At 47.8% G+C, this 57,671-nt stretch carries 49 protein-coding genes and 1 other RNA gene (1 of these 50 only partly in view); 45 read left to right on the plus strand and 5 right to left on the minus strand.

All coding sequences use genetic code 11. From position 1 onward, the window contains the following. A protein-coding gene (locus CS562_RS24160) for an NUDIX hydrolase (RefSeq protein ID WP_099858449.1) crosses the window boundary here: on the plus strand, positions 1-327 show its 3' portion. 108 nt of this gene lie to the left of the window's left edge; the window shows 327 of its 435 coding nt (coding positions 109-435); its start codon lies off the left edge, out of view; its stop codon occupies positions 325-327. Positions 328-380: 53 nt separating this feature from the next. Here CS562_RS24160 and CS562_RS24165 read toward each other — a convergent pair whose 3' ends face one another. Then, the gene (locus CS562_RS24165) at positions 381-1,382 is read right to left on the minus strand and encodes a Na/Pi cotransporter family protein (protein ID WP_099858450.1); all 1,002 of its coding nucleotides are present in this window, start codon (positions 1,380-1,382) and stop codon (positions 381-383) included. Between the two features lie 445 nt (positions 1,383-1,827). On the opposite strand from CS562_RS24165, the gene CS562_RS24170 reads away from it, so the two are divergent. From CS562_RS24170 to rnpB, 30 genes are all read left to right on the plus strand, one after another. Further along, complete coding sequence (locus CS562_RS24170) at positions 1,828-3,204, plus strand: class I SAM-dependent rRNA methyltransferase (RefSeq protein WP_099858451.1); 1,377 nt, start codon at positions 1,828-1,830, stop codon at positions 3,202-3,204. 198 nt (positions 3,205-3,402) lie between these two features. Beyond that, positions 3,403-6,906 carry a helicase-exonuclease AddAB subunit AddB gene (gene addB, locus CS562_RS24175; protein ID WP_099858452.1) on the plus strand — a complete coding sequence of 1,168 codons (3,504 nt, stop codon included), beginning with the start codon at positions 3,403-3,405 and terminating at the stop codon, positions 6,904-6,906. After that, a complete protein-coding gene (gene addA / locus CS562_RS24180; RefSeq protein WP_099858453.1) occupies positions 6,903-11,222 on the plus strand; it encodes a helicase-exonuclease AddAB subunit AddA in 4,320 nt (1,439 codons plus the stop codon). Before addB ends, addA begins: the two co-directional genes overlap by 4 nt. 71 nt (positions 11,223-11,293) lie before the next feature. Continuing rightward, a complete protein-coding gene (locus tag CS562_RS24185) occupies positions 11,294-12,478 on the plus strand; it encodes an exonuclease SbcCD subunit D (protein WP_099858454.1) in 1,185 nt (394 codons plus the stop codon). Further along, positions 12,475-15,894 (plus strand): AAA family ATPase, encoded by a 3,420-nt coding sequence (locus tag CS562_RS24190; RefSeq protein ID WP_099858455.1) that lies wholly within the window; start codon positions 12,475-12,477, stop codon positions 15,892-15,894. The genes CS562_RS24185 and CS562_RS24190 overlap by 4 nt, the downstream gene beginning before the upstream one ends. A 431-nt stretch (positions 15,895-16,325) precedes the next feature. After that, positions 16,326-16,664: a hypothetical protein gene (locus CS562_RS24195; RefSeq protein ID WP_099858456.1), complete on the plus strand. Its 339-nt coding sequence runs from the start codon at positions 16,326-16,328 to the stop codon at positions 16,662-16,664. A 204-nt stretch (positions 16,665-16,868) separates the two neighbouring features. Next, positions 16,869-17,228: a histidine triad nucleotide-binding protein gene (locus CS562_RS24200; protein ID WP_076288086.1), complete on the plus strand. Its 360-nt coding sequence runs from the start codon at positions 16,869-16,871 to the stop codon at positions 17,226-17,228. A 189-nt stretch (positions 17,229-17,417) separates the two neighbouring features. Then, positions 17,418-17,591, plus strand: coding sequence for a 30S ribosomal protein S21 (gene rpsU / locus CS562_RS24205; RefSeq protein ID WP_005547957.1), 174 nt, complete (start codon positions 17,418-17,420; stop codon positions 17,589-17,591). A 15-nt stretch (positions 17,592-17,606) separates the two neighbouring features. Further along, on the plus strand, positions 17,607-18,050 hold the full coding sequence (locus CS562_RS24210; protein WP_024628476.1) for a GatB/YqeY domain-containing protein: 444 nt from the start codon (positions 17,607-17,609) through the stop codon (positions 18,048-18,050). A gap of 336 nt (positions 18,051-18,386) precedes the next feature. Then, positions 18,387-19,709, plus strand: coding sequence for an NfeD family protein (locus CS562_RS24215; protein ID WP_099858506.1), 1,323 nt, complete (start codon positions 18,387-18,389; stop codon positions 19,707-19,709). A 162-nt stretch (positions 19,710-19,871) separates the two neighbouring features. Next, the gene (floA, locus tag CS562_RS24220) at positions 19,872-20,882 is read left to right on the plus strand and encodes a flotillin-like protein FloA (protein ID WP_076288088.1); all 1,011 of its coding nucleotides are present in this window, start codon (positions 19,872-19,874) and stop codon (positions 20,880-20,882) included. 13 nt (positions 20,883-20,895) lie between these two features. After that, entirely contained in the window at positions 20,896-21,513 is a 618-nt protein-coding gene (locus CS562_RS24225) for a hypothetical protein (protein ID WP_099858457.1), read from the plus strand. Positions 21,514-21,684: 171 nt separating this feature from the next. After that, complete coding sequence (gene yqfC, locus CS562_RS24230) at positions 21,685-21,978, plus strand: sporulation protein YqfC (RefSeq protein WP_024628472.1); 294 nt, start codon at positions 21,685-21,687, stop codon at positions 21,976-21,978. Next, positions 21,975-23,168, plus strand: coding sequence for a sporulation protein YqfD (gene yqfD, locus CS562_RS24235; RefSeq protein ID WP_076288090.1), 1,194 nt, complete (start codon positions 21,975-21,977; stop codon positions 23,166-23,168). The genes yqfC and yqfD overlap by 4 nt, the downstream gene beginning before the upstream one ends. 6 nt (positions 23,169-23,174) lie before the next feature. Next, entirely contained in the window at positions 23,175-24,146 is a 972-nt protein-coding gene (locus CS562_RS24240) for a PhoH family protein (protein ID WP_076288091.1), read from the plus strand. Between the two features lie 15 nt (positions 24,147-24,161). Then, positions 24,162-26,411 (plus strand): HD family phosphohydrolase, encoded by a 2,250-nt coding sequence (locus CS562_RS24245; protein WP_063567029.1) that lies wholly within the window; start codon positions 24,162-24,164, stop codon positions 26,409-26,411. Positions 26,412-26,445: 34 nt separating this feature from the next. Next, positions 26,446-26,943: an rRNA maturation RNase YbeY gene (gene ybeY, locus CS562_RS24250; protein WP_063567028.1), complete on the plus strand. Its 498-nt coding sequence runs from the start codon at positions 26,446-26,448 to the stop codon at positions 26,941-26,943. Then, positions 26,943-27,314, plus strand: coding sequence for a diacylglycerol kinase family protein (locus tag CS562_RS24255; protein ID WP_076288092.1), 372 nt, complete (start codon positions 26,943-26,945; stop codon positions 27,312-27,314). The genes ybeY and CS562_RS24255 overlap by 1 nt, the downstream gene beginning before the upstream one ends. 236 nt (positions 27,315-27,550) lie before the next feature. After that, a complete protein-coding gene (locus tag CS562_RS24260) occupies positions 27,551-27,964 on the plus strand; it encodes a cytidine deaminase (RefSeq protein WP_076288093.1) in 414 nt (137 codons plus the stop codon). Between the two features lie 41 nt (positions 27,965-28,005). Next, positions 28,006-28,905, plus strand: a complete 900-nt coding sequence (gene era / locus CS562_RS24265; protein ID WP_076288094.1) for a GTPase Era — start codon at positions 28,006-28,008, stop codon at positions 28,903-28,905. Between the two features lie 104 nt (positions 28,906-29,009). Then, positions 29,010-29,150: a YqzL family protein gene (locus CS562_RS24270; protein WP_076288095.1), complete on the plus strand. Its 141-nt coding sequence runs from the start codon at positions 29,010-29,012 to the stop codon at positions 29,148-29,150. Positions 29,151-29,183: 33 nt separating this feature from the next. Further along, positions 29,184-29,936 carry a DNA repair protein RecO gene (gene recO / locus CS562_RS24275; RefSeq protein WP_076288096.1) on the plus strand — a complete coding sequence of 251 codons (753 nt, stop codon included), beginning with the start codon at positions 29,184-29,186 and terminating at the stop codon, positions 29,934-29,936. A 407-nt stretch (positions 29,937-30,343) separates the two neighbouring features. Continuing rightward, positions 30,344-31,231, plus strand: a complete 888-nt coding sequence (gene glyQ, locus CS562_RS24280; protein WP_024628463.1) for a glycine--tRNA ligase subunit alpha — start codon at positions 30,344-30,346, stop codon at positions 31,229-31,231. Beyond that, positions 31,224-33,299 (plus strand): glycine--tRNA ligase subunit beta, encoded by a 2,076-nt coding sequence (gene glyS, locus CS562_RS24285; protein ID WP_076288097.1) that lies wholly within the window; start codon positions 31,224-31,226, stop codon positions 33,297-33,299. Before glyQ ends, glyS begins: the two co-directional genes overlap by 8 nt. Before the next feature lie 207 nt (positions 33,300-33,506). Next, entirely contained in the window at positions 33,507-33,995 is a 489-nt protein-coding gene (locus CS562_RS24290; protein WP_090901596.1) for a YaiI/YqxD family protein, read from the plus strand. A 47-nt stretch (positions 33,996-34,042) separates the two neighbouring features. Continuing rightward, positions 34,043-35,863, plus strand: a complete 1,821-nt coding sequence (dnaG, locus tag CS562_RS24295) for a DNA primase (RefSeq protein ID WP_076288099.1) — start codon at positions 34,043-34,045, stop codon at positions 35,861-35,863. A gap of 43 nt (positions 35,864-35,906) precedes the next feature. Continuing rightward, entirely contained in the window at positions 35,907-37,046 is a 1,140-nt protein-coding gene (gene rpoD / locus CS562_RS24300) for an RNA polymerase sigma factor RpoD (protein WP_024628459.1), read from the plus strand. A gap of 184 nt (positions 37,047-37,230) precedes the next feature. Further along, a complete protein-coding gene (locus CS562_RS24305) occupies positions 37,231-37,989 on the plus strand; it encodes a tRNA (adenine(22)-N(1))-methyltransferase (protein WP_099858458.1) in 759 nt (252 codons plus the stop codon). After that, positions 37,965-39,080 carry a Nif3-like dinuclear metal center hexameric protein gene (locus CS562_RS24310; RefSeq protein ID WP_099858459.1) on the plus strand — a complete coding sequence of 372 codons (1,116 nt, stop codon included), beginning with the start codon at positions 37,965-37,967 and terminating at the stop codon, positions 39,078-39,080. Before CS562_RS24305 ends, CS562_RS24310 begins: the two co-directional genes overlap by 25 nt. A gap of 81 nt (positions 39,081-39,161) precedes the next feature. Further along, positions 39,162-39,571, plus strand: an RNA gene (rnpB, locus tag CS562_RS24315) — RNase P RNA component class A. A gap of 250 nt (positions 39,572-39,821) precedes the next feature. On the opposite strand, the gene CS562_RS24320 is transcribed toward rnpB, so the two are convergent. Next, entirely contained in the window at positions 39,822-41,051 is a 1,230-nt protein-coding gene (locus tag CS562_RS24320; protein WP_099858460.1) for an aminotransferase-like domain-containing protein, read from the minus strand. Between the two features lie 109 nt (positions 41,052-41,160). Between CS562_RS24320 and pdxR the strand changes: the two genes are divergently transcribed. After that, positions 41,161-42,681 carry a MocR-like pyridoxine biosynthesis transcription factor PdxR gene (gene pdxR / locus CS562_RS24325; protein WP_099858461.1) on the plus strand — a complete coding sequence of 507 codons (1,521 nt, stop codon included), beginning with the start codon at positions 41,161-41,163 and terminating at the stop codon, positions 42,679-42,681. An 85-nt stretch (positions 42,682-42,766) separates the two neighbouring features. Beyond that, positions 42,767-43,024 (plus strand): hypothetical protein, encoded by a 258-nt coding sequence (locus CS562_RS24330; RefSeq protein WP_064636406.1) that lies wholly within the window; start codon positions 42,767-42,769, stop codon positions 43,022-43,024. 95 nt (positions 43,025-43,119) lie between these two features. Here CS562_RS24330 and CS562_RS24335 read toward each other — a convergent pair whose 3' ends face one another. Then, positions 43,120-44,997 carry a S8 family peptidase gene (locus CS562_RS24335; RefSeq protein ID WP_099858462.1) on the minus strand — a complete coding sequence of 626 codons (1,878 nt, stop codon included), beginning with the start codon at positions 44,995-44,997 and terminating at the stop codon, positions 43,120-43,122. A 287-nt stretch (positions 44,998-45,284) separates the two neighbouring features. On the opposite strand from CS562_RS24335, the gene CS562_RS24340 reads away from it, so the two are divergent. The 6 genes from CS562_RS24340 (at position 45,285) to thiI (ending at position 50,197) form a co-directional block, all read left to right on the plus strand. Then, positions 45,285-45,791: a YpuI family protein gene (locus CS562_RS24340; protein ID WP_063567014.1), complete on the plus strand. Its 507-nt coding sequence runs from the start codon at positions 45,285-45,287 to the stop codon at positions 45,789-45,791. Positions 45,792-45,946: 155 nt separating this feature from the next. Continuing rightward, positions 45,947-46,165 carry a DUF1540 domain-containing protein gene (locus CS562_RS24345; RefSeq protein WP_064636410.1) on the plus strand — a complete coding sequence of 73 codons (219 nt, stop codon included), beginning with the start codon at positions 45,947-45,949 and terminating at the stop codon, positions 46,163-46,165. Positions 46,166-46,199: 34 nt separating this feature from the next. After that, on the plus strand, positions 46,200-46,619 hold the full coding sequence (locus CS562_RS24350; protein ID WP_076288105.1) for a hypothetical protein: 420 nt from the start codon (positions 46,200-46,202) through the stop codon (positions 46,617-46,619). 242 nt (positions 46,620-46,861) lie between these two features. Then, on the plus strand, positions 46,862-47,623 hold the full coding sequence (locus CS562_RS24355) for a lytic transglycosylase domain-containing protein (RefSeq protein ID WP_076288106.1): 762 nt from the start codon (positions 46,862-46,864) through the stop codon (positions 47,621-47,623). A 174-nt stretch (positions 47,624-47,797) separates the two neighbouring features. Beyond that, on the plus strand, positions 47,798-48,946 hold the full coding sequence (locus CS562_RS24360) for a cysteine desulfurase family protein (protein ID WP_099858463.1): 1,149 nt from the start codon (positions 47,798-47,800) through the stop codon (positions 48,944-48,946). 6 nt (positions 48,947-48,952) lie between these two features. Next, the gene (thiI, locus tag CS562_RS24365) at positions 48,953-50,197 is read left to right on the plus strand and encodes a tRNA uracil 4-sulfurtransferase ThiI (RefSeq protein WP_099858464.1); all 1,245 of its coding nucleotides are present in this window, start codon (positions 48,953-48,955) and stop codon (positions 50,195-50,197) included. Between the two features lie 130 nt (positions 50,198-50,327). Here the strand turns inward: thiI and CS562_RS24370 are convergent, their stop codons facing one another. Beyond that, positions 50,328-51,029, minus strand: a complete 702-nt coding sequence (locus tag CS562_RS24370; protein WP_062326458.1) for a TerC family protein — start codon at positions 51,027-51,029, stop codon at positions 50,328-50,330. 103 nt (positions 51,030-51,132) lie between these two features. Here CS562_RS24370 and CS562_RS24375 point away from each other — a divergent pair, with 103 nt between their 5' ends. The 6 genes from CS562_RS24375 (at position 51,133) to CS562_RS24400 (ending at position 56,902) form a co-directional block, all read left to right on the plus strand. After that, positions 51,133-51,792 carry a TerC family protein gene (locus CS562_RS24375; protein WP_076288109.1) on the plus strand — a complete coding sequence of 220 codons (660 nt, stop codon included), beginning with the start codon at positions 51,133-51,135 and terminating at the stop codon, positions 51,790-51,792. A gap of 288 nt (positions 51,793-52,080) precedes the next feature. Beyond that, a complete protein-coding gene (locus CS562_RS24380) occupies positions 52,081-52,575 on the plus strand; it encodes a hypothetical protein (RefSeq protein ID WP_076288110.1) in 495 nt (164 codons plus the stop codon). A 177-nt stretch (positions 52,576-52,752) separates the two neighbouring features. Then, a complete protein-coding gene (gene typA / locus CS562_RS24385; protein ID WP_076288111.1) occupies positions 52,753-54,597 on the plus strand; it encodes a translational GTPase TypA in 1,845 nt (614 codons plus the stop codon). Between the two features lie 304 nt (positions 54,598-54,901). Further along, positions 54,902-55,198: a YlaH-like family protein gene (locus CS562_RS24390; RefSeq protein WP_036614990.1), complete on the plus strand. Its 297-nt coding sequence runs from the start codon at positions 54,902-54,904 to the stop codon at positions 55,196-55,198. 90 nt (positions 55,199-55,288) lie between these two features. Then, the gene (locus CS562_RS24395) at positions 55,289-56,350 is read left to right on the plus strand and encodes an LCP family protein (protein ID WP_076288112.1); all 1,062 of its coding nucleotides are present in this window, start codon (positions 55,289-55,291) and stop codon (positions 56,348-56,350) included. 99 nt (positions 56,351-56,449) lie between these two features. Next, complete coding sequence (locus CS562_RS24400; RefSeq protein WP_063567005.1) at positions 56,450-56,902, plus strand: pyridoxamine 5'-phosphate oxidase family protein; 453 nt, start codon at positions 56,450-56,452, stop codon at positions 56,900-56,902. A 7-nt stretch (positions 56,903-56,909) separates the two neighbouring features. Here CS562_RS24400 and CS562_RS24405 read toward each other — a convergent pair whose 3' ends face one another. Continuing rightward, the gene (locus tag CS562_RS24405) at positions 56,910-57,605 is read right to left on the minus strand and encodes a YhcN/YlaJ family sporulation lipoprotein (protein WP_064636421.1); all 696 of its coding nucleotides are present in this window, start codon (positions 57,603-57,605) and stop codon (positions 56,910-56,912) included. Between the last annotated feature and the right edge of the window lie 66 nt (positions 57,606-57,671).

The raw sequence follows: 57,671 nt of genomic DNA on the forward strand, positions 1-57,671 counted from the left end.
AAGGGCAAAATGGAAGATGGAGAAACGGTGGAACAGACTGCACTACGTGAGATTCTGGAAGAGACAGGCATAGTTGGCCGAATAGTAGAACCCGTCGATATCATCGCCTATACGTATCAGCATGCAGAGCTTGGTCCGGTGGATAAGGAAGTTCATTATTATCTCGTTGAAGCGGAAAGCGGCGACCTGCAGCCTCAGATTGAAGAAATCAAAGGTGTGGATTGGTACACTCCGGAAGAAGCTTGGTCCAGACAGCAGCAAAGTGGATACGATAATAACGATGACATTTTACGTGTGGCACTGAACAAATTAGGCATTAACGTATAGCTATTTTCTGTTGCGTGACGTATCGCTACTGTTTGTTAAGAGCTTTTTGAGCATCAGGCCACGGGTGACTTCGCCACTGGGGTGGAGACCGGTGGTTTTTTGTGCCAAATCGGCAAGTAACAGAATGGCAAGGCAAGCAGTGAACTGGTGACGTTAAAAAGGGTCTGGGCGTGCGCAATCTGCGCCCCGTTATCCGCTGATAGCCAGGCCGAAGCTGCATGCAGCTGGCCGATCAGCGGCATAAATAGCAGCGCCCCCGCTATGTTTAATACGACATGGGAGGCTGCGACAAATTTGCCCGCGGATGCTCCGCCAGCGGCAGCAATCACGGCGGTGATACAGGTCCCCACGTTCGACCCGATCACAATAGCGATGCCGATCTCCACAGGCAGTACGCCTGTGGCTGCAAGCGTAATCGCCATGCTAATGACAGCTGCGCTGCTATGAATTAGGGCCGTCAGACAGGCACCTGCCAGAAAGCCCCACCACAAGCTGTCTGCTGATCGATCCAGAAACCACTGGAATACACCCATACTTCGCAGGGGTACTGCAATGGATTGCATCACTTGAATGCCTGTCATGACGAGGGCAAATCCAGCTGACGCGAGAAAGCTGTATTGCATCGTAAACAGTGTCCGGCGTGTGCGTTCAGGAGCGAACTGATTTCGTTCACCAAGCACAACAAAGACGGCCCAGCCTGTCAGAGACAAGGTAAGCAGAGGCAGGGAAACACGCCCAATCTGCAATCCGACCAACTCGGTGGTCAGGCACGTCCCGATGTTGGTGCCAAGAATAATGCCAAGTGTGCGTCCGTAGGTAATTAATCTGGCGTTCGCCAGTCCAATGGTTAGTACGGTGACGGCAGTACTGCTTTGCAGCAGGGCTGTAGCGCCCGCGCTAAAAGCCATGCCTTTCCAGGGAGCAGAGGTAGCCCGGCCCAGCCATCCAGCCAGCATGGGCCCGGCCATCCGCTGTAAGGCTGTTTCCATCAGCTTCATCCCGCCAAAAAAGATAAGAAGCCCATACAATAGGGGCAGCACAACATCTCTGAACATGAGTTAACATCATTCCTTCCGTGCATATCCTTATTCTCATCCTATGAGTAAATAAGGACAACCATGACAGGCTAACGGAATTCTGGAATCAATGATTCTGCAAACGTAGCGGAGGAGGATGGAATTGGAACTGTAGAAGCGAAACGCTTACGGTCATATGGGTTGATCTAAAGATTCACACGATAACGGAGAGGGCAGAAAAAACCTGAAGAAGCGAAGCGCTCGCCTTTATCCCCGGATTTTCCCTTCTGAAAAGGATATCAAAAAAATCTGGGGATAACAGCGATCGGAAGGTTGTTCTGTCATCGCAGTGGCAAGTGTGGAATTTGAGATTCATCTGTACAACGACGTAACGGTGATCGAAAGTCCAATCCATCCCCGTAGCGGTCACCTTTGCACCAAACCTATCTTTTCAACAACTAACTATGAAAGAAGTGGATCTATCTTGCCATCAGTTACACTGGAACGCAGCCGCAAAAAGCGGCTTGAACATGCACATCCATGGATATATAACAATGAAATTGCCTCTGTTGAAGGAAACCCCGAACCGGGAGATCTGGTCAATGTATTGAATCACCAAGGTCGCTATCTTGCGACGGGATACTATAATCCTGCATCTCAAATCACAGTTCGAGTCGTGGCGTATCAACCTTTGGAGTTTGAACAGATGGACACCGCGTTTTTTGCAGCGCGTTTCCGCGATTGCTTGCGCCACCGGGAGCGTTTTATCCAGGATGGAGAGGCATACCGTCTCGTTTATGGGGAAGCTGATTTCCTGCCAGGACTGATCGTTGACCGTTTTGGCAGCATCCTTGTTGTTCAATTGCTCACACTCGGCATGGACCGTTGCCGCGAAGCGATTGTACAAGCTCTAATTGAAGTGATGCAGCCGGAAGGCATCTATGAACGCAGTGATGTATCCATTCGTGAACTGGAAGGTTTGGAGCAGACGAAGGGACCATTGTACGGGGAGTGCCCTCGTCATGTCACGGTAACGGAGAATGGATTGCTTATTAAGGTGGATATCGTGGAAGGTCAGAAGACAGGGTACTTCTTCGACCAACGCGAGAATCGTGCAGCCATTGAACCACTTATGAAGGGTTGGGGTTATAAGAGTGGTATTACGCTCCAACAGACTGAGCAGGATGGTACGCAGCAGTTGCTTCCTGTGAATAAAAGTGGCAAGGTTGTGACGTTCCCTTATTGGGATGGGGCCACTGTGCTGGAATGTTTCTCCCACACAGGCAGCTTCACATTGAACGCCTGCAAATATGGAGCAAAAAAAGTAACATGTCTTGATATCTCAGAACATGCGATTGAAAGTGCACGTACCAACGTAGAGCTGAACGGTTTTACTGATCGGGTCGAATTTGTCGTTGCGGATGCATTCCAATACTTGCGTGAACAGGTGAAAGGCCTAGATGAGCGTAACGTACGTGCACGTGCTGGTGAACAGAAAGTGGATACGTCCAAAGCGCTTGCAGCCGGTGGTAAAACATTTGATGTGGTTATCCTCGATCCACCAGCCTTTGCCAAAACGAAATCAGCAGTCAAAGGCGCATGCCGTGGATATAAGGATATCAATCTCCAAGGAATGAAGCTGGTGAATGAGGGTGGGTATTTAGTAACGGCAAGCTGTTCATACCACATGCGTCCGGATCTCTTCCTAGAAACTATTGCGGATGCAGCCGAAGATGCAGGCAAAGTACTGCGTCTGATCGACTGGAAAGCAGCCGGTAAGGATCACCCGCAAATTTTGGGCGTAGATGAAGGTCATTACCTGAAATTTGCCATCTTCGAAGTACGCAGCAAAAAGAATTAATTGAGCGCGATTTCATTTTAAGATCGAATATACATTTACGCAAAGGGTCCACTGTTTTCATAAGCTGTGGGCTCTTTGCTATGCTCGTGGAGAAGCTTTCTGTAATTGCCGGATAGTGGCAAACGTATGTTCCGAACCAAGTCAGATATGTTATACTGGGAATTAAAATCTTGTTCGTGATGGTTTGGAGGATTAAACATGTCCGTACGCTTTGTTATTGGCCGGGCAGGCAGCGGTAAGAGTGCGCTGATTACCCGGGAAATCACATCCCTGCTTCAAAAGGAACCACAAGGTAAACCACTGATTCTTCTGGTCCCGGAACAGAGTTCGTTTCGAACTGAACAGTCGCTGGTATCTTCAGGGGCTATAAAAGGTACCATGCGTGCTGAAGTGCTTGGTTTTCGCCGATTGGCCTATCGGGTAATGCAGGAGGCAGGTGGTTCTGCACGTATTCCCATTGGGGCTGAAGGCAAAAAAATGCTGCTCTACAAAGTGCTTCAGCGTCGTAAGGAAGAATTGAAGCTGTTTGGAGCATCGGGCAGCCAGCTGGGATTTATAGGAGACTTAAATGATTTATACAGTGAGTTTAAACGTTATGAACTTGACCCTACTTCACTGGAAGAAGGACTTTCCACATGGAATACTTCCTCTTCTGCACCGATTCTGGGGGACAAGCTGCATGACTTGCTACTTATATACCGTGACTATGAAAAGGAATTAACCGAACTATATATCGATGATGAAGACACGTTGACTGAACTGACAGAGCGGTTGCCGGAGAGCACGTTGCTGCAAGATGCACAGATCTGGATCGATGGATTTCAGGGATTTACCCCGCAGGAAATGAGTGTCATTGGAAGATTGATGCTGCAAGCTTCTTCCGTCACAATTGCATTGACGTTGGATCGTGCTTACGACCACGGCGCACTTCCAGGAGAACTGGAGCTGTTCCATCCCACAGCGAGTGCATATGCACGTCTCAAAGGTATGGCTGAGGATCTGGGTGTTTTTAATGAGACAACCGTGCTTCAACCGGAAGTTTTGCCGAGATATGAGGGCAGTCCTGGACTGGCGCATTTGGAGGCTGGCTTTGATCGCAGAGTTCGCTGGAAGAGCGAGGGGCGTGATGCAGGTGTCCGACTGTACGTCGCTGAGAACCGCAGGGCTGAGATGGAAGGAGCACTTCGTGAGATGCGTCGTCTGGCGCAAGTTGAAGGTGCGCGTTATCGAGATATGGCAGTGCTTGTTCGTCAGTTGGATACATATGCCGACATTGCTGTGCCCCTGTTCAGGGACTATGGCGTGCCTGTCTTTCTGGATCGGAGAAGAAATGAACTACATCATCCATTAGCGGAATTTATTCGTTCAGCACTCGATATCGTTCGCCGTCGCTGGCGTTATGAGGATGTGTTTCGCTGTGTGAAAACGGATCTGTTGCTTCCACGGGACGGTTCCATTACACGTGAAGATATGGACCAGCTCGAAAATTATATATTAGCTTGCGGAATTCACGGATACCGCTGGACAGATGGCAAGCCATGGAAGTATGTACCCAGCCTGTCCTTGGAAGACAACGATCAGGATGTCCGCAGCAGGGGCCGGGAACAAATGCTGTCCTTAATGGAAAAATGCCGTACAGTGATTGTTGATCCACTGGGTGCTTTTGAGAAACGAATGAGCAAGGCAAAGACAGCTAAAGACCAATGTGCGGCGCTTTACAGATTACTGGAAGATGCTGAGATTCCTTGGAAGCTGGATCAGATGTCTGCAGAAGCCAAGGCCCAGGGTGATCCGGAACGTTCGAGAGAGCATCGTCAAATTTGGGGTGCCGTTCTAGATCTATTAGATCAGATGGTTGATATGATGGGGGCCGAACGGCTGGATATCGATCTATTTGCTGGGCTGATGGAGACCGGATTAACCGAACTGAAGCTGGGACTTGTTCCTCCAGCGCTTGATCAAGTGTTGGTTGGATCGATGGATCGTACACGTCTTCAGGGTATCAAGTACGTATTTATTCTGGGTGCAGTAGATGGTGAACTGCCTGCTGTACCTCAGGATGATGGTGTATTAACTGAGCAGGAACGGCTGTTATTGACAGAGAGAGGACTGGGGCTTGGGCCGGGAGCAACAAGACAAATGCTGGATGAACGCTTTCTGATCTATACCGCCCTGACAGCGGCGAGCAAGCAGTTATGGCTGAGTTATCCCGTTGCAGATGATGAAGGGAAAACATTACTGCCCTCGGAAATTGTACGACATGTACGGAAGATGTTCGGTCTGCATGAGCAGCCATTGCTTGCCCAGCCGCCAGTTACGGATGCTGAAGAGATACACTGGTCTTATGTTAACCATCCTGGTCAGAGCCTCTCTTATCTCATCGGACAATTGCGCAGATGGCGCCGTGGAGAAGATATTCCTGAAATGTGGTGGGCGATCTATAACTGGCATGTCTCTCGGGAGACGAGCAGACCTCAGCTGAAACAATTGCTTGGATCGGTCTTTTATCGCAATCGGGCGTTACCTCTACGTACGGCTACTAGCCGTAGATTATATGGCACAGAGGTAAGGACCAGTGTCTCCAGGATGGAGCGTTTTGTGGCGTGTGCGTTCTCCCATTTTGCATCCCACGGGCTGCGCTTGAAAGAGCGCCAGCTGTACCGCTTGCAAGCCCCTGATATTGGACAATTGTTCCATGCAGCCTTGAGTCAGCTTGCCATACGTTTGCGTGAGCAGAATCGTAGTTGGGGCAGTCTGTCTCCAGATGAATGTCGGAAGGAAGCGGAGCACACCGTGGAGCAGATTGCACCACATTTGCAGGGAGAGATTTTGCTTAGTACCAAACGGTATGGTTACATCTTCCGGAAGCTGAAGGATATCGTTAGCAGGGCGTCGGTTATTCTGGGTGAACAGTCCAGACGGGGAAGCTTTGAACCGATTGGGTTGGAGCTTGATTTTGGGCCAGGTAAACCCCTGCCACCCCTTCGTTTTGAATTGGAAAATGGCTGTGTGATGGAGATCGTGGGTCGGATCGACCGTGTGGATGTGGCTGAAGGAGAGAATGGCCTGCTGCTGCGGGTCATTGATTACAAATCGAGCCAGACCGATCTCAAGTTGCATGAGGTGTATTATGGCTTGTCATTACAGATGCTCACGTACCTGGAGGTACTGCTTAGTGCTGCCGAGGAGTGGCTTGGAGAATCGGCTATGCCTGGAGGAACACTCTATTTCCATGTGCATAATCCGTTGCTTCAATCGGCGAATGGCATGACTTCTGAGCAGGCAGGACAAGAACTACTGAAACGGTTTAAAATGAAGGGCTTGCTGCTCGCGGACCGGGATGCGATCGCTCAAATGGACAATACCTTGGACAAAGGCTATTCGGCCATTATTCCGGTTGCGCTTAAGGCAGATGGCAGTTTTTATAGCAGCGCTGCTGTAGCTACGCCAGAACAATGGGATACCTTGCTTGCTTCAGTTCGCAGTAATATTCGTGAGATTGGCACCCGGATTACGGACGGGGATGTGGCGATTGAACCTTACCGTATCCAGCAGGAGGTTGCATGCACCTTCTGTCCGTACAAGCCAGTCTGTCAATTTGATGAAAATATCGAAGGCAATGAATATAATCTGTTGTCTAAACCGGGCAAACAGCAAATCTGGGACATGCTGTCTCATGACAAAGGAGGGGAAACATCATGACGATTATGCCAAAACCGGAGGGAAGCTTCTGGAGTGATGACCAATGGAGTGCCATCTCACAGAGTGGGGAAGACATTCTGGTTGCTGCTGCAGCGGGTTCCGGGAAGACGGCCGTATTGGTTGAACGGATTATTCGTAAGATTGCAGACCCTTCCCGCGGATTCAGCGTAGATCGTTTGCTGGTTGCAACATTTACGAAAGCTGCTGCGGCGGAGATGAAGCAGCGGATACGGGAAGCACTGGAACGTGCACTTGAAGAGCAGCCTGCCGAAGAACATTTGCGCAAACAACTTTCATTACTTGGGCGGGCATCCATTACGACATTGCATTCATTCTGTATGGAGGTCATTCGTCGTTATTATCAGCAAATTCCGCTAAACCCGGCTTTCCGGATTCTGAATGAAAATGAAGCCGAGATTATGCGGCAGGAATTGTTGGAGCAGTTGTTTGAGGAAAAGTATGGGGAAGAAGATGAAGGCAGTACATTCCGCGAATTGGTGGATTGGTTCAGTGGGGAACGAAACGATGATGCCATGCATCGACTTGTGCAGCGTTTGTATGATTTCTCACGCAGTCATTCCTGGCCGGATCATTGGCTTGCGGAGATGGCATCTGCTTTTCAGGTGGAAAGTGTCGAGGCACTTGGGCATTCTGCATGGGTTCAGAGTATTTTGCGTGATGCGGCTCTTGCCCTAAGTGGTGCGGCTGGTCTGCTGCGTCAAGGAATGAGCATATCTATGCAGCCGGAAGGTCCGAAACCTTATGCAGATACATTAAAAGAAGATTTGGCAATGGTCGAAGAGCTTCTGTCAGCTGTTGAGGTCATGCCGTGGGATAGATTGCCTGAAGTGTTTCAGCCAGCATCTTTTGGCAAGCTGAAGCCTTGCAAAAAGGACCAGACGGACCCGGGGTTACAAGAACAGGTCAAGGAACTGCGTGAGGCTGCGAAAAAAGCCGTTACGGATCTGAAAGGGTCATTGTTTGGAAGAAGTGCGTTTTCTTTCTGGCAGGAGCTGGAGCAGGCGGCACCACTAATGCAGGAATTGTCCAAGCTGGTCAGTGCATTTGGAGAGCGATATCGACAGGCCAAGCAGGAACGCGGTCAGGTTGATTTCAGTGACCTGGAGCATTACTGTCTTCATATTTTGCGCCATGAGGATTCAACTCCTGAGCTATCGATGCCTTCGGATGCGGCAATGGAATATCGGGCACGTTTCGATGAAGTGCTGCTGGATGAATATCAGGATACTAATACGGTGCAGGAAGATATCGTCAGACTGATTTCCAGAGAAAATCCAGGAAATCGATTCATGGTTGGTGATGTAAAACAGAGTATTTACCGTTTTCGTCTGGCTGAACCCGGTCTGTTTCTGAACAAGTATCGTCAATACGCAGCGAATTCGGATATGGAAGTGGACGGAGAGAAAGAGTCATTGCATGCAGGAAGACGTATTGATCTTGCGCGTAACTTCCGCAGTCGTGCAGAAGTAGTCCACTCGGTCAATATGTTATTCAAGCAGCTCATGAATGAAGGGGTAGCTGAGATTGCCTATGATGAACGGGCGCAGCTCGCTTATGGGGCTACTTTCCCGGCAGAGACGCTTGGTGATGAGGCATACACACCTGAACTTATGCTGATTGATCGTCAAGGCGGAGGACCTGATCTGACGGAAAGCACGGACGAGAATGGAGATGCTCTGCCTTCTGCCGAGCTGGAGAGTGCCGAGCTCGAAACCGCCCAGCTGGAGGCTCGGGCCATGGCTCGACGTATTCGTGAAATGGTTGGAGATACGGATAAACCAGCCCTTAACGTTTATGATAAAGCCCTCAAATCCATGCGACCTGCGCGTTACGGAGACATAGTTATTTTGCTTCGTTCTGCCCTGATGTGGGCTCCACTCATGATTGAGGAATTCAGACAGCAGGGTATTCCTGCCGGAGGGGAGCAAAGCAAAGGGTATTTCCAGGCGACGGAAGTGGAAGTGATGTTGTCCTTGCTGCAGATTGTGGATAATCCAAGGCAGGATATTCCGCTTGCTTCCGTGCTTCGTTCGCCGATTGTCGGACTAGATGAAGAGGAACTGGCTCAGATTCGCCTTGGGGACAAGCGACAGTCTTTCTATGATGCTGTTGTATCGGCTACAGGAGCATTCAATAGTTCGTTAAATGTTGTCGGGCAGCATGGTGAGAAAGTTTCGAATCCGGATTCATCTGCAATCCAGCTGCAATGGCCCGAAGTCTGGTCAGAAATGGAGCAGGGGCAGCGGGAGTCGGCAGTATCCGCCGAAGCAGACGTTATCGAACGTATACATGAATCCTCTGTACATGCAGATACAGATGAGCTTCTGGATGCTGGTATAGATGCAAGTATGGGTGGACGTATAAGCGACGATGCGGATAGGGACAACGGTACCAGCACAGAGCTGCAACAAAAGTTAATTCGCTTTATGCGTCAGTTGGAACAGTGGCGGCTTGAAGCCAGACAAGGCAGCCTGAGTGAACTCATTTGGCGAATGTACCGGGAAACGGGTTATCTGGACTGGGTTGGCGGCCTACCGGGAGGCATACAGCGTCAAAGTAATTTGAAGGCTCTGTATGATCGCGCTCGGCAATATGAGGAGGCAACGGCTAATCGTGGGTTGTTCCGCTTCCTGACCTATGTATCCAGACTACGTGAGAACGGGGGAGATCTTGGCACCGTTTCAAGTGGTTCTGGTGAGCAGGACAATGCGGTACGCATCATGACGATTCACCGGAGTAAGGGCTTGGAATTCCCTATTGTTTTTGTCGGGGGCATATCCAAAATGTTCAATCAGCAGGATCTGAATTCGCCGTTTCTGATGCATAAGGAGCTGGGGTTTGGCCCGAGGTTTGTTGATCGTGAGAATCGGGTTGCCTATCCAACCTTGGCGAATCTGGCGATTCGTCGTCGTGCCCAGTTTGAGCTACTTGCCGAAGAGATGCGGGTGCTCTATGTGGCTTTGACCCGCCCAAAAGAGAAAATGATTTTGGTCGGTACGGTGAAAGATGTTGTTAAAAAGGCAGTGGCTTGGTCTCAGATTAAAGACAGTCCGGAACGGGTATTGCCTGACTATCTGCTTGCAGCAGGACGTAGTTATCTGGACTGGATCGGTCCATCCTTGATGAGACATCCAGACGCAGCTTTCCTGCGTGAACTTGCGGGAGGCGCTGATTCATATGCTGCCTGTCTTGTGAATGATGAATCACGCTGGAGTATTTCTGTCATTTCTGCTGATCAAGTATCCCGGGAAATATTTGTGGATCAGACGCTTGGTGAAGAAGACGGCATGACAGAAGTGCGGAAACATCGAATTGCTGCCCTAAAAGCAGTTCAGCCTGTGGAGCTGTTTCCTTCCTCCACTGAAGAAGAGATGATCGAGGATACACAAGATGCAACACTACGAGACATCAGTGAGGAAGATGTATTTACAATAGGTGAGCAAGAGGGTGTACAGCTGCTTCGGGAAGTTGATAAACGGCTTTCATGGATGTATCCTCATCAAGCAGCAACGCAAGTAGCTGCCAGTACATCGGTTACCGAACTAAAAACATTGCTAGCCATGCAAGACCATCAGTCTTTACAGATGATGGAGGAAGTTGAAGAACAATCTGAGACTTCTGTGGATTATGAGGGCCGTGAAGTGAAGGATGAAGGATCGTCCTTTAAATTGCATCTACGTCGTCCTAAATTCATGGAGGAGAAACAATTGACTGGAGCCGAGCGGGGAACGGTGTATCATACGTTGATGCAGCATCTTCCTGTAGATGGTTCACCCATTGATTCACAAATTGTTGAGCAGACACTTTTGCGGTTAGTTGAGCTCCAGATTTTGCTCCCCCATCAAGCAGAGGTTATTGAGTCTGATCAACTGGCCGAATTCTTCAATACAGAGCCTGGGACAGAATTGTTGCGTGCGGAGTGGGTGAAACGGGAGATTCCTTTTATTTATGGACTTCCGGCACATCATTCTCCTGCTGAATGGCTTCAAAGTCTGTCACCAGATGCAGGGATTCAAACGTTGGAGGAAGACGGTAAGATGCAGGCATCACTAGAAAATGAAATGGTGCTGGTACAGGGGATTATTGACTGCCTGTATGAGGTGGATGGCGAGCTTATTTTGCTAGATTACAAGACAGACCGGGTGTTGGAACATCGCGGTGGACTGGACAAACTGACGGAAAACTATCGCTTTCAGCTGGAGCTGTATGGCCGGGCTATTGAAGATATTCTGGGTCGGAAAGTCGACCGGAAGTGGTTGTACTTTTTTGATGGCGGACTTGCTGTGAAACTATAAAGTGAAATTTTAAAACGGCCGGATGGAATATGTATCATCGGATTTTGCATGAGAGAGGGGTTGAACGGACGATGCGTATTTTGCACACAGGGGACTGGCATCTGGGGAAAACGCTGGAGGGACGGAGCCGGCTGCGAGAGCAGGAGGATTTTGTGGATGAGCTTGTTCGACTCGCGGATGAGCAGCAGGCAGATGCCATATTAATGGCTGGAGACGTGTATGATTCTGTAAATCCGCCTGCATCGGCGGAACAGCTTTTTTATGAGGCCGCGGCGCGTCTGACAGAACAAGGAAGACCACTTGTGGTGATTGCCGGGAACCATGATCAGCCGGAGCGAGTGGCTTCGGTGACCCCGCTTGTGAACAGACAGGGAATTACACTTGTAGGTATGCCTACTTCAGAAGCAGTTACGATCCATGCAAAGCGAACTGAAGAGACTGCGCAGATTGCTGCATTGCCATACCCCTCTGAAGCGCGACTGAATGAACTGCTGACAACGGATGGGGACGAGAATGTGCTTCGCCAGGCATACAGCCGCCGGGTTGGCATGTTAATGCAGCGTCTGGCTGCTTCTTTTCGTCCGGATACGGTGAATTTGGCAATGAGTCATATTTATGTTCTGGGCGGAGTGGAAAGTGATTCGGAACGTCCCATTCAGGTAGGAGGGGCCTATACGGTTGACCCTTCTGCATTGTCAACAGGGGCGCAATATACAGCACTGGGGCATCTTCATCGTGCACAGGCAGTTAAAGGGGACGGTGTGATACGGTATAGCGGCTCTCCACTGGCCTACAGTTTCTCCGAAGCGGGGCAGAGTAAGTCCGTCACCATGGTTGATTTGGCACCGGGGGGGGCCGCAAACGTGGAAGAAGTGCTGTTGACCTCTGGACGTCCACTTGTGCGTTGGAAGGCGCGTGGCGGTCTGGCTGAGGTTTATCGTTGGCTTGATGAAGGGCGTGATCCTAAGGCTTTTATTGATATGGAAGTATGGCTGGATGATGCTATGTCTCTGAAAGAAATCCAGCAGCTTCGTAAGTCGCATGACGGGATCATCCATATTCGTCCGGTGTACCCCGAGATGGCAGCCGCAGGGCTTTTGGAGCAACGATCCGAGCTTCCCGTACATGAGCTTTTCCGCAAATTTTATCAGCGTCAGACAGGTGGGGCATTACCTGAAGACAGTCTGGTTCAACTGTTCCTGGAACTCGTCGATGAGGACGAGCCGGGTATGCGTGAGGAGGTCGAGGGAAATTGAAGCCTATTTTATTGAAAGTTGCAGGTCTGCAAAGTTATCGGGAGACTCAGGAGATTGATTTTACCGTATTGACAGAAACGGGACTGTTCGGCATTTTTGGTCCTACAGGCAGTGGGAAATCTTCTTTGCTCGACGCGATTACGCTGGCGATGTACGGAAAAGTGGAACGTGCGGTTAACGGTACCCAGGGAATCATGAATCACGCTGAAGATTCATTGTCCGTTGCTTTTACATTTGAACTTGTCTCGGCAGAAGGCACAAGAAGATTTCGGGTGGAACGACGTTTCAAACGAAACAATGAGGTTTCGGTGAGCAACACCATCAGCAAATTCATTGAGACCGTCAACGGAGAAGAACAGGTGCTGGCTGATAAACTGGCAGACGTGAACCGATGCGTTGAAGATGTCATTGGGTTGAAAATGGATGATTTTACGCGAGCCGTTGTGCTTCCACAAGGTAAATTCGCTGAGTTTCTGTCCCTGAAAGGCAGTGAACGACGGCAGATGCTGCAACGTTTATTTCATCTGGAGAAGTATGGAGATCAGCTTGCCATCAAGCTCAGTCGGCGGGTGAAGGACAATGACATGGTTCATCAGTCACTGGCTGCCGAGCAGCAGGGGCTTGGGAATGCGAGCAAAGAGACGTTGGCGGAAACGGAGCTTCTTCTTCAAGCTGCTGTGAAACAGTCTGAATTGTCACGCAAAACGCTTGATGAAGCGATGAAGGAAGCCGAGCAGCTCGGCAAAGTCCGTGAGTTAAGTCATGAACGCCAGGCTCGTATGGAGGAACACGAAAAGCTGAAAGCACGTGCACCACAGATCGAAGCTGGGGAACAACGGCTGAAACTGGCCGGAGCGGCAGACGCAATACTCCCTTCATTGCAGACGATGCGTGACGCAGCAGCACAGCAGAAGTTACGTGAGGATGCAGCCGGGATTGCTCACCAGCAAGCGGTGGAACATGAACGGATGTCTGTACTGGAAGCCGAGAAGGCCGAGAAGGCACGTGTACAGATGGCTGAGGAAGAACCCAAGCTGCTGCTTCGATTGGAACAGCTGGAACAGGCCAAGGAGTTGCAACGGGAACGGGACGGACTACGAGAGGATCGTACCCGTCTTAAGCAGCTTTTGGACAAAGGACAGGCTGAACAGAGTGTCATCGGACAACAGCTGGAGAAGGAAAAAGAACTACAGCAGCGTGGCCGCAAACGGCGGGAAGAATTACAGGAAAGCCTGAAGCCGAATGAAGTGAAGTCCGAAGAACGCAGACAGCTGCAGGCTGCACTGGAATTGAAGCATCGTCTAGATACTGCGGCGGAGCAATTGCGCCTGAACAAGGCTGAGATGGAAGCCAATAAGCAGTCGGCTGTTCAGGGGGCAGAACGGCTGAAGCTGGCTGCCCAGGAAGAGAACCGTCTGAGTGAACAGCGTCAGCATCTGATTAAACAGGCGGCAACGGGTCTTGAGGCCTTGCTTGCCTGTGAACAGGACATTGGCCGCGAACAGAGCCTGCTGGCAAGGGCAGAGGAGCAGCTGCGCGGAACCATGCGTGAGCAGGAGCTGCATCGGCTCTCCTCCGCCTTGCGCGCCGAGCTGCGCGACGGCGAGCCATGCCCGGTGTGCGGCTCCGCACACCACCCGCTCCCGGCTGCGCCGCCGGGAGAAGGTCCGCCCGCAGGCGATGCGGACCTGGAACTGCTGCGCAACCTGCACGCGGAGCTGCAGGAGCTGCGCTTTGGGCTGCGCCAGCAGCTGCACGAACGTCGCAGCCTGCTGACGCAGCTTGGCGCTGCGGCCGGCGAAGCCCCGGCCGCAGCCGAGGCCGCGCCTGCGGCTGCGGAGCCGGAGCCCGCCGGTTCGCCCGTACACGGGCGCTCCCCGGCGGACTGGGCGGAGCGTGCCGCCGCACTGGGCGAAGCCGCGCGGGCGCTGGCTGCAGCCGCAGCGCCGCTGCAAGCGGAAGCCGCCGCGTTGCAGCAGGCGGCTGTGGGCGCGCAGCAGCGCCGCATGGAAGCAGCTGCTGCACAGGAGGCCGGCCAAGCCGGACTCGCCCAGGCGGAGCGCCGGTTGGCCGAGAGTGAGGCCGCCGCAGCCGCATTGCACGGCCGCTGGGCCGCGGAACTGCCCGGCATCGTTCAAGAGCAGGCCATGGCCCTTCACCAGGCGATGCAGGAGCGAGACGCGCGCGCAGAAGACATCAAGGAACGGCTGAACAAGAGTGTGACGTTCCTTGAAGAAAAGGAACAGTTGGTACAGTCCCTCCAGCAGAAGCTGGTTGAATTGGACAAACAGCTGATTCAATGGCAAACGGAATGGCAAGGCAACAGCAAACAGCTTGCCGAGAAGGAAGAACGTTTGCGCCAATGGGTTGGTGAGCAACGGGTCGAGGATTTGATTGCTGCGGCCCAGACTCGTCTGGATGGACTACGGAAAATTGCTGCCGATTCAGCACAGCGTTTCAAGGAAGCGGATGTGTTGAAACAGGAATCGGCCAAGAAGGATGTCATGGCTCAACAAGCAGCAGCCTCGGCAGCAGAGCATTTGCAGCAGGCACAGGAACGCTGGAAGCAATTGATGGAACAATCGCCATTTGATTCGGAGAATGATGTTGTGGAGGCAGCCCTCCCTTCCCAAGAAGCGGAGCGTCTTGCCGCGGAAATTCAGCAGCATCGGGAGCGTGATCGTGAACTTATTTCTCAATTGCGTGAGCTGGAACAAAAATTGGGCGGAGTCGTTGTATCCGAGGAACAATGGTTGGCATGCTCAGAGCGACTGAAACTGTCTCGTGCAGAGGATGAAGCAGCTCTTAGAGCCAAGGCGCGTGCAGAGCGGGATCTGGAAGATGTGCAGCAGCGACACGTTCGCTGGACCGAGTTGGAGAACAAACGGGTAGAAGTGAGCCGACAAGGTGAGATGCTTAGCAAACTGCAAGCAGCTTTCAGAGGTAATGCGTTTGTCGAGTATATTGCAGAAGAACAACTGATGCAGGTTAGTCAGGCTGCTTCACAGCGTCTGCGCTTCCTGACCAAACAACGTTATTCACTTGAGGTGGATTCAGGTGGGGGCTTTGTCATCTGTGATGATGCAAACGGTGGGGTTAAACGTCCGGTATCCACCTTGTCCGGCGGAGAGACGTTCCTGACTTCGTTGTCACTGGCCCTGGCTCTGTCTGCCCAGATTCAGCTGCGCGGTCAGTACCCGCTGCAATTCTTCTTCCTGGATGAAGGGTTTGGCACATTGGACCCTGAATTGCTGGATACCGTCATTACTTCGCTAGAAAAATTGCATGATGACCGCCTTGCCGTCGGTATTATCAGCCACGTTCCAGAGCTGCGAGCACGCTTGCCACGCAAACTTGTAGTTATTCCAGCGGGTGAAGCAGGAGCTGGCTCTCGCGTAGTATTGGAAACATTATAGGGAATTGAACACAGAACACATACGATTGAATGATTTCAAATTGAGATTAATCTCCTCTCCTCATAAACCAATCTTTAAAGTTTGATCCTAAGGGGAATCTCCTGATGGATTGAGGTTTGGTGGTTTGAGACTCATTTATACACTCGTTGTGAGAGTTGAGTGAGATAGCTCACAGATACAGGTTCATCCTGTTGTTATACTACAGTTAAGCCGACAAACTTATGTAAGCACCCCGGCGGACGTCTGATCAGGAATAATCCTGGTTAGACGTCCGCGACAGCAGACTTCCGTATGGAAACTGCAACGGGGTGCTTCTTTTTTTTAATAGGCACTTATCATGAAACTCTTGTCATGCACAGTGTCATTTCGCCCAGATCTGAATACCATGAAAGGGTGATGAAGAGCAGAACAGATTCGGGAGGCGATTGAACGTGGAAAAGGTAGAAGCGAAGAAACTGTGTAAGGAACACATGCATCGCTATGTATGTATACAGATGCATGATGGTGCCCATTACGATGGCATTGTGGAAAATGTGGATGATGATATGATTTATTTGGCTGTTCCCGTGGGGCATGAAGCCATGGTTAACCATGCAAATGCAAACTGGGGACCCAATATGATGCCGGTTACTTATCCCACGCATGCACGGGGATTTTTCCCGGGCTATGGTTACCCGTATCCTTATTATGGTTATGGTCGCAGACGGTTCAATAGGTTGGTACTACCTCTGATTGGCCTCACTGCCTTAACTCTATTGCCTTATTATTAATAAACGGTGAAAACAGTACTTTTACCAATGAAAATCGAACCTTTCACATCTTCGGTGTATTTTTGCACTTCTTTACTGAGATGTGAAAGGTTTTTCCTGTTACTTTTATTATTGAATTAAAACAGGTTAAATTGGACGTGAGTTTTCAGTTCCGGTATGATAGAAGGGTATACATAATTTTTAATTCAAAGGAGGGTATGAACAATGGATTGCTTATTTTGCAAAATTGTAGAGGGCAGCATTCCCTCCAATAAGGTACTGGAGAATGACCATGTCATCGTCTTTCATGACATCCAGCCCGCTGCACCGACCCATGTACTCGTTATTCCCAAGAAACATATTTCTTCCATGAATGAAGTAACGGCGGAAGACTTGCCGTTGATCGGGGAGATTCATTTGGCTGCGCAGGAAGCGGCCAAGCGTCTTGGCGTGGAAGAAACAGGTTACCGACTGATTAATAACTGCGGCAAGGATGGAGAACAAACCGTTCATCATCTGCATTATCATTTACTTGGTGGGACCCGACTTGGCGTGTTGACAAGTTTGTCAGACTCACACAAATAAACGATCCAAGTTACTCTAAATCAGGACTGATTCATATATGCATAAAAGGCATGAATATGAAGCTGAAGTTCACATAAAATAAATGATCATTACGTTAAGGTTGACACCTTTATTACCTTTCGCCTATAATGAAAGGTGATGAACCGTGTTATTGCTCTTGGACGGTCTGGTCGGAGGGAGGGAAAACTGGTGTCTGAAACTAAAGTTCGCAAAAACGAGACTATTGATGCTGCACTTCGTCGCTTTAAACGTTCCATCGCAAAAGATGGCGTATTGGCTGAGGTGAAGAAACGTAAGCATTATGAGAAGCCAAGCGTAAAGCGCAAGAAAAAGTCCGAGGCTGCTCGTAAGAGAAAGTTTTAGGAGGATTTTAACTACATGAATCTTAGCGAACGATTGAACGAAGATATGAAGCAAGCGATGAAGAGTAAGGACAAGTTCAAGCTCTCCAACATTCGGTTGATTCGTTCGACGATCAAGAATCTTGAAATAGATTTGAAAAGAGATTTGGATGATAACGAAGTGCTTGATATTCTGAGTCGTGAAATCAAACAGCGCAAAGATGCCCTCCAAGAATTTGACAAAGCGGGCCGTGATGACCTCGCGGCAAATGCAAAAGCGGAAATTGAATTACTCAGTCAGTACCTTCCCGCACAGCTTACCGAAGAAGAAATTAAAGTTATTGTACAGCAGACCATCCAGGAAACCGGTGCTTCTTCGAAAGCCGAGATGGGGAAAGTCATGTCTGCCCTTATGCCGAAAGTCAAAGGCAAAGCGGATGGCAAACTGGTAAATCAAGCAGTTCAACAATTTCTGCAATAAAGCAAATCAATAAACACCTCCTGACTTGTCAGGGGGTGTTTTTTCCGTTTTAGATCTTTGATACGTTACTCCGTTCCCAGAAGGAATTCGAAGTGTGATTAGAAATCGTTCATTTGTTCGAGGAAATTCACAAATATTGCTTTTAAATGGATAATATATATGATTATGGTTTTAAAATGTTGCAATTGCTTCCGGTTTCAAATATAATTTTAAGATTTTGAAACGAAATGTTGCATTGTACGTAATAAATACCATAAGCTGGACAGTATAACATTAATGGAAAAGGGGGGACTATTTGTGAAGGGAAAGCGCCGGAAGAAGCTTACGGGGCCATTGATGCTCATGATGCTACTGACGCTGCTGCTTCCTGTCTGGATTGGATCACCGTCAGCGCATGCAGCTGAGAAAAGTGGCGCCGTATATATTATTCCGGTGGATAAACCAATCGAGCAGGGACTTGGCAAGTTTATGGAACGCGGGTTCAAGGAAGCAGAAGAGATGAATGCTGGCCTGATCGTTCTGGATATCAATACGCCGGGAGGGCGTGTCGACACGGCAGAAGAACTGGGTACATTAATTAAGGAAAGCCCAGTTGAAACCGTTGCATTTGTCCGTGGAGATGCTGCTTCGGCCGGAAGTTTTCTGGCTTTGAATGCAGATAAGATCGTAATGTCGCCAGGCAGTATGATTGGTGCGGCAGCGATGGTGGACAGCACAGGTAAACATGTCGATGATCCGAAGTTGGTTGCATTCTGGAAGAGCAAGATGCAGGGCGCGGCTGAGAAAAGTGGCCGTGACGGTAAAATTGCAGCCGGAATGACGGATGTTAACATGGTCGTGGAAATGCCTGAGATTAATAAAACCAAAGAAAAAGGTGAAATTATTGCTCTCTCGGCTGAAGAAGCGCTGAAAGTGGGTTATGCGGACCATATCAGCAACACGCCGGAAGAAGCTGCAGCCTGGCTTGGTTACAGTCAAGATGATGTGTTCACCGTTCAGAGAACAGCCGCAGAGAACATATCCACATTTCTCACCAATCCTGTCGTCATGACGGTATTGCTATTCCTCGGAATAGCCGGTGTGATCATTGAGTTGATTGTACCTGGGTTCGGAGTGCCTGGTATTGTTGGTATCGTGTGCTTTGTGCTTTATTTCTCAGGGAACTACATTGCCGGTTTTGCTGGAGCGGAGACATGGGTGTTATTCACTGTCGGACTCATCATGATGATTCTGGAGATGTTTATCCCAAGCTTCGGTATTCTGGGTATTTTGGGATCGATTGCGCTTGTCGCTGGTGTCGTGCGAGCCGCCTATGATACAAGTGATGCATTTATATCGTTAGGTATTGCTTTTGGAGCCGCGCTGGTAGTCATTGCAATCGTTGTTATTCTGTTTAAGGATCGAGGCATATGGAATCGATTCATATTAAGTGATAGGCTCTCTGCTGATCAAGGATACTCTTCGGCAACAGAACGCAAAGAGTTGATCGGTTTGCAGGGCATCAGTCTGACTCCACTTCGTCCTTCGGGAACAGCGATATTTAACGGAGAACGCGTCGATGTGGTGTCGGATGGAGATTTCATTCCGATTGATACACCAATTATTGTGATCAAAGCGGAAGGTACCCGGATTGTGGTTCAACAAGCGTTACCGGTGTAACCCGCTCTGTTGCCGGAGTTGATTATAGCTTCGGCAATGTACATAACCATTCTACGGAGGCTGCTAGTGGAGTGGTGTGAATCAATGCACAGCAGCAAAGTTCCACAACGTTTTTATCATGTTTTTTACAAAAATCAAAATGCAAATGGAGGAATTTCGACTATGGAACCAACCTTGATTACGGTTTTGCTCATTGCGGTAGTTGCGATTATCGTATTGAGCGTATTCTTCAGCTTTTTCCCGGTTATGCTCTGGATTTCAGCCCTTGCATCGGGCGTACGCGTGGGAATTATCACGCTGGTAGCGATGAGACTAAGACGTGTAACACCTAGCCGGATCGTAAATCCACTGATTAAAGCAACCAAAGCTGGACTTCAATTGACAATGAATCAACTGGAGAGTCACTTCCTAGCCGGTGGTAACGTAGACCGAGTTGTCAACGCCCTGATTGCTGCACAACGTGCGAACATTCCACTCGAATTTGAACGTGCTGCTGCGATCGACCTTGCAGGTCGTGACGTATTGCAAGCCGTACAGATGAGTGTAAACCCACGTGTTATTGAAACGCCGATTGTTTCTGCGGTAGCCAAAGATGGTATTGAAGTTAAGGTAAGAGCGCGGGTTACGGTTCGTGCCAATATTGACCGCCTCGTCGGTGGTGCGGGTGAAGAGACGATTATTGCCCGTGTCGGCGAAGGTATCGTAAGTACAAACGGTTCCTCGAATTCCCATAAAGACGTCCTGGAAAATCCGGATCTGATCTCCCGTACCGTATTGTCGAAAGGTCTGGATGCAGGTACCGCTTTTGAAATCCTGTCTATTGATATCGCGGACGTGGATGTAGGTAAAAACATTGGTGCATTCCTGCAAACGGAGCAGGCAGAGGCCGATAAACGTATTGCACAGGCAAAAGCGGAAGAACGTCGCGCTATGGCCGTTGCTCAAGAGCAAGAGATGAAAGCGCGCGTAGTGGAAATGAGAGCGCGTGTGGTTGAGTCTGAATCCCAAGTACCTTTGGCAATGTCCGAAGCACTGCGTAGTGGTAAGATCGGTGTTATGGATTACATGAACCTGAAGAACATTGAAGCGGATACTCAAATGCGTAATACATTGGGAAAACCTGGTGAAGGTTCGAATTCCAACGATCAGGGTGATTCCAAAAACGGAAGATAGGCGGTGAGTGCATATGGGCCTATTTGAATGGATTTTTAACAATCTGTATATTGTAGCGGTCATCGCATTTGCGCTCTTTTCCTTCCTTGGAAAAGCAGCCAAGTCGGCTGATCCGAACAAAAAGCGTCCAAATAACGGGATGCCTACGTTTGGAGGAAGTGGTGATTCAGACCGGAATGATCGCTCGCGGGGCAATACCGCACCGCAGCAGTCATCGGGTCCTTCAGATCCACGCTATGATGAGCAATATGACGAACGGTACGATGAGCGGTATGATGACGATCAGTATGATGATCGATATGATCAAACCTACTCGCAGCCAGCAACGATATCTGCCCGTCCTGTGAATGACGACTTTGGAGGACAGGGTTCTCTGGGTGGAATGGAAAACTCCCTCGAAGAACAAATGAAAGTGATGGAGCAACGACAACGTGAAATTCGGGAGCGACTAGATCGTATTTCTACTGCAAATACACCAGTTGTGTCTGACTCCAGTTGGGATGAAGTTTCATCCAGCGAGTCTGGATCGCCTCAGCTTCGCCGGGAAGATATTCGTACTGGTGTATTGTGGGCAGAAGTTCTCGGTTCTCCGCGCTCTAAACAGCCCTTTGGAACACGAGGAAAACTATAACTTTATATTGTTTTAATAAGTGAAAGCCGTCTCTGGTGAGCATAATCCCAGACGACGGCTTTTTTTTGTTTCGGCCTCTTTTTATTTTCACATCTAACACGGTCCGTAGTTTTCATAATTCCAAGAATCTGAGCATAAGTTGAACTGTAGAGGAAGGGGGAAGACCTTCGAATGACCCGGATCAGCCGCAAGCTGCGCAGATGGACCAGTGAAGTTCTGGACCTGCCGCAGGACGTGCTTTACGATATGCCACGGTTAACCCTGATCGGCACAAAGCAATTGTATATAGAGAATCATCGTGGTGTCATTCATTTTACACCGGATCGCATCGTTCTGGCTCTCTCACAGGGTCAGCTGGAGATCAAAGGAACTGAACTGATGATTCGCAATATTTTGCCGGATGAAGTGGCTGTTGAAGGAACAATTCTGGATATTCATATGAATGGAGCGGAGGGGAACGGATGAAGCAGCCCAGTCTTTACAAACTGCGCGGAGCAGTCCGAATCACGGTCACTGGGGGGGATATTGAAGCATTAATCAATACGGTGGCAGAGCAGGGACTGGAAGTATGGGACCTGCGTGCCCACGACGGACGCAAGGCAGAAATGAATATTCTGCTGCCGCATTTTTTCAAGCTGCGTCCTTTGCTGAAACGGACAGGCTGCCGTGTAAAGGTGACACACCGCAGTGGATTTCCTTTTTTTGCAGCCCGTTTGTTAAGAAGAAAGTTCTTTCTGGGTGGCATGCTGTTTTTTGTAGCAGCTCTGTTTGCATTGTCATCAATGGTTTGGAATGTAGAAGTCAAAGGTAATGTGACGATTCCCACGGATGAAGTGCTCGCAGCAGCGAAGAAAGAAGGCATCTATCCCTTTCAGTGGGGATTTCGGCTGCAAAGCCAGGACAAGCTCTCCAGACAGCTCGCGCTGGCTCTGCCAGATGTAACCTGGATTGGGGTAAGCAAAGAAGGGACAACCATCACCATCCAAGTGGTGGAGTCAGCACAGCCCAAGCGTGAACCGCTGCTGAACCCGAGACATCTGGTCAGTAAAACAGATGCTGTAATCACTCAAATTTACGCGGAGCAGGGGCGCCCTGTCGTGCAGAAGGACATGCGTGTCAAGAAGGGGCAGGTACTAATATCCGGTATTTTGGGAGATGAAGAGAATACAAAGACCATTGTAGCCAAAGGGGAAGTACGCGGACTGGTGTGGCGAGAATATCAGGTCGAAGTCCCCCTTGTGCAGAAACATAATACGATGACTGGAGATAGCAAGGAACGTTTTTACATTGTGCTGGGGAAATGGGCGATACAACTCTGGGGATACGGGAATACGCCGTTTACCACATTTGATACCGAAAGTGATCATAAACCGCTGACCTGGAGATCGTTCACACTTCCCATGGGATGGCTGACGGAGAAAGATTTGGAAACTCGGGAACAAGAGGAGCAGCATACGATTGAATGGGCTAGAACGAAAGGATTGGAAGGAGCAAGAAACGATATTATCGCCAAAAACGGCAAAGGGACGAAAATTTTAAGCGAAAAAATTTTGCATGAGAAGAAAGAGAATGGTAAAGTTTATATGAAAGTATTATTTGAAGTGGAAGAAAGCATTGCGGAAGAACTTCCGTTAGTCCATAGTCAAGGAGAATGAGGCTATTTGTCAGAGCAAACACGCAGCATACGAATCTCCCTCCAAAGTGCGGGAGAGGGTCAATCTCTTTTTGGACCCCAAGATATTTTTCTGAAACTGATTGAATCCGAGATTCCCGCACAGATCGCATCCCGTGAAGCGGAGATTGTGATCCATGGCAACATTCAGAATGTGGAATCGCTTGAACAATTATTTGATGTGTTGTTGCAATTGGTACGTAACGGATACGTGTTAACCGAAAGGGACGTTAAGTATGCCATTGAACTGGCAAAGGAACTTCGTGCAGACCAGCTTCTGGATCTGTTCAAAGGCGAGATTACAACGACGTACCGCGGTAAGCCGATCCGGGTTAAAACGATTGGACAGAAACACTATGTAACTACAATTAAAAAACGTGATGTTGTATTTGGTATCGGTCCTGCCGGTACAGGTAAAACGTATCTTGCTGTTGTGCTGGCTGTGGCAGCACTTAAGGAAGGAAGCGTCAAGCGGATCGTGCTCACGAGACCTGCTGTTGAAGCGGGAGAGAGTCTTGGTTTCTTGCCGGGCGATCTTCAGGAAAAAGTTGATCCTTATTTACGGCCACTGTATGACGCATTGTACGATGTTATGGGACAAGAGCAGACTGCGAAGGCACTGGAGCGAGGTTTAATCGAAATTGCGCCTCTAGCCTATATGCGGGGACGTACACTGGACGACTCGTTTATTATCCTGGATGAAGCCCAGAATACGACACCGGAGCAGATGAAAATGTTCCTAACTCGTCTCGGTTTTGGTTCCAAAATGGTCATTACCGGTGACGTGACACAAATTGATTTACCGCGCGGCAAAAAGTCAGGGCTTGTGGAAGCAAATGCAATACTGGGCCAAGTGGAAGAGATTGGATTTGTCTACTTTGCCGAGCAAGACGTTGTACGGCACTCCCTCGTCCAGAAAATCATCGTCGCTTATAACCACGCCGCAGAAAATCAAGAATAGAAAGGGATTGTCTCGATGACCTCGAAGGAACTGTCAAAAGGCAAATCTTTTCAAAATAGAGCTACAGGATGGAAGTATAGCGTGTGGGCACGCTATCTTCTGTTTTTGTTTCTGGTGATCCTCTTCTACGTGAGTCTTGCTTCCAAGCTGCTCCCAGAGCGGTATGATATTCAGGAAGGCACACGAAGTGAAGTGAATATTGCTGCGCCCATGCAGATCCCGAATACCAAGGCCACGCTGAAAGCGCAAGAAGAAGCCGCTGAACGTGTACAGCCGATGTTTCAGATCGTGCAAATGCGGAACGAAAATCTGATGACGACTCTGCTTGATCGTATTGATCGACTGAATCAGGATGATCAGATTTCCAGTCAGGACAAGATTGACATCTATCGTGATGAAATACCGCAGCGTCAGAAAGACTTTGTTTCCAATTTTATCAACAACAACCGGAAAGCGGGTACATACTCCGAAACTCTTTTGGAAGAGATCAGAAATGTGGTACAGGAGCAAAGCTACCGAATTCCGGAAGAGACTTATATCAAAATTTCACGTTTGACTTCGGATGATATTCAGGAGATGAAGGCCGTTGCTCGGGATATTGTCTCCAGATTAATGACCGACCAGATTAGTGAGGCTACAACAGCTCGTGCCAAAGTGGCCGAGATGGTGAGTGTGAGCTCCCTAAGCAAGCGTACGCAGCGTGAGGTTGTGCAGGAGCTTGCTCGTCTTGTGGTCACGTCGAACCGCTTCTACGATGAAGAGGGTACAAAAGAAGCTAAAGTACAGGCTCGTGAGAACACTCAAACGGTCTTTATCAAGCAAGGAGATACACTTGTTGCCAAGGGTGAGATGATTACCCCGGAGATGTACACCCTTCTGGGCGAGAACGATTTGCTGAAAAACGAAGTAAACTATTGGCCTCAGCTTGGACTGCTTATGCTGTCCTGTCTGTTGTCGGCAGCGATTCTCATGTATATTCAGCAATTCAGCGGAACGCATTTCAAATATAACAATGCTCAGCTGCTGATGCTTGTTCTCATATTTATTATTACGATTGTGGTTATGCATGTTACTGCGATACTCCAGACCAGTGAGAATTCATACGTAGGCTTTCTTGCCCCTGTTGCCGTAGGAGCCATGTTAATAGCATTGCTGCTGGATACATCGCTTGCCTTTGTCTGCTCGATTATTATCGGCATGCTGTCGAGCATTATTTTGAATACACATCAGGGTCAAATTTTTGACTTTGAACTTGGATTCTTCGCGGTGTTGGTATCGTTTGTTGCGATCTTTGCCACCCATCGGGCAAGTCAGCGGTCTACGATCCTGAAAGGTGCCATTATGGTTTGTCTGTTCGGATCGATCGCAGTTTTCACGTTGGCTTTGATTGACTCAAGTGACTGGAACCGTACGACAACGCTCTATGGCATTGGATTTGCATTTGCCGGAGGCGTACTGACCGCCATACTGGTTATTGGGCTGATGCCGTTTTTCGAAACCTCATTTGGCATTTTGTCTGCGCTGAAACTGGTAGAACTGTCTAATCCCAATCACCCGCTATTGCGCAAATTGCTAACAGAGACACCGGGCACATATCACCACAGTGTGATGGTAGGAAACCTGTCAGAAGCCGCCGCGGAAGCAATCGGTGCCAATGGGTTGTTATGTCGGGTGGGCTCGTATTACCATGATATTGGCAAGACCAAGCGACCGATTTATTTTATTGAAAATCAAAATAATATGGAAAATCCGCATGATTCGATTGATCCAAAGCTGAGCAAGTCCATTATCGTTGCTCACGCACGCGATGGTGTGGAAATGCAGAAGGACTACAAGCTTCCGAGGCCTATTCGGGACATTGCTGAGCAGCATCATGGAACAACCTTCCTGCATTACTTCTATCACAAAGCACTGCGTCAGGCTGAGGAAGCAGGAGTGGAACCAGATTTCACGGAAGATGATTTCCGTTATCCAGGTCCCAAGGCTCAGTCCAAAGAGTCGGCGATTGTTGGCATTGCTGACAGTGTGGAAGCTGCGGTCCGTTCCTTGCGGAAGCCTACTGTGGAACAAGTGGAGTCCATGATCGAAAAGATTATTAAAGGTCGACTGGACGATCATCAGTTTAACGACTGTGATCTGACAATGCGGGAGCTGGATATTGTCGCCAAGACTCTTAAGGAAACCGTCATGGGTATATTCCACTCCAGGATTGAATATCCGGAAGAAATGAAGAAACCGAAGCCAACTTCGCCTGAAGCGGGTTGATTCGCTAATTATGACAAGACAGGAGTATGAAAGAATGAGTCTTAACCTAGCATGGAATAATGAACAACAGGATAAAGAAATCACCGAACCGATGATCGCAATGCTGGAGCAGCTGCTGAACCTGGCAGGGGAAGCAGAGGGTGTTGCAGACGGGGAAGTGGCCCTGACTTTCGTAGATGATGAGCAGATTCATGAGCTGAACCGTGATTATCGCGGCATAGATCGTCCAACAGATGTATTGTCTTTTGCAATGAATGAGACTGTGGATGAGGAACTGGATATTATCTACGAACTGGACGAGGATGAAGAAATGGAAGAAATGCCGGATGTTCTGGGGGATATTATTATTTCTGTTCCGCGGACCATTCTGCAGAGTGAAGAATATGGCCATTCATTTGAACGTGAGCTCGGGTTCCTGTTTGTTCATGGCTTCTTGCACCTGCTTGGATATGATCATCAGGATGAAGCCAGCGAAGCCGAAATGATGGGCAAACAGGAAGCGGTACTTGCCCAAGCCGGGTTGACACGATAATGAAAAGGCGCTCCTGGGGGATGGTATTCCGCAATGCTGCGGAAGGAATCGTATACGGGCTGCGGACTCAGCGGAATGTAAGAGTTCATACAGGAGTCGCCATTTTGATGTGTGCAGCCGGCTTTTTTTTCGGGATTTCCAGAACGGACTGGATGTTTGTACTGACAGCCGTTTTTCTGGTTCTTGTGACGGAGATGATGAATACAGCTGTGGAAGCTGCTGTAGATCTGGCGCATCCGCATATACATCCGCTGGCAAAAGCGGCGAAGGACACCGCGGCCGGTGCAGTTTTGCTGGCTGCGGTGTTCGCCGTCATCATCGGGTGTGTCGTTTTCATTAAGCCGGTGATGAGCTGGCTGGGTTTGTTCTGATTTTGTTTTTAAATTACACACAATTGTATAGTTACTTGATGCAAACACGATAACGGAGAGGTCAGAAGAAACCTGAAGAAACGAAGTGTGCGCCTTTATCCCCGGATTTTCACTTTGAAAAAGTGAATCATAAAAATCTGGGGATAACAGCGCTCGGAAGGTTGTTCTGGCAGCGGAGTGTCCAGTGTAAATGCACTAGTTAACTTTATAGTACACCCCAAAGGGAGAGATTAATTATGGATAATGGTTTGTTGATGCAAGAAGCAATTAAGGCACGTACGAAAGCGTATACGCCTTATTCTCATTTTGGTGTAGGTGCAGCTTTGCTTGACAGTGAGGGACATGTGCATCATGGTTGTAATATTGAGAATGCTGCTTACACGCCAGGTAACTGTGCTGAGCGCACAGCTATGTTCAGCGCGATTGCAGGAGGTAAGCAACCACGCAGTTTCAAGGCTATGGCGATTGTAGGAGATACAGACGGACCGATTGCTCCTTGCGGTGTATGTCGTCAAGTGATGTACGAACTGTGTGATCCGGACATGAAGGTCATTCTGGGTAACTTGAAAGGTGATCTGCAGGAGACTACAGTTGCCGAATTATTGCCATGGGCTTTTGGACCATCTGATCTGAACTCTGCTAAAAAGTAAAAACCAATACATTCCAGGCCTAGGCGCCTGAGGAGGAACATATGAAAAAACAAGCATTCAAATCCGGTTTTGTAGCCATTATTGGACGTCCCAATGTAGGTAAATCCACACTGATGAACCAAGTCATTGGACAGAAAATTGCGATCATGTCGGACAAGCCACAAACGACGCGTAATAAGATTCATGGTGTATATACATCGGAACAACAACAAATCGTTTTCCTGGATACGCCAGGGATTCACAAACGTCAATCCAAGCTGGGCGATTACATGAACCAGACCGCTTTGAACACGCTCGGAGAAGTTGAAGCTGCTCTGTTCCTGATCGATGCTTCTGAAGGCATGGGCGGTGGGGACCGTTATATTGCCGAACAATTGAAAAATGTGCGTACGCCTGTCATTCTTGTCATGAACAAAATTGATAAAATTGAGCCGGAAGCACTGCTTCCGCTGATTGAGGAATATCGCAAGCTGCACAATTTCGCTGAAATCGTACCTGTTTCTGCCATGCTCGGCAGCAATGTAAGCACGTTGCTGGAGCAGCTCGGCAAGTATTTGCCGGAAGGTCCACAGTACTATCCAGATGACCAGGTTACAGACCATCCGGAACAGTTCGTTTGTGCGGAGTTGATTCGGGAGAAGATTTTACAAATGACACGCGAAGAAGTGCCTCACTCCATTGCCGTAACGATTGAGGATATGAAAGTACAGGACAATGGCGTCGTTTATATTTCGGCTGTCATCTTTGTGGAGCGTGATTCGCAAAAAGGGATCATTATCGGTAAACAGGGTGCCTTGCTCAAAGAAGTGGGGAAACGTGCCCGCCAGGATATTCAAAACCTGTTAGGTTCCAAAATCTTCATGGACCTGTGGGTTAAAGTGAAGAAAGACTGGAGAAACCAGGATCGAGTTCTGCGTGACCTTGGCTTTGGCCGCGACTAATCGTCGGAATTGTATCCAGTAATTGCAACACATAGTTTACCTTGCAAGACTCCATCCTATCTGGTAGAAGCAGACGTCATTTCCGAAGAGAGGATGAAATTCCGATGCGAGATTTTTCGTGGAAGGTTTTTGCGATGACGGGGGATGTGGAATCCTATTTGTTGTATTCCGAGGCATGCAGCTCGGTGGGACAGGAGTCGGAACCTGCAAGGGAAGTGATTGAAGATGAAGAAGCCGAAGGTTAATTGGCTAATTCGGGAATGGTTAGGTGACGAGGCATGCTATACAGGGTGGAAGGGATTGTCATCCGCAGCATGGACTACGGCGAGGGAAACAAAATCATTACGCTTTGCACCGAAAGCGGCGGGAAAGTAGGGGTACTCGTCCGCGGTGCCAAAAAGCCCAAAAGCCGACATGCTGCACTGGTGCAGCCATTTACGTACGGTCAATATGTATATTTTCGTAACACCGGTCTGGGAACACTAAACGCAGGTGAGATTATGGAATCTTATCATGAGCTGCGTGAAGATCTGATTAAGGCCTCCTATGCATCTTATGCTTGTGAACTGCTGGATCGTGTGTTGCAGGATGAAGAGACAGGTACGTTCTGGTTCAAACAGTTGAAAGCCTGTCTTCAGGCGTTGAAGGAAGAGAAAGATCCGGTCGTCATCACAAGCCTGTATGAAATGAAAATATTACAGGCAGCCGGGTATGGACCTCAGCTTGATGATTGCATTTCTTGTGGTCACGAGCGTCCGGATGAACAATTATTTGTTAGTCCAAGACTTGGAGGCGTTCTGTGCCGTGCTTGCAAACACTTTGATCCTCCGGCGATGTCCGTGAGTCCGAAGGCGTTGAAACTCTTACGTCTGTTTGCACAGCTGGATCTGCAAAGGCTTGGTAATATATCGGTGAGCGAAGGCACCCGGGATGAGATTAAAAAGATCATGCGGGCCTTTATGGATCATCAGCTTGGCTTGAATTTAAAATCCCGTTCTTTTCTTGATCAAATGGAAAAGTACGGGATTTGAGTCGTCTTCATGTGAAATAAGTAATATATCTTGACTTCGTACTTATTTTTATATATTATGAACTATAATTTCTCTTTTGGAGACATGCATTGAACGAGAAAGTAGGAGACTTGATTTATTACATTCAGGAGCAGAGGTCGATTGACCTTACTAATCTTGTGTGAGCGAGCCGGGGATGGTGGGAGCCGGGTTGAATCGGTCTGTGAAATGGCACTCGGGAGCATGAATGACACGGAAAAGTGGGCTTGAATGAACAGGAACTTCTGTTTATATCTAAGCCAAGTAGGGTGGAACCGCGGGAATAGCTCTCGTCCCTATGTCTGTATAACAGGCGTAGGACGAGGGCTTTTTATTGTCTGTACCGTTCTAGGCTTGTTCATCACAAACCATCGAAAAGGAGCATGATTATGAATTTTCAGCAGATGATCCTCACGCTGCAACAATTCTGGGCCGAGCACAACTGTATTATTGTTCAACCATATGATACGGAAAAAGGGGCAGGTACGATGAACCCGATGACCTTTTTGCGTTCGCTTGGACCCGAGCCTTGGAAAGTAGCTTATGTAGAGCCGTCCCGCCGTCCTTCGGATGGTCGTTATGGAGAAAATCCAAACCGTCTCTATCAGCATCATCAATTCCAGGTTATTATCAAGCCTTCTCCGGACAATATTCAGGAGATTTACCTGGAAAGTCTGAAACAGTTGGGTATTGATCCGCTTAAACATGATATTCGGTTTGTTGAGGACAACTGGGAGAATCCTTCCCTCGGCTGTGCTGGTCTTGGCTGGGAAGTATGGTTGGACGGTATGGAAATCACCCAATTTACGTATTTCCAACAAGTCGGTGGAATCGAGACGAATCCGGTAGCCGTTGAAATTACGTATGGTATGGAGCGTCTTGCTTCGTACATTCAGGAAAAAGAAAATGTGTTTGAGCTGGAATGGGTAGACGGTATTACATATGGTGATGTGTTCCGTCAGCCTGAATTCGAACACTCCAAATATACGTTTGAAGTATCAGATGTCAAAATGTTGTTTACGCTCTTCAACATGCATGAAGAGGAAGCAAACAAGGCTATGGCACAGAATCTGGTTTTCCCGGCATATGACTATGTGTTGAAATGTTCACATACGTTCAATCTGCTGGATGCGCGCGGGGCAATCAGTGTAACGGAGCGTACTGGGTACATTACTCGTGTCCGTAACCTGGCTCGTCAAGTGGCTGCAACATATGTGGAAGAGCGTGAGAAGCTCGGCTTCCCGCTGATCAAGAAAGGGGGAGCTGAGCATGTCTAAGGATCTGTTGTTTGAAATTGGTCTGGAAGAAGTGCCTGCACGCTTCATGCGAGCAGCAATTGAACAGCTGCAAGATCGTGTCGTGAAATGGCTGGATGCATCCCGCATTGCTTACGGTGAAGTGAATGCGTATGCCACACCGCGCCGACTGGCTGTTTTGATCAAGGATGTTGCTGAGAAACAGGAAGACGTGGAGGAAGAAGTTAAAGGACCTTCCCGTAAAATAGCATTGGATGACAGTGGTAACTGGAGTAAAGCTGCACTCGGATTCGCCCGTAGTCAGGGTGTTGAACCGGATCAGTTCACATTTAAAGAACTGAGCGGCGTGGAATATATCTACGCTACCAAGAGCAGTAAAGGCGTGGAAACGTCCTCTGTAATCGGACAGGGTTTGCTGGCTATACTGCATGCCATGACCTTCCCGAAATTCATGCGTTGGGCTTCGTATGATTTCAAATTTGTACGTCCGATTCGCTGGATTGTCGCTCTGCTGGGCAGCGATGTTATTGAGTTGGAAGTTGCAGGCGTAAAGTCTGGCAATGTAACACGTGGACATCGTTTCCTCGGAAAAGAGGCGGTTATTTCGGATCCCGCTTCGTATGTGGAAGTGCTTCGTTCCGAGCACGTCATTGCGGATATCAAAGAACGTGAGCAGATGATTGTATCCCAGATTCAGGCACTGGCTGCCGAGAAGAAATGGGATATTGCGATCAAGGAAGATTTGCTGGAAGAGGTTCTGTTCCTGGTTGAGACACCAACGGTGCTGTTCGGAACATTCGAATCTTCATTTTTGAATATTCCACAAGAGGTACTGATTACTTCGATGCGCGAGCATCAACGTTATTTCCCTGTGCTTGATAACGATGGACAATTGTTGCCATACTTCGTTACGGTTCGTAACGGCGGCAGCGATTCACTGGATGTCATTGCAAAAGGAAACGAAAAGGTACTCCGTGCACGTCTGTCTGATGCCAAGTTCTTCTACGAGGAAGACCAGAAGCTGGAGATCAAGGATGCATTATCGAAATTGGAAAGTATCGTCTTCCAGGAAGAGCTGGGAACGGTTGGAGATAAAGTTCGCCGTATTCGCAAAATTGCGGATGGTCTGGCTAGCAAGCTGCAAGTACCAGCTGATGTAGCCGAAGCGGTGAATCGTTCTGCGGATATCTGCAAATTCGACCTTGTTACACTTATGGTGGGGGAATTCCCTGAACTGCAAGGTGTGATGGGTGAAGATTATGCCCGTAAAGCTGGTGAAAAAGAAGAAGTGGCCAAAGCGGTATTTGAGCATTATCAGCCACGTTTCGCTGGAGATCAATCTCCTGCTTCGCTCGTTGGAGCTATTGTGAGTGCTGCCGATAAAATGGATACAATTGTAGGTTGTTTCTCGATCAATATCATTCCTACAGGATCTCAAGATCCATACGCACTGCGCCGTCAGGCAGCAGGTATCGTACAAATTTTGCTGGATCACAATCTTCCGCTGACCTTGTCCGATGTATTCGGCGTTGCCCTTCAAGTGCATGCTCAGATGAACCTGTTGAAACGTGCGGATGAAGAGGTACGTAAAGATTTACAGGACTTCTTCGGTCTTCGAGTGAAAAAACTGTTGTCGGAAACGGTTCGTTATGATGTTGTGGATGCGGTGATTTCTTCCGGATTTGATGATATCAGCGCTGTAGTTCCAAAAGGTGAGGCACTCATGGCAGCTGTCCAAACGGGCGATGCCTTCAAAACAACTGTCGAATCCTTCAACCGTGTCGGTAATCTGGCTGCCAAAGCATCCAATGCTTCGGTTCATGCAGAACTCTTCACAGAAGAAGGAGAACGCCAGCTGCATGAGGCATGGAGCAAAACCAATGAGGAATATCGTCAGGTATTGTCTCAGCATGCTGCCGCTGAAGCGCTCGCGATTGCATCGGCTTGGAAGGAAGCGATCACCGTATTCTTCGATTCGGTTATGGTTATGGCTGAAGATGAGGCTGTGCGGGCGAATCGTCTGGCACTGCTTGCAGCCATTGACCGTGATCTGAAAGCTTTTGCTGATTTCTCCAAATTGGTCTGGTAATCGCATCCTTTTCTCCTCCGAGTAGACAGATCTGCGGCAAAGCATAAATTCAGTATTAAAGAAGGATATATGAGGGTATAAATATACGGAACGGATTGTGAAAAATTTATATTTACAGCCGTTCCGTATTTTAGCCTTTGATTTCCATAGACCGGTCAGAAGGATTTTGACTGGCTGGGGTCGTATATTACAATATGCAGATATTTTATGAAACCGGGTGGTCTGGCTTTGAGTGAGTTAAATGTACGCCATATTGTTGTGGATGGTGATGCTTGCCCGGTCAAGGCTGAGATCGCAGAAACAGCTCTCCGATTCAAAGTTCCTGTATTGATGGTTTCTTCATTTGACCATTTTCTTCAGGGCGGAGAAGGAGTGCGTACCGTTCAGGTTGATCGAAGTGATCAGAGTGCAGACCTTTACATTGCCAATCACATCAAGCCATACGATGTGGTCATTACACAGGATTATGGACTGGCGGCGCTCGCACTTGGCAAACGTTGTTATGTTTTATCATTTCGTGGTCGTGAATTTAATGATCGTGACATTGATTTCATGCTGGATTCCCGTCATACTGCGGCCAAAGCACGAAAAAGAGGGCATTATGGAAAAGGCCCAAAGCCTTTCACAGAGCAGGATCGGGAAATTTTTCAACATAAACTGACAAAACTTTTGAAAGATTTGCAGGAGAATGTGTAAGTTTATCGAATAATATTTACGTGTTAAAGAGATGAAGGTGGACCAAGATGAGTACCGGACAAGGCGGTATACCCGAAAGCATTATTGAATCGGTGTTACAGCAGCATGATATCGTCGATACGGTGAGCCGATTTGTACATCTGACCAAACAGGGGAAATATATGAAAGGCCTCTGTCCTTTTCATTCTGAGAAGACGCCTTCGTTTACAGTTACGCCGGAGAAACAAATTTTCTATTGCTACGGTTGCGGCACGGGTGGAAATGCCATCAAATTCAGGATGGAAATCGAAGGGTTATCCTTTCCCGAGGCTGTCAAGACGATGGCAGAAGAAAGCCACATTTCAATGGGGGACTGGCAAGGGCGGGAATCGGCTCATGTTAATCCAGAAACCGAACGTTTATTGGAAGCATATGAGCTTACCGCGAAGCTGTATCATTTCTTATTGAAAAATACAGAGCACGGTAAAGTGGCTATGGAATATTTACGCTCACGTGGGTTTAGCGACAAACTCATTGACCAATTCCAGATTGGCTATGCGCCTAATCGCTGGGATACCTTGGTACAATTTCTGGAAAAGCGCGAATTTCCGCTTGAAGAGATGGAGAAGGGTGGGTTACTGTCACCGCGAAACGAAGGTCAGGGGTATGTGGACCGTTTCCGAGACAGGGTCATGTTTCCGATTAACGGCAGGAGCGGAAAGCCGATTGCATTTGCAGGCCGCATTTTGGGAGACGGGCAACCGAAGTACCTAAATTCACCGGAAACCCGGTTATTTAACAAAAGCCGTGTTCTCTACAATCTGCATCATGCCAAAAATGCAATTCGCAAACAAAGGCAGGCCATATTGTTCGAAGGGTATGGCGATGTTATCTCCGCCTGGGATCAGGATATCCAGAATGGTGTAGCGGCAATGGGTACCGCGCTCACTGAGAATCAGGCATTGATGCTTAAAGGCATGTGTGATGAAGTCATCGTATGTTATGACGGCGATCGAGCAGGACAGGCTGCGGCATTCAAAAACTTTCCTATTCTTGAGGAAGCGGGACTGCAGGTCAAAATTGCTCTGATACCGGACGGGCTCGACCCGGATGATTTTATCCGCAAGCATGGTGGCGAGCGGTTCCGAAACCAGATTGTGGACGGCGCCGTAACGACTACAAAATTTAAGCTTATAAACCTTAAAAAAAACCATATACTGCTAGAAGGCGGCGGACAAATCGCTTATTCCAAGGAAGCGGTGAAACTTATTGCTCCTTTGTCTTCTCCTACAGAACGGGAAGTATATCTTCGGGAACTGGCTGCGGAAGTGGATGTATCATTTGAAACACTGAAGCAGGAGTGTAATGAAGAACGGGAGGCCATGAAAAATAACCTCCAGTATGGGGATAATAACCCGAAAAGGTGGAATAATGGTAGGCAACAAAATAGGCAGGTGCCTACACCCAATCTGTTGCCGGCTTACCACGCTGCTGAACGCAAACTGCTCGCCTGGATGCTTCAGGATGATGAGGCTGCCCAGTACGTGAATGAGCATCTTGGTGAAGCTTTTAACTTGGATGATCATGCAGCTATTGCTGCTTATCTATATGCCTATTATGCGCAAGGCAAACCGTCGGATACAAGCCGTTTTATGTCTTCACTGCATGACGACCGACTGGAAAAGACGGTCAGTTCAATCTCGATGATGGATGGTCCAGGTGAATGGAGTATTCAAGTGCTCGACGATTGCATCAGGGAAGTGCTGAAATATCCGCGTAAGAAAGAGTACGATCTGAAAAAAGAAGAAATGATTGCTGCAGAGCGGGCAGGTGATTCTGTACGCGCGGCACAAATTGCAATTGAAATGATTGCCCTAGAGAGACAGTGAACGTCTGAATGTTGGATGTTTCTAGGGAGGAGGGAGTCGAGTTATGGCGAATGATCAGCATACTGAACTAGAAACAGAATTGACACTGGATCAGGTTAAGGATCAATTGATTGAATCAGGTAAGAAAAGAGCTTCGTTGAACTACAAGGAAATTATAGAAAAACTCTCCCCATTTGAGCAAGATGCAGAGCAGATGGATGAGTTCTATGAACAACTGAGCGACCTGGGTATTGATGTCGTGAACGAAAATGATGAAGAGGTAACCCTTCGCCCTAGTGAAGATTCCGAGAACAACACCAGAGAGGGAGACGATGAATTCCACTTTGATGATGATCTCAGCCTTCCACCAGGAATCAAAATCAACGACCCTGTTCGTATGTATCTCAAAGAAATTGGTCGTGTACCTTTGTTGTCTGCGGATGACGAAGTAGAACTGGCTAAACGGATTGAAAACGGGGATGAAGAAGCGAAACGTCGTTTGGCTGAAGCTAACCTTCGTCTCGTGGTCAGTATCGCCAAGCGTTATGTTGGACGTGGAATGTTGTTCCTGGATCTGATTCAGGAAGGTAACATGGGTCTGATCAAAGCGGTTGAGAAGTTCGACCACAAAAAGGGTTATAAATTCAGTACGTATGCGACATGGTGGATTCGCCAAGCGATCACCCGTGCAATTGCGGACCAAGCACGTACGATTCGTATCCCTGTGCATATGGTGGAGACGATCAATAAGCTGATCCGGGTATCCCGTCAGCTGTTGCAGGAACTTGGGCGTGAACCGACACCAGAAGAAATCGCTGCCGAGATGGATCTGAGTGTGGAAAAAGTTCGTGAGATTACGAAGATTGCTCAGGAACCGGTTTCCCTGGAAACACCGATTGGTGAGGAAGATGATTCCCATCTGGGTGATTTCATCGAGGATCAGGAAGCATTGGCTCCGGCGGATGCTGCTGCTTATGAGTTGCTGAAAGAACAGCTCGAAGATGTCCTGGATACTTTGACTGAGCGTGAAGAGAACGTGCTTCGTCTGCGTTTTGGTCTGGACGATGGACGTACAAGAACGCTGGAAGAAGTGGGCAAGGTATTTGGTGTTACGCGTGAGCGTATTCGTCAAATTGAAGCCAAAGCTCTTCGCAAATTGCGTCACCCTAGCCGCAGTAAACGGCTTAAAGATTTCCTCGAATAACATCACTATGGGAGACTTTCCGCAAGACGCTTAAGCGGCGGCGGGGTCTCCTTTATTTTTAAATTGAATATCTAAATTTCTTGGTTTTGGTAATTCATCCTTGAAATGTTTTATTGGATTTCATTTTATCGCTTTTCGTTGTTCAATGCAAATCAATAAATTAAATGAATGGTGTAGGTGCTTCATGAAACTTTCGAATCGATTACAGCGGATACATGATCAAATTCCCGAAGGAAGCCGCTTGGCTGACATTGGCTCAGACCACGCTTTGCTTCCGGTAGCGGCAGTACGCAGCGGGAAAGCAGCAGGTGCAGTAGCCGGAGAAGTCAACCCCGGCCCTTATGAAGCTGCACGCAAGCAAGTCAGCGATGCAGGCCTGAAGGAACGAATAACAGTACGTCGTGGAGATGGCTTGGATGTCATCTCTGCAGGAGAAGTGGATGTTATCACCATTGCCGGTATGGGAGGAGCACTCATTGCCTCCATTCTGGATCGTGGCCTCTCCAAACTGGATGAGGTCAAGCTTCTTATTTTGCAGCCTAATGTTGGTGAGGATATTCTCAGACGTTGGCTGCTCGAGCATCACTGGGTGGTGGTTGCAGAACAGCTGCTTGAGGAAGATGGCAAAGTGTACGAGATTATTACAGCAATGCCGCAAGAACTCAGTCCGATTGCCAATGAGGAAGTGTATCGCGCACGTCCGCTTGAAGGCGGAGTGGAATTGACATCAGATTTGCTGCTGCGCATGGGGCCTTATTTAACTGACCGTCCAACGGATGTGTTTTTTGCCAAATGGGAGAGCGAAATCGTCAAGCTGCAAAGTGTTGTGCATTCCATCTCCAAATCAGATCAGGAGTCTTCACGGGACAAGGCGGCTGAGGTGGAGCGTCTTATTGTGAACTTGAAGGAGGTACTCTCATGTTTGCCAAAGGTCAAACTGTAATTCAATTGATGGAGCAGCTTGCTCCCAAACATCTGGCCGTGCCGGACGATCGGATTGGTCTTCAACTTGGCAGTTTGCAAAAGGAAATTACGCATGTTCTTATCGCGCTTGATGTGACGAACGAAGTTGTAGACGAGGCCATTCGGATTGGAGCCAATCTGATTATTGCGCACCATGCCATCATCTTCCGTCCGGTCAAGTCATTGAATACCGATACACCCATGGGGAAACTGTACGAGAAGCTGATCAAGCATGATATTGCGGTGTATATTAGTCATACCAATCTGGATGTGGCTGAAGGCGGCATGAATGACTGGATGGCCGAGGCCATCGGAATTGAGAGCAAGGAATCACTTGAGGATGTACATACAGATCATTTGTTCAAACTGGCTGTATTTGTACCTCGCACTCATCATGAGCAGGTGCTCCAGGCGATTCTCGAAGCGGGCGCTGGCAGTATCGGGCAGTACAACAAGTGCAGCTTCAATACGGAGGGCACAGGTACTTTTGTACCGGGAGAGGGGACACAACCTTTCATCGGTACAGAGGGACAGATGGAGCGTGTAGAGGAAATGCGGATAGAGACCATCGTACCGCAGAGTCTACGAAGCAAGGTTGTACAAGCGATGCTTAAGGCTCATCCATATGAGGAAGTGGCCTATGACCTGTATGCAATGGATTTAAAAGGCCGTACGCTGGGTCTGGGGCGCTTGGGACCACTCAAACAACCTAAGGCACTCGGTGAGCTGGTGGAGGTCGTTAAGGCCCAACTGGATGTGCCATACGTTAGGGTAGTAGGCGATCTCAATCGGCAAATCAAAAAAGCAGCAGTGCTTGGCGGTTCAGGCAGCCGTTATACCCTTCCAGCACGGTTCAAAGGTGCCGATGTCATCGTAACTGGAGACATTGATTATCATACGGCTCACGATGCGCTGATGGCGGGTATGTGTATCATTGACGCCGGGCATAATGCCGAAAAAATCATGAAACCAAAAACTGCGGATTGGCTGCGCTCACGTTTGGAAGACAAGCGTTATGACACGCAAGTGACTGCATCCGAGGTAAATACGGAAGTATTCCAGTTTATCTAAAAGCACTCGGGTTCATTGCTTCCTGTAAGATTAAGCTTGTTTGTAAACTCAAATGCCTGTATACTATGTAATGTTGTTCGGAAAGCTTGACAGACAATCGCTGGTGGCCTTCGTTGCCACGAGAGGAAAGTCCGGGCTCCACAGGGCAGGATGCTGGATAACGTCCAGTCAGCGCGAGTTGAAGGATAGTGCCACAGAAATGGACCGCCGATGGCCGGATTTTCCGGCACAGGCAAGGATGGAACCGAGGTGTAAGAGACCCCGAGGAACGCTGGTGACTTCGTTCCTGGTAAACCCCATCTGGAGCAAGACCTAATGGGACACAGTCGACTCTTCGGAGAAGGCAGCCTTAGCCCGAGGTGTGTCTAGGTTGGTCGCTTGAGCTGTGCAGCAATGTATGGCCTAGATAGATGATTGTCGCTTGTGGTGGGAGGGTAGTTCCCGTCTGAACCACGAAGAGCACAGAACCCGGCTTACGGTAAGCTTTCCTAACTACAACACAAACAGTAACAAATGCAGTCCACTATCAGTCACAGGCAAACAGAACGATTGTACCTGATGTGCCTGACTGATCAGAAGGACGCGATTAAACTTCAAAAGAATTCCTGCACTTGCAGGTCATATAAATAAGGCGTCAGACTTCGAAGTTTCTCGGGTCTGACGCCTTATTTTTGTTGTTAATTTTGTTGTTATTCGTTGAAATGAGAAATTGTTCCTAATGATACAGTGGATGACAGTTCGTTACAGTGTAACTACACTGTCCGACTGTAATGATGCATGCCAGCGTTGAATGGCACGGTCCATACGCTCTACAGCTTCGGGAAGAAGATCAGGATCAGTATGAGTAAAGTTGATCCGCATACGGTTCAGCTCCGGTGTACCCGCATAGAAGGAATCGCCTGGTACAATGCATACTTTCTCCTGAATTCCATAGGTAAACAGATTGCTGGCCAGCATGCTCTCAGGCAGTTGCAGCCATAGGAACATTCCGCCCTGCGGTGAGTTCCAAGAGATACCTTCCCACGATTTTGCAGCCATGAGAGTGGTCATTTTTTTCATCCGCTGTTCATAATCCTGTGAGATATTGCGAATATGCCCGTCCAGATCGAAAGACTCCAATAGCGCATGAAGTGCTCTTTGGTCGATGCTGCTGGAATGCAAATCTGCCCCCTGTTTGGCGCGAGCAGCTATTTTGATAACATCTGGAGCTGCCAGTATCCAGCCAGTGCGGAGACCTGGAGCTACTGTTTTGGAAAATGTGCTGGTGTAGATGACATTGGAGGGACCCTCATAGGATTCCGCATCCAGTTGCGCCAGTGCAGGGGCATCCAGTTGTTCTGGTTTAAAGCGGATTTCACCATAAGGATCGTCTTCCAGGATCAGTACGCCATATTTCCGGCACAGATCCACCGCTTGTTGACGTCTGGCGCGACTCCATACTTTACCTGAAGGGTTGGAGAACGTAGGGTTGATGTAAACGAGCTTTGGTCGATGGAGTTGCAGCTGTTCCTCCAGTGACTCAGGTAACATGCCGTCATCATCACAGGTAACACCGTGCGCCTCAGCCTGATAGGAATGAATGACTTGAAGGGCAGCCAGATAAGTTGGTGATTCAACCAGTACGCTGTCGCCTGGATCGAGCAAAATTCGGCACACCAGGTCGATGGATTGCTGGGAACCGGTAGTCAGAAGCATATGATCAGGTGAAGCGGGAATGCCCTTGGATTCAAGACGTTCTGCAATTTTGGCACGTAATGGTCGGAAACCTTCTGTCTCTGCATATTGAAGAGCAGCTGAACCCCCCATGAATACCTTTTCGTATGCTGCACGGATGGCTTCAAGCGGGAATGATGACTGGGCAGGTAAACCTCCGGCTAGAGAAATCATTCCCGGCGCCTGTGCAGCCTGTAACATGTCGCGAACGACAGAGGACGGGGTATTTTGTGCCATTTTGGACCAAGGGATATTCATATTATTCTCATCTCCTGTTATTCACTGTTATACTGATATTATAAACTATATTAGACGGAATGCAGTATAACAGTAAAATGCTGATCATAACAGTTGGGAGGGTGCATGTGTGCATATTGAATTGAAACGGGGAAGCAGCACCAAATTGTATGTTCAGATTGCCCTTACACTTGCTGACCGAATAAGGTCTGGACTAATCGAGCCTGGAACCCGTCTGCCGTCGGTTCGTAAAATGACGACTGATCTGGGCGTCAGCTTGGTCACCGTGTCCAAAGCTTATGCCGAGCTCGAAGCCATACAGCTGATTACATGTTCCCAGGGGAAGGGATGTTATGTCCGGGGCGCGCAAGAGCTGGAGAAAACGGAGGATATGGAGAGAACTCACCGTACTCATGCAAAGAATGAATCCAGCACACCTTGGAACTGGCAGATGGCTCTTGTGGATTACCTGCCCAGAGCTCAGCTCTGGAGACATTTTGATGCATCTCCACAAGTTAGATATGAGCTGCATATGTCGGCAATTCAGCCTGAATTGTTGCCAACACGAGAGATCATCGATAGTGCTTACCGGCTTTCCTCGAATCATCCAGAGCGCATGGCAGCCTATGGGTCCTTTCAGGGGGACCGAGAACTTCGTCAGACGTTTTCCGGGCATTTTGCAGAAAGAGGTTTGCGGGTAATACCTGAACGGATGCTGATTACGAGCGGTACCCAGCAGGGAATCGATCTTGTCGCGCGTACGTTTGTTGGTCCTGGTGATGTTGTTTACATGGAAGCACCGAGCTATACGGGAGCCATTGATGTGTTCACAAGCAGAGGAGCGAAGATTATTACGGTGCCGATGGATGACGATGGTATGCGTATTGATTTATTAACCCGATTGTGTGATACATACCCGCCTAAGTTGATATACACCATTCCTACGTTTCACAACCCCACAGGCATTACGATGAGTGCCAAACGGCGTGCGCAACTGCTTAACCTTGCTCAAAGTTATCATTGTCTCATCCTAGAGGATGATCCGTTCGCCGACCTGTATTTCCGTGATCCTCCCCCTGCTTCCATTAAATCGATGGATGGGACGGGCCATGTGATATATATCAAGAGCTTCAGCAAAGTATTGTCTCCCGGCTGTCGTGTGGCGTGTGCGGTTGCAGACGGAAGTGTGCTCACCCGACTTGTTGCCGCCAAATCCACTGCGGATCTCGGAAGTCCGCTGCTTACACAAAAGGCGTTGCAATCGTTTATACAGCATCAATACAGTGCGTATACAGCGCGATTGAGGGATGAGTTATATTCCCGGCTTCTTGCCGCATCAGCGGTACTGGAGGAACATGGTTCTCCCGGGATGTACTGGACTTTGCCTGATGGAGGACTAAACTTGTGGCTGCAATTGCCAGATGGTTTGGATATGCGTGAACTGCACCGCCAGTCACTTGCCGCAGGTGTTTCTTTTTTGCCAGGCTCTGCTTGTTATGTGGGGGAAACGGATACGGCGAGTCTACGGATTTGCTTCACGGTTACGAATCAGGAGCTGTTATGCGAAGGGCTGCGGGTATTATGTATGGTCATTAATAACATTACACCGCAACAGGGTGGGGCAACGGCGGACAGGCTCCCGCTTATATAAATTTTCGGAACACGGACATACATCCAATCCACATCGGACCCAGTGCAATACGTTATAGTATCACTTGAAAGGGAGTTGGTTTGAAATGAACCATTTCTGTCCACCGCTTTGTCCGATTGTATGTGACCCAATCCAGGTTGTTGAAGATTACTACATCCCACAAATCGTACCCGTAATTCACCCGATTGAAGTCATCAAAAAACATCACTGTGTGCCAATCCATCATCACATGTATCCTGTCGTAGTCAAAGAAGAAGATCCTTGTTATGTTTCAAGCCACAACGGTAAGAAAAAATCCGTGAAAAAATCAAGCAAATCCCGCACAACTTCTCGCAAACGCTAGTGCAGCGGGTGCCCCGGGGAAATAGGTGAACATACCAAAGAGCAGCATACGCCCCGGGGCGCAGCTGCTTTTGTTTTTTTATATCCAGTGAGCGGTTATTGTTTGATGTACTTTTTCATTGTATTGTCCATTTGCTGTCTCACATGTTGCGGCCAAAATTGAAGTGGGGCACTGTTGCCAGAGGCCGCCTCCAATGCTTTAAACACATCGATTTGACCATAACCGAAATACTTGTCATGACCTGGGTCTCCCAGATCTATGACGCTTTGACGCATGAGATCCATCACTTCTGTATTGGTCAGATCAGGGTTGAGTGAGCGAATCAAGCCTGCAAGTGCCGCTACATGGGGGCTGGCCATCGACGTTCCGGACAAGGCTGCATATTGGTTGTTCGGATACGTACTTGCAATGCTGGACCCTGGAGCCGTCACATCGACGTAATCCCCGTAGTTGGAATAGGAAGCTTTGTTCATGTCCGGATCCGTAGCAGATACTGCAAATACTTCCGGATAAGCGGCGGGATATCCCGGTCGTTCCGTATTGTCGTTACCGGTCGCTGCAATTAATACGATGTCGCGATCAAAAGCGTATTTGATAGCATCATGAAGAAATTGGGCATCGGCGTAGTTACCCAGACTCATGTTAATGACCTTGGCTCCATGGTCAGCAGCCCAAATGATACCTTCGGCCACAGCATAGGTTGTGCCTGAACCCGAATTGTCCAGCACTTTAACAGGCAGTACCTTGTTATACCAACTCATGCCTGCTACACCTTCGTTGTTATTCACAACAGCGCCGATGATGCCTGCTACATGTGTACCATGGCCTACGTCATCAAGCGGTTGGCTCGCCGGATCGACAACGTTATAACCTTTCAGCAGCTTACCCTTCAGATCGGGATGAGTCAGATCAACGCCGGTGTCTACCACCGCAACGATAACATCTTTGTTGCCCTTCGTAATATTCCAGCCGCGGTTAGTCTCAATGGCGGGCAAGTTCCATTGGTAATCGGAAAACAAAATATCATTGGGCACGGTTACATCTTTTTGTTCAGGAACGGTTTCATTGGTTAAATACATGTAGTGGGGTTCCATATATAGCGGATTCCATTTACGTTCGAAATAAGCATGTAATTGTTCATAATTCATATGTTCCGACCGAAAAACATACGTGTATCCCAGCTTGCGAGCCGATTGCGTCCGCAGGTCAGATTTAATGATGCGCATATCCCGTTCACCTGGATCCTGACGGAACCGAATGACGATTTCATTTTCGTAAAAATGGCTGGCATTGGCATTATCATGTCCTGTTTTTACAGTGATTTCTTTAAGGGTGTCGGGGTGCACAGACTCGATTTTGAATTTTCCTTCACGCGGATAAGGAATCATGCGCAAATTTTTGCGCTGATGCTGTTCCACGGCATTCAGTACATTTTGGCTAAAGAGAGCGATGACGGCACGTTCTCCATCCTTGGAGGGCTGCGCCATAACAAAAAACTTTTCCTTGCCCAGAGGAAAGGAAGAAGACTCGAAGCTTTGACGTTTGCTCACTGCTTTCTTGGCTAGGGCGAGAGAATGTTCCAGCTTTTGCTGTTCCATTTTACTTCCTTTTGCTGCTGTTTTGTCAAAGTGCCGACTGCGTGATCCCTTGGTATTCATTACATCAATAGACCGTATATGATCATGTGTTTGTTGTAGCTCTTTAACGTATTGACTTATTTGCACATCATTCATTTTGGAGGTCTTCTCAAGCATGATGCTGAGGTGCTGTTTGGCATCTGCACGGGTGAGCAGATCGGTTGACTTTACATCCTGGACTTTAAGACGTTGTTTGCTCGCATGTTCCTCGTGTGGAGAATCGGGCATGGCACTTGGAGCAGGAACAGGGCGATTGGATGTTGGAAGCAAAAGCGTCAAGGCAAGTGCGCCCGCACCCGCGGCAATGGCCCAGTTAACCCATTTCGGTCTGGACATAAGGATGGAACCTCCTCGTTTATTTTGACAATCATCTTACAGTGCTCTGATTTCATCGTTGTCACTGGATATATCTATCGTTAGGAAAAGCGGTTATTTTTATGCAGGTGAACATCAGGTGAGCTGTGTGTAATGGGCATGTTCAGGAACAGAAAGGGAAAGCCTGATTAAGGGATACCGCTCGTCAACTTTTTATGGTAGGATAGTACCTGAGAATTCAAGGTCAGGGGAGAACCTCCCGTTGGCCGATCTATATGTAAGGACTTATTTAAGGGGGAGCTACCTTTATGTCAGCAGCCAATGTACAGAAAACATGTGAGTCAACTAGGGAAAAGTTAAAACCGGCTATCGATCGGATCGAAAAATTTTTGAATGAAAATGCCTTGCCTGAACTGGATCAGAATCAGACGGAGGAATCATCAGCCTTCTACAAAGGATTTCTTTCGGATCTCCGTCATTTGCTCGTTTTTTCTGAAGTTTCTTACGAAAAACTTGGCGTTGTGCTGCGTCGTGCCAATTTTGATGTCGATTTTGCCGAAAAGGCTCTCTATAACACATATCATCAAAGCATAAACAGCTTTTTCTATCCTAAAAATGAATGTTACTCCGAAGATGGAAGATACGCTTACACTGGTCAGGATGCAATCCGTTTCCGTGATAAGCCAATTCGAGCAGTACGTGATGTCATTCTTGAGATATCCAAAACGTACGAAGAACTGCGCGATGATTTGGCTTTTTATGAAAGTGACTACCTAACGCAGCGTCGCATGCAAAACCAACGCAATCACGCGTAATTACATTTTCAACTTATATACGAATTGGACAAAACCGCCCTTGTGGCGGTTTTTTTGCGTTATCTTCAACTGGCATGGATCATGTCATCATCTGGCATTTCGTTGGAGAATAGCCGATTTGCGGTGCGGAGACAATAGATGTCGAGGTGATAAAAATGAGCCAAGAGAAGCCGATCGTCAAATGCAGTGTTGCTAACTGCCACTTCTGGGGAGAAAACAATTTCTGCCAGGCTGATGCCATCATGATTGACATCGACCAACATGCCACCCGTCGCTTACATGAGGAATTTGCAGGAGAGACTTTTGATTCCGATCATCACGATCATGCCCGTACTTCATCTGCGACTTGCTGTCACACATTCAAACCGAAATGAGCAGTCATTCCCATTTATATGGAGGTGCTTTGCAATGAATAATGACCGTAGAGATGATCAATCGTTCCAACGTCCAAAAACGACTCCGTTAGATGAAAAGCAGCGTCAGCGTGTAGACTATCCAAGACGTAGCCACAGAGAAGAGTATGGCGCAGAGGTAGCGCCCCCAACAGGTTCTATTCGAACAGAACCTACGGAAAGAACAGATCATACCCCTGTGAAGCGTGAAGATGAAGACGGTGTTATGAAATCTACTGGCCGAATCTCCGGATATATGGGTCTGGCCTTTGGTATCGCATCCTTATTTATGTGGTCCATTGTCCTTGGTCCAGCTGCAGCGGTACTTGGTTACTACGCTTACGTCAATGGCCGGAAAACGGCGGGTGCGTGGTCCATCGGACTTGGCGCAGTGGCAACACTCAGCTATTTCTTCATGATTCCATTCGCCCGTTAATAAAGCACAAACATGATGTAACAATCAATACACAAGTGCTTAACCAAACAGGATATGAGCTTATTATTTGCAGCCTTCTGCTCCCACCTTAATTAAATGGGGATTGCAGAAGGTTTTTTCGCATGTGCGAAATAAAGTTGTATGATCGGTCTATTTTTTTGAAAACAATGGAACCTCTCTGTAAAATAATGTAGAATAAAGTCATAATCTACGTTTACATTATACGGGAGTGAATATAACTCATGCAGATTGATCCGCGCGCGTCGCGGCAGTTGCTGGAACTGCAATTGTCCAATAGTCTCAACGAAACAAATGCATCAGACGGAAACTCCGCTTCAACAGTGGATTTTGCCAGTATGATGGACGGGCTGCTCGGGACGAATTCAAATACTTTGAACAATACTGGTACCGTTGGCGAAGACGTGAATTCTGCTGCGATCTCCAAACGATCCAGTGACGGTCTGTTGTGGCTGCAACTGGGCAGTATGTATAACCCAGATACAAGTTCTGTTTCTTCCTCGAACAGTAATGTGGTTTCTTTATCTTCCCTGTTAAATACTGGAACAGGGGATTCGAGTGCATCTGTTCCTACTGATTTTGAATCTTTGATTGCTTCGGCGAGCGCCAAATATGGGGTGCCTGAATCATTGATCAAGGCGGTCATTGACACTGAATCCGGTTTCAATCCGAATGTTGTGTCTTCCGCAGGTGCCAAAGGACTAATGCAGTTGATGGATGGTACGGCAGCAGGGTTGGGAGTAAGTAACGCTTACGATCCCGCTCAAAATATAGATGGTGGAACCAAATACCTATCTCTCCAGCTTCAGCGTTTTGGTGGCGAGGTGAAGATGGCACTTGCTGCTTATAATGCCGGCCCGGGACGGGTTTCGAGTCTGGGTGTATCGAGTGACGCTGAACTGATGAGTGTACTTAACCGCCTCCCTTCGGAAACACAGGCTTATATTTCCAAAGTGGAGAAAGCACAGTCGAAATATACGGTATAAATGGTATAAACGACAGAAATGGCAACACAACAGTACGTCTAGGAAGAGATCAAACGCGGGAACAGCAGCCTTAAATGTGCTTAGTTCCTGTTTGGTCTTTTTGTGTTGAGCGGGGATCGTGTTACAATGCTCACTGTAGATTCCACAACGAACAGACAAGGAGGGGAACCTCATTTGAAATATTTTGATTATGCGGCAACAACGCCTCCTCATCCGGATGTCGTTCGTACAATGGCCGAGATTATGGAGGCCCAATATGGGAATCCGTCTTCAATACATGGATATGGTGAGCGAGCCCATCAACTGTTGCGCCGAGCGCGATCTGGTTGTGCCGCCGCCATTGATGTGAAACCAGAAGAAATCGTATTTACCTCAGGCGCAACTGAGAGCAACAATCTTGCTATTAAAGGGGCGGCATTACATTACCAGTCTCGGGGCAAACACATCATTACAACTGCAACGGAACATGCTTCAGTATACGAGAGTTTTGTGCAGCTACAGCAGTGGGGCTGGGAGGTCACTTGGCTTCCCGTGGATTCCGATGGTCTGGTTAGCGCCCAGCAGGCAATGGATGCTATACGATCGGATACGGTGCTTGTGAGTCTGATGCATGTGAACAATGAAACAGGAGCGATACATCCAATTGCTGAAATTGGTGCACGACTGAAGAAGGAAGCACCAAAGGTGCTTTTTCATGTGGATGGCGTGCAGGGTTTTGGCAAGATAGAGGCTAAACCTGCGGCATGGGGCGCAGATTTGTACAGCTTGTCTGCTCACAAGATTCGTGGTCCCAAAGGAGCTGGACTTCTCTACGTACGAAGTGGAGTGGAGCTTACCCCTTTATTGTCAGGGGGTTCTCAAGAACAGGGACTGAGAGCGGGAACTGAAAACGTACCTTTGCTTGTGGGTATGGCGAAGGCGATGCGTCTCGCTGCGGAACGTCAGGCTGACTTTGCACAACGTACAACGATTTTGCGAAATCGTATTATGGAGGTCATAGATACGATTCCCGGACTTGTGTTAAATAGTCGTAAAGAGGGTGCTCCGCACATTGTTCATTTTTCCTATCCTGGAATGAAGGCAGAAGTGGCGCTGCATACCCTTGAACAACTTGGAGTAACTGTTTCTACACAATCTGCTTGCTCTTCGCGATCGGCTGAACCCAGCAGGGTATTGCTTGCTATGGGCAGGGATAATGCTTGTGCTGCTGGTGGATTGCGTATTAGTCTTGGAGATGAACATACAGAAGAAGATGTGGCACTGCTGGAGCAGGCTTTACATCAGATGGTGGCGCAGCTGCGCCCGTTGGAAAGGCGGATGTGATTTTAGATGAAATATGATATGCTGCTTCTCCGCTTCGGAGAGTTTATGTTAAAAGGAAAAAACCGTGCCCGGTTCGAAAAAACAATCATCACCCAGGTACGTTCTCTGCTCAAACCTTACCCAGGTGCAAGTCTGCGGAAGGAGTTTGGACGGTTGTATGTTGATCTGGGTGGTGAATCTCATACAGAACTGATTGCTGTGCTGAAACGAGTATTCGGCGTTACGTCGATCAGTCCCGTTAAAGTGACTCCATCTGAAACTGATCAAATCGTGGAGACTGCCGTTGCTTTTATGGATGAGAGAGAGTCTGAATTCAAAGACGGTACCACATTCAAAGTTAATGCGCGGCGTGTATGGAAAGAGTTCCCCAACTCTTCGCATGAAATGAACCATCTAGTGGGTTCTCCGATTCTTCGGAAATTCCAGCAGTTAAGTGTAGACGTGCGTCAACCTGACATTGAACTACGTGTGGAAATCAGGGATCAGGGCACGTATATCTTCAGTGAAGTCATTCCGGCCGTAGGTGGATTTCCCTTGGGTACAAATGGAAAAGCGATGCTATTACTATCGGGTGGCATAGACAGCCCTGTAGCTGCATGGTCTTCGATGCGTAGAGGCCTGGAAGTGGAATGTGTACATTTTTACAGTTATCCGTTCACGAGCCAGCGTGCCAAAGAAAAGGTCATTGATTTGGCGCGTGCACTTGCTGATCATGCAGGCACAATTAAGCTGCATCTGGTTCCTTTTACGGAAATTCAAACAGCCTTTACCCAACTGGGACAGGATAACTTGATCATCACACTGATGCGCCGCTCCATGTTACGTATTGCAACCAAGCTAGCTGAACGTGAGCGCGCGCTTGCACTGATTACCGGAGAGAGTCTGGGTCAGGTAGCAAGCCAGACCCTGCCAAGCATGAATGTCATTGGACGTGCGACGGATCTGCCGTTGCTGCGACCACTTGTCATGATGGACAAGCAGGAGATTATTACTCTGTCCAAACAGATCGGAACGTATGATATATCGATTCTGCCATATGAGGATTGTTGTACTCTTTTTGTACCGAAGTCCCCAACAACGAACCCGAATCTTCGCATTGTGGACAAAATCGAAGCGACTATGAGTCAACTACCGGAATGGGTGGAGCAGGCGGTGGAGAAGACAGAAACAATTACGCTGCATGCAGGTGAAAACTTTATGATAACCAATCAACAGGATGAAGTTAATGACATGAAAGAAGAGTGGTTCTGAGAAACTGCATTCTGGATTGAATGACATAATAAGCACTATGTTATCTGCATGAAGAAAAAGGACTGGCCGATGTATTATCGGTCAGTCCTTTTTATGGTTGTGGCTGATGGGAATTTCACTTATTTAAAGCTTAGGAATACGAATGCTGCCGCTCTCCACCTGGTTTATTGCTGCTTGCACGTTTACGATATCCTGCAAACACGACACCAGCAGTGACGAGGACGATAAATAAGATTCTAAGTGCAGGATGCTCAGTGAAGAAAGGAACAAGGCGGTGTTCCTCTGTGATCATATTGGAAGCCGTATATCCCAGCACGATGGCTCCAAGATAAATAATCCAAGGGAAACGGTTAATTAATTTGATAAACAACGTACTGCCCCACACGATAATAGGTACACTGATCAGCAGTCCGAGTATAACCAGTACCAAATGCTGTTGTGCTGCACCAGCAACGGCGATGACGTTATCCAGTCCCATGGCAGCGTCAGCAATGACAATGGTTCGCACGGCTACCCAGAGAGAACTGCCAGCCTTGATATCCGAATGCTCTTCCCCTTGATCTGCCAATAGCTTGTACGCAATCCAGATCAGGAGTAATCCCCCAACAAGAAGCAGCCAAGGCACTTTAAGCAGCCAGAGCACAATCACAGTGGCTACAATACGAATTAAAAGTGCGCCGCCTGTTCCGTAAAGAATCGCCCTTTTCTGCACAGAAGGGTGCAAATTTCGAGCTGCGAGACCAATCACGATGGCATTATCGCCAGCCAGAATTAGATCAATAAATACAACGTTCAACAACGCTAGCCAAAAAGCGGGGCTAAACAGCTCCATACGATGTCACTCCTTCTATATATCCAAACCTCAGAAAGCTTGTTCAACGTTTAAGAATAGCATGGACAACTTTGACATACAAGTTAGAGTGGGGGGGAGAAGCATGGATACGCTATGGCTGTTGACCGAAATATTAATGATCAATCTGGTTCTGAGTGGAGATAATGCGGTTGTTATTGCGCTTGCAAGCAAGGATTTGCCGGTGAGACAGCGCAAGCAGGCGGTATGGTGGGGGGCTTTCGGCGCTGTAGTTTTGCGCTGTTTGTTAACCTTTGCAGCCGTACTGCTGTTGGGTATTCCTTTTATTCAGGCTGCCGGCGGTTTGCTGTTGCTCTGGATTGCTGTCAAGCTGCTGCTTCAGAATGAAGATGAAGTACATATTCGTAAGGCGTCCACGACCTGGAAAGCGATCCAAACTATTTTGATTGCTGACTTTGTCATGAGTCTGGATAATGTTCTCGCGATTGCTGCTCTCGCGGATGGGGACTTGGCGCTTACAGTCATCGGGATTGCCATAAGTATTCCGATTGTGGTGTGGGGCAGCGGGTTGATTGTCGGTTTGTTGAAGCGGTTTCCGATTCTGGTATTTGCCGGTTCAGGTATTCTGGCCTTCACAGCAGGTGAGATGGTGATGAATGATCCGAAGCTGGGACAGTGGCTTGGTGGCTTGGCAGCTGAGGCACATACACTGCTTCCTGTAGCTATGGCTTGTCTTGTAATCGCCATTGGAGGAGCACACAAGTTCGTTCGTCGAAACGTGTAAGTTGATTTGAGCAAATGGAAATGTGAATTTTCTGGCGAACTGCCCGTAAAGGGCAGTTTTTTGCAGTATTTATTTGTTCAGAAGAAATGGGTGAACTTGAATAAGTCATAGACCGATCATTTTAGGGTAATACAGGATAATGGAGAGAGGCGAAGTACGACATAAAGTGTAGTTTTTTGTATACACATCGGCTACACTAGAAGAAGGCTGGGAACATTCAGTCATCATGGAAAGTTTATAGTTTAGCTTACGGGGTACATAGCCAAATGTTATAAGAGGTGATTGTAGATGAGGATGAGAAATGAAAAAGCAATCGGAATATTTATTTTTATTGCAGGTTTAATAATTTTACTCGGGAAACTTGGTGTGTTTGGCTTTATTGGACGGCACTTCTGGCCTTTGCTCATCTTGTTGCCTGGTATTGCTCTTCATGCATTATATTATGCAAGGCTCACGCCATCATGGTCACTCGTTCCAGCAGGAACATTAACCGTCTATGGTCTGTTGTTCGGAATCACCAATACATGGGGCAGCGGATTGATGAGCAACCTGTGGCCTGCTTTTTTGCTTGGAATTGCCGTTGGTTTGCTTGAATATGCACTGGCTGATCATCGAAGACCTGCAATGGTACTTCCGGTTGCATTGGGCGTGGGCATCCTTTCAATTATTTTATTTGGATTTACACTGCTTCACACCGGTATTATCTACGTTCTGGCAGTAATTTTAATTGTAGGCGGGATGTGGTTGCTGTTTGGTCGAGGACGCCAAGGGAGAGGCTGGTAACATTCCCAGCGGTCTTTCAAGCGAAATATCTTGATTTTTACCTATGATCAACTATAATATAAGGGATATAGGCATGCGTCGGGATATCACCGACGCTTATTTTGGGTGAGTAACCTGCGAATTTGCGGGAAGTTTAGTAGATAAGAATTGAAATTGGAAAGGATATGGATACAAACCATGCATTCAAGAGAACACATTCGCAATATTGCGATTATTGCCCACGTCGACCACGGGAAAACAACGCTCGTCGACAAGTTGCTCCAGCAATCCGGTACTTTCCGTGATCACGAAACGGTACAGGAGCGCGCAATGGACTCCAACGATTTGGAGCGTGAACGCGGTATTACGATTCTGGCCAAAAACACAGCTATTACCTATAAAGATTACCTGATCAATATTGTGGATACACCAGGACACGCCGACTTCGGTGGTGAAGTGGAACGTATCATGAAAATGGTTGACGGCGTATTGCTCGTTGTTGATGCTTATGAAGGATGTATGCCGCAAACGAAATTTGTATTGCGTAAAGCACTGGAGCACAACCTTACACCTATCGTTGTTGTAAACAAAATTGACCGTCCAGCGGCTCGTCCGGCTGAGGTAATTGATGAAGTATTGGACCTGTTCATTGAACTGGGTGCCAACGATCAACAACTTGAATTCCCTGTTGTATATGCTTCCGCATTGAACGGAACATCCAGCATGGAAAGTGATCCTGCTAAACAGGATGACAACATGATGGCGATCTACAATACCATCGTTAGTCACATCCCACACCCTACCGAAAATGTTGAAGAACCACTTCAATTCCTCGTTACTTTGATGGACTACAATGAATACCTTGGCCGTATTGCCATTGGTCGTGTTAACCGCGGTGTGATCCGTCAAGGACAATCGGTAACGGTTATTATGCGTGATGGTAAGAGCAAAACTGCACGTATCGAGAAACTGTTCGGTTTCCAGGGTCTCAAACGTATTGAGACGGAAGAAGCAGGAGCAGGTGACATCGTCGCGATTGCAGGAATCAAGGACATCAACATTGGTGAAACCATCGCTGATCCAAACAATCCTGAAGCACTTCCAGTTTTGAAAATTGATGAGCCTACACTGCAAATGACGTTCCTCGTGAACAACAGTCCATTTGCAGGTCGTGAAGGTAAATGGGTAACTTCCCGTAAACTTCGTGAGCGTTTGTTAAAAGAATTGGAAACAGACGTTTCCCTTCGTGTTGACGAAACGGATAGCCCGGATGCATTTGTCGTTTCTGGACGTGGTGAGCTTCACTTAGGTATCCTGATTGAAAATATGCGTCGTGAAGGATATGAGCTTCAAGTATCCAAACCAGAAGTTATCGTTAAAGAAGTTGACGGTAAGAAAATGGAACCTCTAGAGCGCTTGTTGATTGATATCCCTGAAGAAAGCATGGGTTCCGTAATGGAGAGCCTGGGCGCACGTAAAGCAGAGATGGTTAACATGGTCAACACAGGTAGTGGCCAAGTTCGTCTGGAGTTCCTGATCCCAGCACGTGGTTTGATCGGATATAGCACCAACTTCCTGACATTGACTCGTGGTTACGGTGTAATGAACCATGCATTTGACAGCTACGCTCCAGTAGTATCCGGTCAAGTAGGTGGACGTCACCAAGGCGTGCTGATCTCAACTGAAACTGGTACATCTACGTTCTATGGCATGATGGGCGTTGAGGATCGCGGTACGCTCTTCTTGGAGCCGGGTACTGAAATCTACGAAGGTATGATTGTTGGTGAACATACACGTGACAATGATATCGTTGTTAACATCTGCAAAGAAAAACAACTGACTAACGTTCGTTCTTCTGGTAAAGATGATACGGTTAAAATTAAAACTCCGATTATCTTCTCGTTGGAACAGGCGCTTGAATATCTGAATGAAGATGAATATTGTGAGATTACACCGAAATCTATTCGTCTTCGTAAGAAGATCCTGAATAAATCCGAGCGTGAGCGTGCTGAGAAACAACGTAAAATGGCTTCGAAAGCCTAATAACAACAAAATAAACTATATAAGTTAACGTTTGATGGAACACATATGCACCATCGGCGTTGATTACAACCCACTAAAGTAGTGGAGGATACGGAATCGATTCTGCCGGAGCGAAGCGTTCGCCTTTATCCCCGGATTTTACCATTGAGTAAATGGATCAAAAAATCTGGGGATAACAGCGACCAAAAGAACGATCCGAATCCGAAACGGTCACATGCAGAGCTTTGTAATTAATGTTGTTGGTGGTGCTCCATCAACCAATTAACTTATATCCTAGCATGAACACGAAAGGAGCTGGCTGTGCATGCAAGCATGGTTCGCATCACACCCGATCGTAGCCTACATCGTCATCTTTGTATTGATTACTTACGTATATAACAAGGTGTTTCGGGTACGTCAGAAATTGCCACTTGGTAAGGAAATCGTTCTCTATATTTTGATGGCGATGGGCACATTCATGCTTCTTATTTTTCAGATCGACAAGCTGCCCATCATTCAATGTTTGTTGGTCGCGGTTGGTTTGATGTTGTTAGTGAGAGTGCGTTATTTTATTGAAGGTCGTCAAAAGAAAAAAGCGGAAGCTGCCGCTCGAAACTCATAAATTCTGTATAGTATAGACCATCCGTTTTCCTTAGGGAAAGCGGTTGTCTTATATATAGGCCAAAACAGATGTGATAAAGGTGTTGAAGATATGAACTCGAATTCGAACGGACTGCCTCCACGGAGACAGGCACCGACTCAATCCGGCGCTTCTGGATCGAAGAACGGCAAAGGCAAGCAACCAAAGAAGAAGAAAAAGATGCGAACCTTTGGCAGACTGATTTTAAGTTTATTGGTTATTGCAATTGTGGTTGGCGGCGGATATCTCTATTGGGTATACAATCAGGTAGCTGATACGGGTATTGATAAGCCAGTACCGGCTGGAATGTCAGCCAAAACCAAACCCATTACGATGTTGCTGCTAGGTACGGATAACCGTCCCGAAACAGGTACGTATCTCTCGGATGTGGTTATGGTAGCTTCTCTGAATCCGGAGACCAAGACGGCAACCATTGTATCTTTACCTCGGGATACCCGTATTCAGTTGGATGGATATAAGGCGAATAAATTGAATTCCTATTATCCTAAATTTAAAGCCCAAGAAAAAACCTCTGGCAAAAATGCAGAGGACCAAATGAAAGAAATGATGGGAAAATATCTGAATGTGGATATCAATTATACAACAGTATTGAATTTTCAAGCGTTCCGTGATGCGGTTAATGCTGTAGGTGGCGTGGATGTGACAGTGGATAAAAACATGTGTTACAAAGATACGGCCGATGGCACGGATATTAACCTGGTAGCTGGTGCACAGCATTTGGATGGTAAAGAAGCACTTGATTTTGTTCGTTACCGTAAATCGAACTGTAAGCCGAAGACAGATGAATCCAACGACTTTGACCGAAATAAACGTCAGAATCAAGTGTTGAATTCCATGTTGGATCAGTTAAAATCACTGGGAGGCGTAACGAAGATTGGTAAAGTGATAGGCGCTGTTGACGATAACATGACAACAGATGTGGAATCAGAGCAAATGAAGAACTTCATTTCAACCTATTGGAATATTTCCAAATCGGATGTGCACTACACACCTGTAACCGGAGAGTGGAGAAGTCCATATGTATATATCAACGAAACTGAATTGGCTAATGCCAAACAGGCGTTGCAGGATACACTTTCAGGCAAAGTAACAGCATCTCCAACAGCTGAGTAACATTGATTCTTTTGGGATTGGAAGCAAGTTTGATGGTATGCTATAATATCATCAACAACGAATCAAGAATTGCATAAAGAAGATTAGGGGGCTGGTTGGATGTCCGAAGCCGTCACACAATTGACTGAATCTCTTTTACAGCAATTCAAGAACGAAACCTTTGTGCTTTTGAGCACCGTGGACATTGAATCTGGAGGTCCGACATCAACAGCAATCTCCTGGATTTATGCGGAGAATGCTTCTACCCTTCGTGTGGCGATTGATCATCGTTCACGTCTCGTGAACAATATGATCGAGAACCCGGCTATTACCGTCACCATTTTTGGAGAAGAGATGGTGTATGCGGTAAACGGACGTGCTTCCGTACGACAAAATCCGTTACAGGATGTTCCGTTTAATATGTGCTGTTTCGACATTTCCATTGAAGCGGTAAGAAACGCCCTTTTTTATGGAGCCCAGCTATCTTCTGTGCCTCAATTTGTCAAAATATATGATCAGCGTGCTGCTGAGAAATTAGATGAGCAGGTTTTTACTGCAATGAAAAAAGCCTAGTGAGAGATCACTGGGCTTTTTGTTGTCTTTTGTCTGAAGAATGCAGCTGCTGCATTTGTTGTTCACGTTCAACATGTTCATCCGGATTTTGACGGACTTTGACATCTTTGGGTAGTTGGGGAATGATCCGGCCCACCATGTCAGCAAGTTCTGAAGCGAAACCGGATATTGGATGACCTTGACGAATATGCTCACCAATTTCCTTAATGCGTTCAGTGACATCAGCATCTGCGGTAACAATGGAATCCACACCTTCCGGATCTTTGCGGAGGGCTTCGGCTACAGAGTATTTAATTGTACCTACTCGTGCACGCTCCAGTTCACCGTCGACATCAATGCCAACTACGGCTGTATTACCAAGAATGACACAGTTGGCATCTTTGACACCTTCCACTTGCTTGGCAAGTGTTTTGAGGTGGGTCACCCTTTTTTCATTTGGCATCCGATCGGCTTTGGTGTTGTCCATAACGTTTTTCTCATGAACCTCACCTGTATTTTCGGTCAGATGGTCCACAGCTGAAGGGTGCAACCGATCTTCCTGAGTATTGAGCATGTGAGATCCTTTCCTTTGGTCTTGCTGAGTTGTAACATTTCCTCCGTAACCTTTGGCATGCTGACCTTGTTGCTGCGAGGCATTACGTGTAGAACTGTTGCAGCCTGTAAGTATAAAGATCAGAAGCAGCGTGCAAACCCAATATTTCATAAATGTTCATCCTTTCCTGGAGTTTTTCAGAATGGTTGACAATTATTTTGTCCTAGTCGAATACAT

Source organism: Paenibacillus sp. LK1 (genome assembly GCF_002750415.1).
In the GTDB taxonomy this organism is placed as follows: Bacteria; Bacillota; Bacilli; order Paenibacillales; family Paenibacillaceae; genus Paenibacillus; species Paenibacillus taichungensis.

Coding starts and splice junctions, on each gene's coding strand:
- CS562_RS24165 (WP_099858450.1), bottom strand. CDS start 1,382: ATGTTCAGAGATGTTGTGCTGCCCCTATTGTATGGGCTTCTTATCTTT.
- addB (WP_099858452.1), top strand. CDS start 3,403: ATGTCCGTACGCTTTGTTATTGGCCGGGCAGGCAGCGGTAAGAGTGCG.
- addA (WP_099858453.1), top strand. CDS start 6,903: ATGACGATTATGCCAAAACCGGAGGGAAGCTTCTGGAGTGATGACCAA.
- CS562_RS24185 (WP_099858454.1), top strand. CDS start 11,294: ATGCGTATTTTGCACACAGGGGACTGGCATCTGGGGAAAACGCTGGAG.
- CS562_RS24200 (WP_076288086.1), top strand. CDS start 16,869: ATGGATTGCTTATTTTGCAAAATTGTAGAGGGCAGCATTCCCTCCAAT.
- CS562_RS24210 (WP_024628476.1), top strand. CDS start 17,607: ATGAATCTTAGCGAACGATTGAACGAAGATATGAAGCAAGCGATGAAG.
- CS562_RS24215 (WP_099858506.1), top strand. CDS start 18,387: ATGCTCATGATGCTACTGACGCTGCTGCTTCCTGTCTGGATTGGATCA.
- floA (WP_076288088.1), top strand. CDS start 19,872: ATGGAACCAACCTTGATTACGGTTTTGCTCATTGCGGTAGTTGCGATT.
- CS562_RS24225 (WP_099858457.1), top strand. CDS start 20,896: ATGGGCCTATTTGAATGGATTTTTAACAATCTGTATATTGTAGCGGTC.
- yqfC (WP_024628472.1), top strand. CDS start 21,685: ATGACCCGGATCAGCCGCAAGCTGCGCAGATGGACCAGTGAAGTTCTG.
- yqfD (WP_076288090.1), top strand. CDS start 21,975: ATGAAGCAGCCCAGTCTTTACAAACTGCGCGGAGCAGTCCGAATCACG.
- CS562_RS24245 (WP_063567029.1), top strand. CDS start 24,162: ATGACCTCGAAGGAACTGTCAAAAGGCAAATCTTTTCAAAATAGAGCT.
- ybeY (WP_063567028.1), top strand. CDS start 26,446: ATGAGTCTTAACCTAGCATGGAATAATGAACAACAGGATAAAGAAATC.
- CS562_RS24255 (WP_076288092.1), top strand. CDS start 26,943: ATGAAAAGGCGCTCCTGGGGGATGGTATTCCGCAATGCTGCGGAAGGA.
- CS562_RS24260 (WP_076288093.1), top strand. CDS start 27,551: ATGGATAATGGTTTGTTGATGCAAGAAGCAATTAAGGCACGTACGAAA.
- era (WP_076288094.1), top strand. CDS start 28,006: ATGAAAAAACAAGCATTCAAATCCGGTTTTGTAGCCATTATTGGACGT.
- CS562_RS24270 (WP_076288095.1), top strand. CDS start 29,010: ATGCGAGATTTTTCGTGGAAGGTTTTTGCGATGACGGGGGATGTGGAA.
- recO (WP_076288096.1), top strand. CDS start 29,184: ATGCTATACAGGGTGGAAGGGATTGTCATCCGCAGCATGGACTACGGC.
- glyQ (WP_024628463.1), top strand. CDS start 30,344: ATGAATTTTCAGCAGATGATCCTCACGCTGCAACAATTCTGGGCCGAG.
- glyS (WP_076288097.1), top strand. CDS start 31,224: ATGTCTAAGGATCTGTTGTTTGAAATTGGTCTGGAAGAAGTGCCTGCA.
- CS562_RS24290 (WP_090901596.1), top strand. CDS start 33,507: ATGAAACCGGGTGGTCTGGCTTTGAGTGAGTTAAATGTACGCCATATT.
- dnaG (WP_076288099.1), top strand. CDS start 34,043: ATGAGTACCGGACAAGGCGGTATACCCGAAAGCATTATTGAATCGGTG.
- rpoD (WP_024628459.1), top strand. CDS start 35,907: ATGGCGAATGATCAGCATACTGAACTAGAAACAGAATTGACACTGGAT.
- CS562_RS24305 (WP_099858458.1), top strand. CDS start 37,231: ATGAAACTTTCGAATCGATTACAGCGGATACATGATCAAATTCCCGAA.
- CS562_RS24310 (WP_099858459.1), top strand. CDS start 37,965: ATGTTTGCCAAAGGTCAAACTGTAATTCAATTGATGGAGCAGCTTGCT.
- CS562_RS24320 (WP_099858460.1), bottom strand. CDS start 41,051: ATGAATATCCCTTGGTCCAAAATGGCACAAAATACCCCGTCCTCTGTC.
- CS562_RS24330 (WP_064636406.1), top strand. CDS start 42,767: ATGAACCATTTCTGTCCACCGCTTTGTCCGATTGTATGTGACCCAATC.
- CS562_RS24335 (WP_099858462.1), bottom strand. CDS start 44,997: ATGTCCAGACCGAAATGGGTTAACTGGGCCATTGCCGCGGGTGCGGGC.
- CS562_RS24340 (WP_063567014.1), top strand. CDS start 45,285: ATGTCAGCAGCCAATGTACAGAAAACATGTGAGTCAACTAGGGAAAAG.
- CS562_RS24345 (WP_064636410.1), top strand. CDS start 45,947: ATGAGCCAAGAGAAGCCGATCGTCAAATGCAGTGTTGCTAACTGCCAC.
- CS562_RS24350 (WP_076288105.1), top strand. CDS start 46,200: ATGAATAATGACCGTAGAGATGATCAATCGTTCCAACGTCCAAAAACG.
- CS562_RS24355 (WP_076288106.1), top strand. CDS start 46,862: ATGCAGATTGATCCGCGCGCGTCGCGGCAGTTGCTGGAACTGCAATTG.
- thiI (WP_099858464.1), top strand. CDS start 48,953: ATGAAATATGATATGCTGCTTCTCCGCTTCGGAGAGTTTATGTTAAAA.
- CS562_RS24370 (WP_062326458.1), bottom strand. CDS start 51,029: ATGGAGCTGTTTAGCCCCGCTTTTTGGCTAGCGTTGTTGAACGTTGTA.
- CS562_RS24375 (WP_076288109.1), top strand. CDS start 51,133: ATGGATACGCTATGGCTGTTGACCGAAATATTAATGATCAATCTGGTT.
- CS562_RS24380 (WP_076288110.1), top strand. CDS start 52,081: ATGAGGATGAGAAATGAAAAAGCAATCGGAATATTTATTTTTATTGCA.
- typA (WP_076288111.1), top strand. CDS start 52,753: ATGCATTCAAGAGAACACATTCGCAATATTGCGATTATTGCCCACGTC.
- CS562_RS24390 (WP_036614990.1), top strand. CDS start 54,902: ATGCAAGCATGGTTCGCATCACACCCGATCGTAGCCTACATCGTCATC.
- CS562_RS24395 (WP_076288112.1), top strand. CDS start 55,289: ATGAACTCGAATTCGAACGGACTGCCTCCACGGAGACAGGCACCGACT.
- CS562_RS24400 (WP_063567005.1), top strand. CDS start 56,450: ATGTCCGAAGCCGTCACACAATTGACTGAATCTCTTTTACAGCAATTC.
- CS562_RS24405 (WP_064636421.1), bottom strand. CDS start 57,605: ATGAAATATTGGGTTTGCACGCTGCTTCTGATCTTTATACTTACAGGC.